The organism is Blautia sp. RTP21359st1_E11_RTP21359_211015 (assembly GCF_040910705.1).
In the GTDB taxonomy this organism is placed as follows: domain Bacteria; phylum Bacillota; class Clostridia; order Lachnospirales; family Lachnospiraceae; genus Blautia_A; species Blautia_A fusiformis.
This window is the reverse complement of sequence record NZ_JBDGAB010000033.1, coordinates 1-41,042: the sequence shown is the minus strand read 5'-3', so window position 1 is coordinate 41,042 and position 41,042 is coordinate 1. Positions and strand designations below refer to the sequence as shown.

Sequence of the window (41,042 nt, the reverse complement as noted above, 5' to 3'; positions counted from 1 at the left end):
AGATAAGCCGTTGCACCGCCGCCAAGATCATGGTCAAAGGCCACAATAGTAGGCACATCCAGCTTCCTGTTGAGAAGCTTCATTTCCACGTAGAGTCTTACCGGACGAAGCGGGTCTCTTCTGCAGTAATCCGCAGTATCCTTGTTGTAATCCGGATGCTTGCGGAGCAGCGCCTCACTGTGCTCTTTCAGGAGTCTCTGCTTTTCCTCAGACGGGAAGCTTCCACCATGCTTGTGATATACAAACAGGTTATCCACATGCACGTTCTCATAGCCTGCAGCTATGGCACGCTGGCACCAGTCATTCTCCTCACCGTAGCCTTTTCCGAAATTCTCCTCATCCAGAAGGCCAACCTCCTGGATTGCTTTCAGGTTCATACCCATGCAGAAGCCCACACCGGTAGGCATAGCCGGATACTGCGGACGGATCATGCGGAATTCATCATCGATCTCCCACAGCGGCATTCCCTCAAACAGTTTGTTATCCCGGCAGAAATCCGGGAAGCTGCAGATGGTTCCGCAGGTGGTAAACGGTGTAGTGGTTGCAATGTTTTCCTTTGCAAAGATCGGAAGCATCAGGCGCTCCAGCCACTCTTCCGGAACCTCCACATCTGTATTTACAAGAGCCACATGATTTTCCGCCATCTTTAATCCACGGTTTACAGACGGAAGAAAGCCCATATTGGTCTCATTATTAAGAAGTACCACATTGTCATGCTCTGCGGCATATTTTTCCAGATAGTTTCCTGCCTCAGGATCCGGGCTCTTATCATTTACGATGATCAGACGATAAGGAACCTTTGTCTTTTCAATTCCGGAAAACAAGGCATCAAAATACTCCAATCCGTTGTAAACCGGCACGATCACATCCACCTTCTGCTGATAGACTGCCTGTGGATATGCCTTTCTCGTGCTACGTACATGACGCTGTTTGAAATGGCGGAGATTTCCGATACTCTTCGGATCTTCGATCGCGTATACCAGAAGTTCTTTCTGATCCCTGGTTCCCGGGATCTTTCCGATAAGGAATCTTCCGGTATCCGCTGCGGTTCCGTATTCCAGGAAAACAGAAGTCTCTGCCGGCGCAAGAACCGTTGCCAGGAAAGAAAATCCGGCACTTTCCGCATCCGGATTTCCAATGGCATTAGCCACATCCGTACGGTAGATCGTAGTACAGGAAGCCTCCTGAAGCTTCTGTGTTCCCTGATAAAATGCGATCCTTGGCTGTCCCATAGACGCAAACGTCGGATCAAAGGCCCAGCCAATGGCATTTAAGGTGCCATTCTCATAATGAAAGAAATCAACACTGCCCATACAGGTAGGAGTTGTCTCCACTCCCATCACTGCTGCCGGCTCTGTATGATAACGAAGAACCTTTTTGACCAGTCTCTTTACCTGCGCTTTTTTGCCTGGATGACGAAGGGCCTCTTCCTGCGCACGTGCTGCTTCCTCTACAGCCTGCTTTGCGGCACGTTCAGCCTCTTTTCTGACACGCTCCTGTTCTCTTCGTACTTCCCGCTCTTTTTCAAAGGCCAGAAGCTTTTCCACATCCGGAAGCTCAAGGCAGTCAAGTTTTCCCTCTATTACAATCCTGTCCACATTTTCCGGGTGTGTAACATCGATAAGATAAAAGCCATCGGTGGTAAAAAACGCAGTGGTACTGTTATCCACTTTCATATGGACACCCTGAGGCACAAGCTCCGCGCTGCATCCACAATCCAGACGCTCTATCCTCACTTTCAGGAAATGACCGTTTGCGGGATTCCAGCGGAGATTTCGTATTCCTTTGATACCGGAAAGCGCAAACTCTACCCGGAAACGGTTTCCGGAAAGTTTTCCCTCTGCATAAAGTGTATGCTCTTCACAGAATCCCTCACCAAGATCATAGTATATCTTGCTGTGCATCTGGTGCTTTTCTCTTTCTCTGTTCACCAGCTCTGTTACGGAAACCGGCACTTTTTTCTGTTCAAACGGGATCAGAGAACCACAGCCCACATACTCATAGACGAAATGCATGGTCCAATCCATAAATATCTCATAGTCTGTATAGCTGATGTCAAACTCCGCCATCATCTCATCCTCATGACATAACCGCGGCAGCTCAGAAACATGTGTATACAGTTCATGGATCAGGCGCCACATGATAAAATTCACAGGCACAGGGAAATCAAACATCCACTCATAATCTATGATCTGATTTTCCTTTTCTCCCATAAAGATGTTGCTGCAGATCAGGTCCACATTGGCCGGGCAGACACATTCGTAATCCTCTCTTCCCGGATGATCACCAAATACCTCGCGGAACTCTCCGGTCCTGTAATCCACAACCTGACGAGCCCCGAAAAATTCCTGATAGAATTTTTTAAGAAGGGCCTTGATCTCTTCAAGATCTTCTTTCTGGGCAAGCTCTGCGATTTCCTGGTGAAGAGTTTTTCCAGTAAGGAGCGGATAAGAGATCTTTCCGTTTTCTGCCCTGCAGGGAAGATTCTTGTATTTATCGGATCCAGTACTCTCTGTTCCGGTTTTTTCCAGTTTTTCCACAAATTCCTCAGCCTGGGGCACCATAGCCTCTTTTTCCGCACGGACCTCTCCGTTCTCCCGGACGATCCTGGTCAGAAGACGGAACTTTTCTTTTCGCTCCTGGTTCAGCTTCACATAAAGGATTTCCTCCGGGTCCCGGTTTTCGGTACGTCCTGCCTCCACAAGAAAAGAATTCACAAAGCTGTCCAGGATCTTCTCTTTTTCGAAGGCCTTTACGCCTTCACTTTCTGCAAAAAGATCTGCTGTCTTATCTGTGTATACAGGATAGCTTCTTCCGTAGGAATTGGTATAAAGACTCTCATCTGTAAAAATCTCTGTCGGAAATTTATAATCCGGATACGGGTAGTAAAAGCGCAGAAAAGGAAAGCCGCTGTTTTCCAGCAGCTCTCCCAGTTCATTCTTGGAAAAGGTGCGCACAGACTGATTTCCCGGATATCCATTGATCCCGAAAAAGTGAAGATCTGTGTGATCCTCCGGTGCTCCGGCAAAGTACTTCAATCCCAGTCTGTTCTCAATGGCGATCAGAAGTCTTCCCTCAGGCTTCAGATAAGCGCCCATACGCTGAAGAAATGTCTCGTAAGGAGTTTTTCCCTCGGTAAAGCTCATGGCATACTCCAGCACACCGTTTACTACCACATAGTCGAATTTTTCCGGAAAAGTCATGTCATTCAGGTTTCCAACCATGAGCGTCAGATTTTCCTTATCCCTGTTTCTCGCATAATTGATATCTGCCCGACGTTTGGAAAGCTCCACGGAAGTCACATGACCGGCCTTGCGGCAAAGCATTCCGGTAATGGCTCCGCATCCGGCTCCGATTTCCAGAACGGAATCTGCCTTTTTCAGAGGATACCAGCTTAAGATATTCTCCCGCAGCCCTGAAAAATGGTAGACCATTGGAAAACTCACCTCTTCCTCCGGCAGGTCTTCAAAAGATTTGCCTTCCTGTGCCATTTTCAGAAGTGTTTCCTCGATATCCCCATCGGAATAATGATCCTTTGCCGTATAATAATCTAAATTCAACTCCGCCATAGTCGTTCCTCCACTTATTTCACAGATACTTTGGAAAACAGATCAAAATATCCCACTGCTTTCTTATCTGTGATCACGGTCAGGTTACACACATCGTAAAGACGATGAAATACGGTAAAATCGCCGTCTTTATATCCGGTGCAGCCCAGACACAGCATATATTCCCCTGCCTCCAGAGGCATCACCTGTTTGAAGGTGATCTCACGGACATCGCCTGCCTTCTGCGGTTTCAGAGGCGTATGTTCATACATGGTATTGGTTCCTGTGATCTCGGTGCCTTTCAGATCTTTCAGGGTAAATGCAAAGATCGGATCGCTGACATCTGCCTGGAACTTCACTTTCATCTGAACGGAAAATTCCTTGCCTTTTTCGATCACATTGGTGATCATACCTGTATCATCCCGGATGGCAAAATCCACGATCTCGCCAAGCTTACTGCCGTATTCCAGGACCTTGGGATTCAGGTTCAGGCTGTCCTTCATAGCTTTACCGCTTCCGGTATGTGCTTTCAGTGAAACGTCTGCTCCGGCTGCCTGGTTCTCCGTCGTCTGTCCCTCTTCTGCATCGTCTGTGTTTTCTTCCAGATCTGCATCGTCATACTGATTGACCAGCACACGACGGTAAAGATTGACCATCTCCTTGGCACCACCCTCTGCAAGCTTCTCACCTTTGTTTAAAAGCACAACACGGTCACAGTATTTTCCGATGCTGCTCAGGTCATGGCTTACAAACAGAATGGTCTTCCCCATTTCCTTAAACTCTTCGAACTTCCGGTAACATTTTGCCTGAAAAAATACATCTCCTACGGAAAGAGCCTCATCAACGATCAGGATCTCCGGATCGATATTGATAGCTACCGCAAAAGCCAGACGCACGAACATACCACTGGAGTATGTTTTTACCGGCTGATAGATAAAATCACCGATATCTGCAAAATCCAGAATAGACTGCAGCTTGGCATCGATCTCTTCCCTGGAAAAACCGATCATGCTTCCGTTGAGATATACATTTTCAAGTCCGGAATATTCTCCGTTAAATCCGGCTCCCAGCTCCAGAAGCGCTGAGATCCTTCCGTTTACGGCTATTTCTCCGGCCGTAGGCGAAAGTACGCCGGTGATGATCTTCAGGATCGTGGATTTACCGGAACCATTTGTTCCGATAATTCCCACTGTTTCTCCCTTATGCACCTGAAAGGATACATGGTTGAGCGCATAATGCTCTTTATATTTCTTTTTTCTGGATAATCCCAGGGACTCCTTAAGACGATCCATAGGATTATCGTAAAGCTTGTACATCTTACTGACATCATTTACTGAAATCGCAATATCTTCTGCCATTTTCAACCTCACTTTTGTGTAAATCGTTCACTCTCACAATCTGCCGCCGTTCTGCTTTTTATCCTTACAGAGCAAATCCCCCATGGGAACTATCCGGTCCGGATCTGGCGGATATCCGCCATCCGCATTCAATTAAAGCACATCTGCAAAATGCGGCTTCAGACGTTTGAATATCACAGATCCCAGTCCGAAAAGCAGGATCGTAACTACCCAGAAATAGATCGTCCATGAAGCATGGTTCCAGATCCCGATATGACCAAGCATGGAATCACGGTAGCCCGTAACTACATAGTACATCGGATTCAGCTTAAACAGCTTGATCAGCCATGGATGTGAAGAAAGCATATTGATATCCCACATGATCGGTGTAAGCCATACACCCACCTGAAGAAAAATACTGATGATCTGGGTCAGATCACGGAAAAAAATGACGATCGCACTTGTAGCATACACGAGTCCCAGTACAAAAAGGAAGGTGCAGACAGAGTAATAAATGATCTGCAGTGTATAAAGGCTTGGTGTATATCCGTAGCATGCACATAAGATCAGTGCAAAGGCCACAAAGAAAACATGCACGAAAAGTGCGGAGATGATCTTTACGATGGGAAGGATGCTGATCTTGAATACAACCTTCTTCACAAGATAATTGTATTCGATCAGGGCATTGGTTCCACCGTTTAATGCATCCTGGAAGAAAAACCACGGCACGATACCGGATACCAGATAGAGTACAAAAGGGTAATCCGATACCGTTCCGGCCTTCAGTCCTACGGAAAATACAAACCAGTAGACCAGGATCGTTACGATAGGCTGGATAAATGCCCAGACAATACCAAGATAGGATCCTGCATATTTTGTTTTGAAATCATTTTTTGCAAGGCTTAAAACCAGCTTTCGATTCTGGTACAGCTCCGCCGGCAAAGCTAATATTTTCTTCATTCTGCAATTCCTTATCGATTCTTATATTCCTCGAAGCTTCCCCACTTCTGGTCCTTGTCGGAGAAAATAAGCTCCATGCCTTCCGGGATCGGCCACTCAACGTTAATGTCCTTGTCATTCCAGATCAGTCCGCCCTCATCGTTTGGATGATAGAAATCAGAGCACTTGTAGGTGAACTCTGCATTCTCGGAAAGTACTAGGAAACCATGAGCAAATCCCTTAGGAATAAAGAACTGTTTCTTGTTTTCTGCGGAAAGGACTACACCATACCATTTTCCAAAGGTCTTGGAGCCTTCACGAAGGTCAACCGCAACATCAAACACTTCTCCGTTTACCACACGTACCAGTTTATCCTGGGGATAGCTGATCTGGAAATGAAGTCCGCGGAGAACACCGTAACGGGAGCTGGACTGATTGTCCTGAACGAATTCCACATCAATGCCTGCTTCCTTGAAATCGTTATAATTGTATGTTTCCATAAAATATCCTCTGGAATCACCAAATACAGTTGGCTCGATCACTTTCAGTCCTTCAATATCTCCGCACTGTGTTACTTTTATTTTTCCCATTTTTTCTTTCTCCTTTTCTGTTTTGATTTATTTGTGATGTTTCTTTTCTTTTATTCTGAGAGCCGCAAGAAGGGCGATCAGGATCAGGATCATCGCTGCCATGATCATAAGAAGGATCTTACGCAGGGCAGGAATGCTCTTTTTTTCGCTGGTACTCTCTCCGGCTGTACTCTTCTCTGTTGTTTTGCTGTTATCTTCCTCTGCTGATTCTGTGGAAGCTTCCACTTCGGAGCTGTCCGCTTCCTGGCTGTCTTCTGCCGCCGCGGTCGGTTCCGGTACCGGTGTATCAGTTGCCTGTGCAACACTTGCGGTACCGATCAGATAATCTCCGAAATAGTAACCGGTTTCTGTTTTCCCATTGGTATTCTCTGACTTCTCGGTAAGGGAATTCAGCTCCACCCCTTTTGGAAGGAATACATAGCCGCCATTTACTTCTGTTTTTGTGAAATTCTCAAATGCGTAATTAAACATAGCTGTACTGTCCATACAGGAATTGGAAAGCTCTGTTCCACGCATAGTCACTGCAATATATGTGGTATTATCTCTGGTCACTCCTGTGACAAGTGTATGCCCTGCCGCAACGGTAGTTCCGGTTTTTCCACCAATGCAGCCTTCATAGTAAAATCCGCTTTCCGGTGCAAACATAGGATGATGGGTATGCAGGATTCTCTGCTGGCTGTTCATATTTGTAGGCTGGATGATATAGTCCGGTGTGCCCACAACCGTACGGAATGTTTCATTTTTCAGGCCTTCTCGGAAGATCAGCGCCATATCCCGTGCTGAAGAATAATGATTATCATCCGGAAGTCCGCTGGAATTTGCAAAATGTGTATTGGTACATCCGATCTCACTGGCGCGCTGGTTCATCATATCGATAAATACCTGCTCTGTCCCGCCGATATGCTCTGCGATCTGTGCCGCAACGTCATTGGCAGACTGGATGATCAGAGCATGAAGACAATCCTCCATAGTCAGGACTTCGCCCACCTTTGTGCCGATATTACTGGAATCTGCCGTAACATTACGCACCCCGGTCTCTGTAAAGGTCACCTTCTCATCCATGGTGGAGTTCTCCACTGCCACCAGCAAGGTCATGATCTTGGTAATGCTGGCCGGATATCTCTGTTCATCTCCGCCCTTGTTATAAAGAACAACTCCTGTGTCTGCATCCATCAGGATACCGGTATCTGAGGTAATATCCGGTCCTGCCGGCCATCCCTGGATCTGGTTGGTGCTGATATCATATTTCGCATTCAGATCCACTGCAGCCATGGTCTGTAACGGCAGCATCAGCGCCACACCGACTGCTGCGAAAACTGCCAGTAATTTTTTTGTTTTTTTCATAGCTCTCCCCTTCTTCTGTCAAAACCCGTCAAAGGAAGCAATCGCATCCACAACTCTCTTCGCATCCTCCATATCCAGATTATAGAACATGGGCAGTCGCATAAGACGCTCGCTTTCTTTTGTAGTATAAACATCTTCTCCGGAAAATCTTCCGAATTTTTTTCCTGCCGGTGCGGAATGAAGGGGTACATAATGGAACACACTGCAGATATCCTTTTCGCGGAGATATTTCAGAAGCCTTGTGCGTACCTGGATATCATGTACCTTAATGTAGTACATATGTGCATTATGTGTGCATTCTTCCGGTACATAAGGCTGCTGGATCTTTCCTTCCTCCGCCAGAAACCTGAGGTTCTCATTGTAAAAATCATAGATCTGCATCCGCTTATCGCTGATCTTCTTATGCTGCTCCAGCTGGGCATAAAGATATGCCGCATTCAATTCGCTCGGAAGATAGGATGATCCATAATCCATCCAGCGGTATTTATCTACCTGACCACGGAAAAACTTACTGCGGTCCGTTCCTTTTTCTCTCAGGATTTCTGCCTTCTCCAGGTACTGATCCCCGTTGAACAGGATCGCACCGCCCTCTCCCATGGTATAGTTCTTAGTTTCATGGAAGCTGTAGCAGCCAAAATCTCCAATGGTACCAAGGGCTTTTCCCTTATAGTAGGCATCCACACCCTGGGCCGCGTCTTCCACTACCTTCAGATCATGTCTTCCGGCAATCTCCATGATCGTGTCCATCTCGCAGGCTACTCCTGCATAATGGACCGGAACGATCGCGCGGGTCTTATCTGTGATCGCCTGTTCGATCAGCTTCTCGTCAATATTCATGGTATCCGGCCGGATATCCACAAATACGATTCTTGCACCGCGAAGCACAAAGGCATCTGCCGTTGATACAAAAGTATAAGACGGCATGATCACCTCATCGCCAGGCTGGATATCTGCCAGAAAAGCAGCCATCTCCAGTGCATGGGTACAGGATGTTGTCAGCATCACATGACCCACATGAAAGCGCTCTTCCATCCATGCAGAACATTTCTTCGTGTAGATCCCGTCGCCGCAGAGCATTCCCCGTTCTACTGCGTCACGGATGTACTCAAATTCCTTACCTGTAAACGCAGGTCTGTTAAAATCAATCATGTATTTCCTCTTTATTTCTTATTCTTCATGGTTTTTCTACATTAACTGCACATTCCATTTTCTCACACTCATGTTGTAAATTCAATGCCTATTTTTCTGCCGGTGCATAATCCGGGATCTGATTATGGTATGCCACCTCCTGGCCGTTGGGATCCAGAATATGCATTTCCTCATAAAACTCTTCTGTGAGAAGATCCATTTCCTTACGATTCTCTGTTTTTACATAATATAATGCCAGATACGGATTAGGGCCATGCTCAATGACCTTCTCTCCTTCCTGATAAAAGATCCAGGGCTTTTCCACCTGTTCTTTCTCTCCCAGCCGGACTGCCGCAGACTGATCTTCGATGGTAAGAAGCCTTCCCTGAAAATAAATGACAGCTCCACAGCACTGTGGTTTATGAACATCGTGTTCTGCCAGCATTTTTTCCAGCTTATCCGGATCATAGAGAGATGCAAGAAGAAGCTCTTCCATATTAAAGCCATAGACCATATCGGTCAATTCATGCTCATATCCGAAAAATCGTGCGGCGATCTCGCAGACCTGGATACCTTCTCCCGGCTTCCAGAAAAACTGCATGGAAAGGGCTCCGTCTTTCTGACCGGTTCTGTCCGCATATGCCTGAAGAAGTTCTGTGGCAGGCTTTTCAACTTTTGACAATAATCTGGAAGGATACACATTTCTTGTGCTGATGGGGATCTCCCCTTTGGCAACAAATGTCTTTTCACGGTCTGCAATACTGATCACATGGACTTTTCCATGCCGCACCCAGGTCATCATATTGAATTCATAGCCATCGTTATATTCTTCCACCAAAATCTCCGGCATATCAGAAAATCCTGCTGTTTTTTCTGCCCCGTTTATCAGCTCCTCCAGATCTTCGGATATATAGATCCCGCGGGAGCCGTATTTATCCAGTGGCTTGCTGACCACCGGATAACGAAGTCCCTCAAGCAGCTCTTTCAGCTGAGTTCTTTTGGACCTGTCTTTAAAATATGCGATCGGGATTTTTCGAAAGCCCGGAGTGGGAAGTCCCAGTTCAGTAAGCAGTGCTCTGGTCGCTGATTTATCACGATACCAGGGAAGCTGCTCCGGTTTCAGATAACAGGGGATTCCTGCCCGGTCCGCGATCTTTACCATACATTCCAGAAGAAGGTCGGAAAAGGATGTGATGATCCCATCGATCTCTTTTTCTCGGCAGAGACAGGCGATCCGTTCCGTATCTGTTACCGGGATCTGAAATGCCTCATCTGCAAATTTTCTTGCCGGACCATCCGGATATCCGTCGCAGACAATGGTGTAGTATCCTTTTTCGCGGGCCTTCTGCACCAGCTGCTCAAATTCTCCCAACGTTCCCAGTATCAGCAATCTGTGTTTCATGATTCCGTTTCCTCCCATTCTCTTATGGAATCCGCGATATACTGCATTTCTTCTGCCCCGTATCTCTGGTCACAGGGAAGCGGCAGCACATTGGCAGCCCAGTCATATTCCATGGTATCCCTGTCAAATTCTTCCAGGATATTACGCCAGTTTGTCGGCACAAAAATCTTCCGGCCTGCCAGCCAACGTCGAAGCTCTAATCCGTTCTTATGATAATACGGATAGGCAAACGGTCCCTCCGGCACCTCCCCTGTAAAAGCATTCCTTGAAGGAAGAAGCTGCGACAGCAGACGGTAGTTCTGTTCTCTTCTTGCTTTGATACCGGAATAATCCATAGTCCTGAGGAGGTTTCCGGTCAGACGGGACATTCGGCGGATCTCCATCTCATGATAATTTGCTGCATTATCCAGCATTTTCTGATAGAAGGTTCCGGCATCATATTCATAACGTCCCAGAATATGCTCCATTCTTCCCATGGAATGGTCCAGAGGCTTCTTTTCCGGTTCCAGTTCCGCATCGGTAGACAGATATGCTCCGTCACTGACTCCGAGAAATTTTCTGCAGGAGTACAGAGTGTCCACACCCGGCAGCGGCTTCTGAAAAAACGCATGCGTATGATCCACAATGATATTTCCATAGATTTTTTTATATTTCCGGATCTTATCATCGGTAAGCTGGCCATAATAATTTACCAGATACAGATATTCTCCTTCCGGAAGAGTTCTCTCCTCAAGAACCGGATGCAACCCTTCATCCATATGATAAAATTCGATTTCTGCCCCGGACCTCTCACAGGCACCGGTTACGGAATCGCAGAGAAAAAATGGCAGGTAGATCTTTTTGCACCTGCGTGCTTCCATCAGCCACAAAAGCGCTGTTCTTCCGAGATTCACGCCGCAGAGATCCGGATAGTATTCCTGTCCCGCCGGTTCTTCCAGTTCCAGATAGCCGCCGATCTCTTTTTTCATCAGTCTGTCTCCTCCTGACGGATCACATAGTGCGGCATCTTTTTGGCCTCATTGAGAATATTCATGAGATAAATACCGATGATCCCGATTGAAAGCAATGTCAGTCCGAAAAATGCCAGCATCACAAGCATCAGAGATGTCCAGCCTTCCACTGAGATCCCGCACAGAAAATATCTCACCAGATAATAGATCCCCAGTAAAAAGCTTACCAGAAAACTGGCAATGCCGATGTTTCGCACCATAAGCAACGGAAATGCCGTATGGGCAGTAATATCATAGATGAGATCCTTCACAAGACGGCGAAAAGAATATCCGCTCTTTCCATATGCACGTGCTGCATGCTGCACCGGAACATTGATGATACGGTTGGAGCTTAAAACCAGAAGATTTCCGATCTGCGGAAGATATGTATTGGTCTTCAGCATGGCTTCCACCAGAAACCGGCGGATCAGTCGATAACTGGTGATCTGAAGGTTCGGATCCTTGCCGAGCATTTTGGAAGTTGCCCATACAGACAGCTTTGTGCCCAGCTTCCGGATCAGATTATGCTTACGTCCTTCATAGCTTGCAATGATCACATCCACATCGTCACGTTCCTTCATTACATTGATCATTTTGGGGAGCTCCTCAGGCTGATGCTGAAGGTCATCATCCATAGTTACGATGAACTCTCCCTTTGCATGGGCAAATCCGCACAGAAGCGCAGGATGCTGTCCGAAATTCCTTGCCATCTGGATGATCTTGACACGGGGATCTTTTTCCCGGAGTTCTTGCATAACCGCAAAAGACCGGTCCCTGGACCCGTCATCTACAAGGATCAGTTCAAATTCTTCTTTTATTGTTTCCCGGAATACTTTTTCCAGACGGGTGTACAGTTCCTGCAGCGTATGTTCTGAATTGTATACAGGAACAACCACTGAATATAAACACATATCGTTTTTCCTCTCTTTTGTATCAATTGACACTTATCGTTTAATCTTATCATTTTCATTTCCTGTTGTAAACCGTTACATTGTTCAAACATTTTCTTGCATAAACCTGCTGGATGATATATATTGATTATCAGTCTATGATAATCGCATTTATGATATGGAGGAAACATGACAAAAATCAAAGATTATATTCAGCTTCATCTGAATATCCTGCTGTTTTCTCTTACCAGCGTTTTTTCCAAGCTTGCATCGGTTTATTACAATAAAGAAGGGCTTCACAGTCCTCTCCTCTATGTATTTCTTTTTCTTATGATCGCAAACTGTGGAATCTACGCCATTGCATGGCAGCAGGTGATCAAAAAATTTTCCCTTTCCACGGCCTACGCCAACAAAAGCGTCTATCTTCTGTGGTCCCAGGTATGGGCTGTGATCATTTTTCACGAAAATCTTTCGCTTCAGAACATCATCGGCATCCTGATCGTTCTGATCGGAGTCTGGATGGTGCAGAGATATGAATAGAACATTTATGCTGATCATGCTGGCCGGAACCTTTTTTTCGGCAATTTCCCAGGTACTTCTGAAGCAGAGTGCCAATATGGAATACAAAAATCCCCTCCGGGAATATCTGAACTGGCGGGTGATCCTGGCCTATGGTATCTTTTTTGGAGTGTTACTCCTGAATACCTGGTGTTACACCAAAGTGGATATGAAATTCGGACCGGTGATCGATACTGCCGCCTATGTTTTTGTCCTGCTGTTTTCCTGGCGGATCCTGAAAGAAAAGATTTCCCGCGGAAAGATCATCGGAAATCTGATCATCATCCTGGGAATCCTTGTTTATACCTTATGATCATAAAAATGCCGGCAGCTTTATGTTCGCTGCCGGCATTTTTTTATTTTTTCTTATTTGCTGCGGATACAGTTGTGTATACACCATCTTCATCGAATGTATAGCTCTTTCCGTTTTTCTCAATAGTACAGTTTTTGTACATGATTCCTGTTTCCGGATCAAAATAATATCTCTTTCCGTCCAGTTTGAGCCAGCCTCTCTGCATCTTTCCATTGGAGCCAAAATAATAGGTATGGCTTTCATTGTTTCCGCTCCATGTATAGAATACCTTTTTGACCATAACGCCGTCACCGCCAAAATAATATACATCATTCCTGCTGTTCATGTACCGCACATGTCTCATCATGTATCCGTATTTGGCCTGAAAATAATAATAGTCCTTTCCAACCTTTTTCATGCCCTTTAACGCATGTCCGTTTTTGTCAAAATAATATTTTTTCTCCTTATAGGTGATCCAAGTATTTTTCACAAGGACTCCATTTTTGTCTACATATCTGGAAATATTCTTGGAATCCCTGATCAGCTTTGAACGGCACATTCCTACGGTCTTATGGATATAATATTTCTTATTTTTCACCTGAACCCAGCCGTATTTTTTGACACCATTGACATAATAAAATTTCTTTCCGTTCTCTGTTGCCCAGCCGGTTTTTCCTTTATAGTTGCTGGTATCCGGTCTGGTGGATGCCTTGTATCCGGTCTGTGCATGCCATCTGGATGTGATGATCTTGGTATAATCAACATAACCGAAGTCAATATCTACAGTAGAATAAGACGGGATTCCCGCAACCAGACCCTTGGTGGTATTCAGATATCCGCCACCGTCACCATCGGTGGACTGCCAGATGGTATATTTGTACTTTTTCTTGTCAGGAGCCGGAATCGTATCACCATACCGCGCAAGCCATACATCATAACCTGTCATCTTGCTCCAGTCAAGCTTGTTGTCATACCAGTCTGTATTGCAGTAGATCATTGGATGATATCCGGCTTTTTTTACCTCATTGCAGAAGGTCTTTGCCAGATCTGCGATCTGTGATGCGGAAAGATTGCGCATCTGATCATATTCAATGTCATAAACCACCGGATAGGATACTTTATATCCATCCATTTTACGGATGGCAAGCTGCGCTTCCTTCAGTGCCTGCTGTGTGTTCAGTGCAAGGCTGTACACATAGGTTCCTGTCGGAACCCCTGCCTTCTCTGCCTGTTTCATGTTGTAATCATATGTCTTATCCAGATGGTTCAGACCATAGGAGATCCTGACAAAGGCAAAATCTACATTAGATTTTTTGACCTGGCTCCAGTTGATGGTATCCTGCCACTCAGAAACATCGATTCCACGTGTGACAGCGCCTTCCAGCTTCTGGCCGCTTCCGTTATAGCAGACACCGTTGATCTTCTTCCAGGCCTTTGAGCTTGCCCTGGAATCCTGTGTTGCCTTCCCGCTGGGGACCTTTTCTTCCTCAGCAACTGCCTCGCTTCGGTCTACGCCTCCGCCGCCCATGGCCATCGCTGTAGTTCCCATTGTTCCGATTCCCAGCAGTGCTGCCATACAGCCTGCCACCAACCATTTCTTCCAGTTTTTCATTTTAGTTTCCTTCCATAAATTATGTTGTTTATTTGTGCATAACTTTTATTATACATATGAAAAAATGGAAAGTAAAGCCATATATGGAAAAAGACCGATGTCAGCTTCATACAGCTGAACATCGGTCTTCGGTTATTCTATATATTTCTTTCTGGTACTGTTTGGTAAAGATCACGGAACTTCTGGGTCTGTAGGATCAAAGTTTCCGGCTCCACGGAAGGTTGCCAGCGGTCTGCGGCCTAACGGTCCCTTGAAGGATTCATTGTTAACGTAATTTCCGCTGCTGTAAATGTGGATCGTAGAACCGTTACAGTTCTCAAATACCCACTTCGCATCAGCCACACAGGTACGGATACATCCGTGAGATGCAGGCTGACCAAGCTTCAGGTACTCGCCTGCCGGAAGATTATAAACACTCCTGGTCGATCCGGCTACGGAATGGATAAAGATTCCTCCCTGTCCGCATCCGTCAACATGTGTTCCATACTGTCCCCAGGACGGTCCCATCAGTGGCTGCCATCTCAGACTGCGGGTCAGTCTGTATGTACCATCCCATGTAGGTGTTCCGGAGAGACCTACAGAAACACGGATTGTCTTAACCGGAATGGTCTTGCTGCTATTTGTGTATACAGTCATAACACCGTTGGTCTTATCAACCTCCAGGTAATATGGTCCTCCGTAAATACTGGAAACATCATTACGGCGGTAACCATCCTTATCAAAGTAATACAGTTTTCCATCGATCCATCTGCTTGTATTGGTCAGATACTTGGAACCGCTGTCCGGATCGATATATTTGACCTGATCATAGTAATCGCTGACGATCACCCAGCCGGTGGAAAAACGTCCCTGGCTGTCCAGATAACCATTTACGGAACCACGCTTCATGGATTTATTTGTCACAACGGTATAGTTCTGCAGATAGTACCAGTATTTACCTACCTTCTGCCAGCCTGACTTTTTCAGAACACCGTTGCCGCCTGCATAATACCACTTATTCTGGTAACGGATCAATGTACTCTTGTACATCCAGCCTCTGTGCGCATTGGCATCTGATGTTGCAAAGAAATAGTATTTTTTGCCGATCTTTGTTTTTCCTGTTGCAAGCTGTCCTGTGCTATTAAAGTAATAGCTCTTTTTGGAGGACTTGTTTGTTATCATCTGGCTCTTATAGTGGTTTCCGTTTTTGTCAAAGTAAAACCATCCGAAGAACTGGCCTTTTGCGTCGGTCACCTTCTGCCAGCCATATTTTTCAACAACTTTTCCTGCTGTGCTTCCGAAATAATAAATCTTGTTGGATGCACCCGGGCAGCCATGCCAGCAGTTCTTCCAGGAAACTCTCTGGCCATTGCCTCCGAAATAATATCTGCTGCCTTTATACTTCACAAGTTTTTTTGTAATGATGCGGCCCTTGCTGTCTGAAACATAATATGCGTTATTCTGCGCCTTCGCCATTGTATTCGTCATAACATAGCCGCTGGCATTCAGCATATATCGATATTTCTTTGACATTACAGGTGATACATAAACTCCATGTTTCATGATCTGTCCACGTGTGGCAGCCTTCGGACTACAATAGATAAAACGTTTTTGATTTTTGCTGTTTAAAACATATGTCCATCCGCCATAAAAAAGCTTTCCTGGAATCTCTCCTGCCTTTGATGCCGGCTGGAAGTAATACTGATATGTTGTGGAACCGGTTGTCAGCTTCAGGATTCCTGTTCGCGGTTTTCCGTTACGCATCAGTGTATAATAAGCATTTCCGATCTTTTTGATCTTGCCTACAAGGTTCTGAGCCTCTATGGATTTGTAATCACCCTGGGAATTATAATAGCGGAAAACAGTTCCTGTCCATAACCAGTAATTTCTCTTCTGCTGGCCAAGATTGGATGTCCACGGTGTAATTGCTTTTCCGGTGGAATCCGAATACAGGGAAGCTTTGGAGTTTTCGAGGAAATACCATTCTGTCTTCTGTGTTCCGGTATAACCTGCTGCACCTGGCTCACGGGTCATACGGCCGGTTACCAGATATCCGTCTTCATTAAAAAGATAATATCCCACATGTCCGTTGGTATTGATCTTAAGAAGACCATCCTGCGCAGTAAAATAATTATCTTCGATGGAACCTGTTTCTGATACCTGAGAAGCGTTCCCTTCATCCTGGGCAAGAGACTCTGCGTTATCTACGCTCTCTGATGTTTCGACTGCCGTCTCTGTTTCTACGGGTGCTGTCTCTGCGGATGTCTCCTCTGCAGAAGCTTCTGCTGCGGATACTTCCTCTGTAGAAACTTCTTCTGCTGCACCTTCCTCGGCTGCAGTCTCCTGCTCTCCTTCTGCTGACTCATTCTGGAGTACCTGAGCCTGCTCACTCTCTGCTGCACCTTCCGGAAGCTCTTCAGTCTGCTGTACCTCCTGTGCTGCTGCAGCTGTTTCATCAACTGTTGTTTTCTGCTCTTCTTCGCTGCTTTCTGCAGGATCCTCAGAAGCTTTTCCCTCCGGGGCTGCAGATGCAGCAACCTTCTTTTTGCGGAGTCTGTAAAAACCGTTTGCAGAAACCCAGTCACTTGTCTTGGCAACGACTACACCGTTTACCAGTGATGCTCCGGTAGCAGAAGTTTCCTCTGCCTTGTTGTTCTCTACTTTGTTCTGTACTGCGGTATCTGCTGACGGTGCATCCAGTTCCTGTGCATCACCTGCACTGAAATCATCGCCCGGATCTGTACTGTCTTCTGTTGTCGCATCCGGTGCTTCTGTAGCCTCCGGTGCTTCTGTAGTTTCCGGTATCTCTGTAATCTCCGGTGTTTCTATAACATCCGGTGTCTCTGCGGGGTTCTCCGGTGTAACAGGTGTTTCTTCTGAACTGTCTGTACTGTCAGTACTACCTGTCTGATTCGCTTCTGTCTCTGGCTGCTGTACAGTCGTTTCCGCTTCATCACTGAATACATCCTCAGCCGGATCGCCGGCTGTCTCTGCTGCCATCTGCACGTCTGTACTTCCCAAAGCCGCAGCGCCGGCTTCCAGAGTTCCGCCCATGCATAATGTCAGACTGAGAAAAATTGCCACAACTCTTCTCTTCACGATAATCCCTCCTGATCATGCTGCTGTAAATAATTATTGTATCTGTTACGTATCATTCGCCCAGTCCGCCTTCGATAAGAGCCACAAGCGCATCTATCGCAGCCTGTTCATCCTCACCCTCGCAGACCAGTGTGATCTCATCCCCGCTTTTAACACAGGCACCCAGAACACTCAGAACACTTTTGGCATTCGCTGTACCTCCGGCATACTGAAATGTTATGGACGATTTGTATTTTATTGCCTCGCCGCACAAAAGCCCTGCGGGACGAAGATGAAGCCCTGACGGGTTCCTGACCGTTACCTTATAACTTAACATTGCTGCTGTCTCCCTTTATATTACTTATCCTTCAAGCCTTGTCCAAAGCTGTGATTACTTACTGACTGCTGCTGTCTACATTGGAAACCTTGGAGATTTTGATCTCGGCGGTTACATCCTCCAGCAGCTTGTAGCCTTCCGGAAGACTGATTTTGATCGGTACTTCGTAGCTTCCCTCCTCCCAGTCATCCATGGAAAGTACTGCTCCCACCGACTTCAGATCAAATTGGGAAAGATCTCCGTCTTCCGCCTGCACCTTCAGTTCAATATCCGCAACTTCAAATGCCAGCTGCAGATCATCAGGCAGACCCTTTACTTTGATATCCTCTGTCGGGAAGCTGTATATCTTACTGCCCTCCGGCAGGATATTGACTGTGATCCAGAGGTCCGTACTGGATCCGGATGTCAGCTTAAGGCCATCCGGAAGAAGTTCTGACAGGTTTACTTTCTTTTCCACGTCATTGCTCTTTCCTGAAATATCCACATTCTCATTGTCTAGATAAATGGTATTTCCCTGAAGTTTCAGATTGTTCAGTGCTTCCTCACTTCCGGCTACGCTGAAAGTCTCCGGTACTGTTGTGACACTATCCACAACATAGCCTTCTGCTGGTTCCCCTGTATATCCCGCACTGATCCGTATATCAGAACGCACCTTCCAGAGCTTTGCCGTGACATTAACCTTTCCGTTGTTGTCAAATTTCAGATAGCTCATGGAATTTGATGAAAGAGTGTCCTGATTCTTATCTGTGATAGTCAGTTCTGCGTCCGTGATCATCGTATCCTGATCGATCCCGTCAAGTTTTGAACTTACATCCACACTCACACTATCTATTTTACCAACCAGAGATTCCGGTCCTGTAATACGGACTTTTTCCGGATTTGCGGTGAGCGAAGCAATCTCCAGCCCCTGTGCCGGCTTGCTGTCATCACTGGTAACATTGATCGCAAATTCTTTGGTCACCTTTTTTTCCAGATGGACACTCAGATTCTGCGGTGATACACTAATGTTTTCCGGCAGTATCCCGGAGCAGGTCGCTGTAATGGGAATCATTACAGGATCTGTATCGGTAGACTGGGCCTGCTGCAGATCCGCAACTGCCTTAATATCACTTGAGGTGAGACGGTTGACTGTCTTCCGATCACCTGTAATATAAACACGTACGGAATTTTCACGGTCATCCTGCATGACCATCTCACCCAGCTGATCCACATAAGCTTCGTTGATGATCTGCACATCTGAGATCACAAAGCCTTTCGTAATGATAGGGTCATCAACATTTACTACGATCAGCCACACCAGGATTCCCACAATAATCGACATGATCTTCAAAGGGATGTTCTTAGTCAGATTTTTCTTCATGTTTCACTCTCCCTTTCAGCAGATTTCTCAGCTTACCGTTGTCAACAACCTTTTTATTCTGAGCAGAAACAAGTACTTCACGAAGCTGCTTGCTGTTAAGCCCTCTGGACAGTTCTCCGCCTCTGGCCACTGAAACCTGTCCTGTCTCTTCCGAAACAATGATCGTAAGAGAATCCGTAGCTTCGCTGATACCCACACCTGCTCTGTGTCTTGTTCCCAGCTGTTTGCTCAGTTCCATATTATCTGAAAGAGGCAGATAGCAGGTTGCTGCTACTACACGGTTCCCACGCACGATCACCGCTCCGTCATGAAGAGGTGTATTATGCTCAAAAATATTGATCAGCAGCTGACTGGTAAGGATACCGTCAATATTGATACCGGTTCTCACATATTCGTCAAGCCGGATCTCTTCCTCGATCACGATCAGTGCTCCGGTCTTAACTTCACCCATATCAAAACAGGCCTTTACCAGTTCGTTGATAGTCTTGTCATTGAAACGCTCCTGCACTTCCCTGCCGGAATCAAAGGGAATAATGTTGGAAACAAACTTCTTCTGTCCCAGCTGCTCCAGCGCCTTCCTCAGCTCCGGCTGAAAGATTACGATCACACCGATCACCAGCACATTAGCCAGGTTCCGGAAGATCCAGAGGATCGTATTCATTTTGAAGATATATGCGACCAGGATAAATCCAAGGACGATCAAAATGCCCTTCAGAAGGGTATATGCACGTGTAAATTTAATCCATGCCATAAACTGATATACAAAAAAGGAAATCAGTCCGATCTCAATGATATCTATCACGCCAAATCCCGGAAGGGAAATCTTCCCCAGATATCCGGCCACAACTGTCAGCACATTCTGCATAAGTCTCCTCCTTTCTTCCTGAGCTATTCCAATCGTTCCTGTTTAAAGATCCTTCAGCGATTCCTCCAGCTGTTTTTCGAAATCGATCTTGTCCAATCCCTGCGGTTTCTCACTTACTGTATTTTCGGAAAACATATCCGGCATCTTTACTGTATGCATTTCGTTCTTCTCAGGAAATACATCATCACTGAAAGACACAACATTGTCTTCTTTTTTTTCTTCTTTTACCGGCTCCGCATTGATCTTTTTGATGCTTCTCTCAGAAGTGGCGACCGTTGCCTTCGGAACGGCTTTTACGTAGTAATAGTACTCATCATCCTCATATTCCAGACGTTCTGTTCTGCTGTAATCTCCGCCAAAAACAAAGAACTCCAGAACAAATCCTGCCAGTACGGAGATCACTGTGGACAGGATCATCGGCACCATGGCTACCGTAATACTAATGCAGAAATCTCCGGCAAGGATAACCAGGATATAGATCACGCCGCCGGCAATGACAGCGATCCTCCATGCATAATCAAACGCCCGTGTTCTCAGAAGGTTCACAAACAGGATCACTACCACAAACGCGATCACTGTGATCCACATTGCCCAGTTGTGGACAAGTCCGTCAGAGATCAGCTTCAGTTTTTCTGTGATCTCTGCGGCAGGATCACTGAGTGCCGCCGACTGTGCATGTACAAACCGTATAAAATAATAGATCACAACACCGCATCCGGCCGGAAGCGCTGACAATGCACTACCCAGCAGGCCTGCTCCGATCGGCATAAGTGCAGGAACACCAAATCCGAAGGAAAGTGGTGTAAGGATCATTGCAAGATTCTGTGACCTGCTGAATCTTAGGAACAGGATCAGCATAAACAGAATAAGAAGCAGCATAAATCCTGCCGTTTCGATCCCGACTGCATAACAGTGCCCGATCATCAACGCAAATCCCATAAACATCATCACGGAAACCGGAAGGATCGAACATACAAGCGCCAGGATCAGGACAACAAAAATATTATCCAGCTGTTTCATGTAGCCCATATTGCTGTTGATCCAGAGAAAATAGGCAAATGCCAGAACAAACTTCAGGACCGGCAGTATATATACTTCATATTGTCCGTAAAATCTTTTGATATTCTGTTTGATCTCAAGTAAAGCTGTCATTTTCTATGTCCTCCTGCATTTCTCCGGACCGGATTTCTTTTTTCCTCCCGCCCGTAGATTTTTTCCAGTCTTGTAAGATCCTGATAATATTCCCTGACACTTTTTTTTGCCCGGAAATATTTCACAGAATACTGGATGTAGGTCAGTATCGAATATACAACAAGCACGATCAGATAACCGACGATGATATAGATCCCAACCTCGACCAGATTAATCTTATTCACATTATCCATAAGATATTCGCTGAAATATGCGGCAACGCCTGCAAGTCCCAATATATATCCGATCGTTACCAGAAAAAAGTTTCTGATCAGTGCAAGTCCAATATAATCACTTCGATAATATCTGCTCACCGGAAGATACTTCCTGCCTTCTCCATGCTCATACATGGCCAGACGGTTCATGATCTTCACTTTTTCTTCATTTACCATAAAAATAACTCCTCATAAGTTTTCTTTATCAGGAAAATCCCCGATATATGATCTGCATTACGCTTTCCATACAGTTATACTGTTTAACTGCAATCAAATTTATTGTAGCATAGTTCCATACCTATGAAAAGTGTTTTTTCGGCTGTTTCATGCCCTTCCTGCGCATATTGTCAGAAAATAAACTTTCTCTGCACCGGCCTCAAGAAGACACATTGCCATGGCATCTGCCGTACTTCCTGTTGTGTATACATCATCCACCACAAGTACAGAAAAACCCGGGATCTTTTCGGTTACCTGATATGCATTTTTCAGGTTCTGACGCCTCTGTATGGCATTAAGTTTTTTCTGAGATCTTGTGCTTCGTATCTTCTTTACCAGATGCTCATTCCATGGGATCCCCGTAAGAACACTGAGCCTTTCTGCCAGATATGCTGCCTGGTTAAAACCTCTCATCCTTTTTTTTCTGGGATGCAGAGGAACGGGAACGATCAGATCAGGCTTCCACCGTTCCAGATATTTTTTTCCGAAGACGCTCATTGCCTTTGCATAAAAATCCCCATATTCCCGACATCCGTAATACTTAAATCGTACCAGAGACTGTCTCCAGACCTCTCCGTACCAGAAAATACTTCTGCCCTCCGTAAAATGATGGGCACCCTTGCGGCAATCTTCACAGTATTCCTCTTCCATTTTTACCGGTCTTCCGCATTTCATACACCTGGGACCGGATATAGGCCTGACCTTTCCGGAACACTCCGGACAGATCAGCCGGTCTTTTTCTTTCAGTATCTGATGACACAGCGGGCATTTTTTCGGGTAAAGCATGTCCAGTAAAAAATCTGCTGTTTTTTTCAAGAAAGTCCTTTCTCCCCGATGGCGCTCTCTTTCTGTTCAGATTCATCCAGCTCCCGGATCCGTCTGTCCAGAGAGCTGTATCTCTGCTGCTGTTTTTCATTACGGATCATCTCCGCAAAAGTGGTCTCGCTGCCTACTACGGTAACACATTTTCTGGCTCTGGTCACTGCTGTATACAGAAGATTCCGATTCATCAGCATCCTTGGTCCGGAAAGGATCGGAAGGATCACTGCCGGATATTCTGAGCCCTGGGACTTATGTATGGTCACTGCATAGGCAAGTTCCAGTTCCTCAAACTGTTTGAAGGAATATTCTGCCTGTCTGCCATCCTCAAATTCCACGGTGGCCGTTTCCGCAAATTCATTGATCTCCGTCATAATACCGGTATCTCCGTTAAACACGCCCACACCTTTATCCACAGGAATCTTATATCGTCCAAGGATTTCCCACTCCAGCTGGTAATTGTTCTTCACCTGCATCACCTTATCCCCTTCACGGAAAAGACGCTGTCCGATCTCTTTCTCCTTTTTCTTTTCATCCGGCGGGTTCAGATATCTCTGAAGGATCTGGTTCAGCCGCTCCACACCTAAAAGTCCCTTACGCATAGGCGTGAGCACCTGGATCTCATAGGGCTTTGCATCTACATAACGCGGAAGCTTCTCCTGGATCAGTGCGATCACCACACGGATAATGATGTCCGCATCATATCTTTTCAGAAAAAAGAAATCCCGGCTCTTGTTATTGATGGTCACCTGCTCGCCCCGGTTGATCTTATGGGCATTCACCACAATATCACTTTCAGATGCCTGGCGGAAAATCTTTTTCAACTCTACTACCGGAAAACAGCCGCTGCGGATAATATCCCTCAGAACATTTCCCGGGCCTACACTGGGAAGCTGATTTTCATCACCTACCAGGATCAGTCTGGTCCCTGCTGTCACTGCAAGAAGCAATGAATGCATCAGTGCGATATCTACCATGGACATCTCATCAATGATGATCACATCCGCTTCCAGCGGATTCTCCGAATTCCTGTCAAAATGAACTGCACGGCCTTCCTGCTCTTCCTCCGGCATTCCATTCAGCTCCAGAAGTCTGTGGATCGTCTGAGCCTCGTATCCGGTAGCCTCTGTCATTCGCTTGGCTGCACGGCCGGTGGGAGCTGCAAGCCGCAGCTCAGCGCCTTCCTCTTCAAAATAACGTATAATCGCATTGATCGTTGTAGTCTTTCCGGTTCCCGGCCCGCCGGTCAGAATGAACAGACCATGACTGGCAGCTGCCGCCACTGCCTGTTTCTGCATTTCATCTAACCGGGTTCCTGTCTCCTTTTCGATCCTGTTGATCCGTTTCTCCATCATCTCCTCATCTTCCGGGCAGAGGATGTTCAGCTCACAGAGCATTCTGGCTGAATTCAGCTCAAGATAATAATATCGTGTGGGATAGACAACTGCACCGTCTTCTGTTTCTTTCAGGATCAGTTTCCGGTCTACTACCATATCCATGAGATGTTTTTCCATGTAGGAGGAATCTACTCCCAAAAGTCCGGATGCCCTGGAAAAAAGTTCCTCCTTCGGGAGATAGATATGGCCTTCTCCTGAAGCCTGTAGGAGAGTATACAACATTCCGCTTCTTATCCTGTAATCTGAATCTGTATGGATCCCGATCCGGGAAGCGATCTCATCTGCGATACGGAATCCCACACCACTGATATCCTCTGCAAGGCGATACGGATTCTCCTGCAGGACTCCATATACAGTCTGCCCATATTTCTGATAGATCTTTGCGCCGAGATTCAGTGATATCCCGTATTTCTGGAGAAAGATCATAGCGCGGCGCATATCTGCTTTCTCCGTCATCTGTTCTGCGATCTCCATGGCCTTTTTTTCGCTGATTCCCTTGATCTCAGCCAGCCGCTCCGGCTCTTCCTCTACAATACGCATAGTATCATCACCGAAACGACGTACGATCCTGGCTGCCAGTGCCGCTCCGATCCCCTTGATCGCACCGGAACCCAGATAACGCTCCATGGCCAGTGCATCCTCCGGCATTTTTTCTACGTAGGAGGCTATCTGAAACTGCTTGCCATACACCGGATGTGTTGTATAATTTCCGGAAGCTTCAATGGCAGCCCCCTGGGTGATCGCAGGAAATGTCCCCACACAGGTCAGTTCCCGTTCCTCTTCCATCCCTTTCAGTACCATGACCGTATATCCATTATCTTCATTTCGGAAGATCACATGATCTATATATCCTGTAACTGTCTCACTCATTTTTTTCTCCATCTGTAAACCTCTGATAACAGCAAAAGGCACTGCAGCTGCAGCGCCTTATCTGTATGAGTTTCCTGCGGCAGTCTCTTCTCTGACCCTGTGCCGTCCGGACGCCTCATAACGGTTTACATCCTTGACATGATTTCCGCATATTTTCCTGTTCCGGCAGCCACTACAAGCATTGCATCCTGCACAGTCAATGTGCTGACTCCTGTTTTCTGCTCGATCAATGCATCCATTCCATGCAGCATGGCACCTCCGCCTGTAAGAACGATTCCTCGGTCCATGATATCTGCCGCCAGCTCCGGCGGTGTTTTCTCAAGAACGCCATGGACTGTCTCTACGATCTGTCCGGTCGTTTCCCGCAAAGCGGTCCGGATCTCCTCAGAAGTCAGTGTTGCCACCTTCGGAAGTCCTGTGATGATATTTCTGCCCTTGACCTCCATCGTGCGAAGATCCGCTTCTTCACTGGCTGTTCCGATCTTGATCTTGATATTCTCCGCTGCATCCTCCCCGATAAAGAGACTATGCTTCTCACGTACATAATTCATAATCGCATGATCAAAATTATCTCCTGCAACCTTCACAGAAGCGGAAACAACCACTCCCCCTACCGATATGACCGCAACATCCGTGGTCCCTGCACCGATATCCACGATCAGATTACCAAATGGCTTGGTGATATCTACACCTGCACCGATAGCAGCAGCGATGGGCTCGTCCACAAGAAAAACTTCCCTGGCTCCTGACTGATAGGCAGCTTCCTCAATTGCTTTACGCTCGATCTCCGTGATCCCGCTCGGAACACTGATGCTGACTCTCGGTTTCCGGAACGCTCTCCGTCCCATAGCCTGTGAAATAAAATATTTCAGCATCTTTTCCATTACATTATAATCTACGATCACACCTCTTCGGATTGGCCAGATCACTTCCATATTGGAAGTCAGATGGCTTGCCATCTGTCTGGCTTCCTCACCGATCGCTCTGATCTTCTCTGTATCTTTATCATAAACAACCACAGAGGGCTCTCTTAAAACGATTCCCTTGCCTGTGGAAAACACCAGACTGTTTCTGGTTCCCAGATCGATTCCAATATCCTTTGCCGGCATAAATCCTCCCGCCTGCGTCATACACATTCTGTATGCTGACGCATTTATGACTTATTCTGTTCCGGTCTGTGCCGAAACGTTCCCGCACTTCATTATATACAAAACCACAGAAATTGAAAAGAACTTTTACCGGTTATTTCTGTTCCAGATATTTTTTCACATATTTACCGGTGTAGGAAACCGGATTCTCTGCTACTTCCTCCGGAGTTCCTCTGGCAATTACCGTTCCGCCTCTGTCACCGCCTTCCGGTCCGATATCAATAATATGATCTGCCGTCTTGATCACATCCAGATTGTGCTCAATGACCACAACGGTGTTTCCTCCTTCAGACAGACGGCGCAGGATCTCGATCAGCTTGTGGACATCCGCAAAGTGCAGTCCTGTGGTAGGCTCATCCAGGATATAGATCGTCTTTCCGGTACTGCGCTTGCTGAGTTCTGTGGCAAGCTTGATACGCTGTGCTTCTCCTCCGGAAAGAGTGGTGGAGGGCTGACCCAGACGGATATAGGAAAGCCCTACATCATACAAGGTCTCGATCTTTCTCCGGATCGACGGTACATTCTCAAAAAATGTCAGTGCTTCTTCCACAGTCATATTCAATACATCATAAATACTCTTGCCCTTATACTTCACTTCCAGAGTCTCACGATTGTAGCGTTTGCCCTTGCAGACTTCGCAAGGCACATATACATCCGGAAGAAAATGCATCTCGATCTTGATGATTCCGTCACCGCTGCAGGCCTCGCACCGTCCGCCCTTGACATTAAAACTGAAACGGCCTTTCTTGTAGCCCTTTGCCTTGGCATCTGCGGTGGCTGCAAAAAGATCACGGATCTGGTCAAAAACTCCGGTATATGTGGCAGGATTGGAACGGGGAGTTCTTCCGATCGGGGACTGGTCGATATTGATCACCTTATCCAGCTGATCGATACCCAGGATGTCATCATGTTTCCCGGGGATCACTCTGGCACGGTTCAGGTCTCTGGCAAGTCTCTTGTACAAGATTTCATTGATCAGAGAGCTCTTACCGGAGCCGGAAACACCTGTGATACAGGTCATCACTCCCAGAGGAATATCTACGTCGATATGCTTCAGGTTGTTCTCTGCCGCACCCTTTATATGAAGAAATCCGATTGGTTCCTTCCTCACTTCCGGTACCGGGATCTTCAGCCTTCCGCTTAAATAAGCTCCTGTCACAGACTGCTCATTTTTCATCAGATCCTCAGCTGTCCCCATTGCGACCAGTTGTCCGCCATGTTCTCCGGCTCCGGGGCCGATATCGATGACACAGTCTGCAGCACGCATGGTATCTTCATCATGCTCCACCACGATCAAGCTATTGCCAAGATCACGGAGACGCATCAGTGCCCCCAGAAGCTTGTCATTATCTCTCTGGTGAAGCCCGATACTCGGCTCATCCAGGATATATGCAACCCCCACAAGCCCAGATCCGATCTGTGTGGCAAGACGGATCCTCTGAGCCTCTCCACCGGAAAGGGTTCCGGTAGCTCTTCCAAGTGAAAGATACTCCAGGCCAACCTCTGCCAGAAATCCAACCCTGGCGCGGATTTCCTTCAGGATCTGCCTTCCAATAAGCTCCTGCTGCTTTGAAAGCTTCAGATCGCGGAGAAAGCCCTGCAGCTTCTGTACCGGCATATTGGTCACTTCATAAATATTCTTATCCGCCACGGTCACTGCCAGTGACTCCTTCTTCAGCCTCTGTCCCTTACATGTGGTGCACGGAGTAATCCGCATAAAGCTCTCGTATTCCTGCTTCATGGCCTCGGAACCGGTTTCACGGTATCTCTGCTCCACATTGCGGATCAGTCCCGGGAACGCCACATCGTAAACGCCCTCTCCCCGCTGTCCTTTATAATAAACCTTCACAGAATGACCGCCGGTACCGTGGATGAGGATATCCTGGACCTTCTTCGGATACTCACAGAAAGGCGTATCCAGAGAAAACTCATATTCCCTTGCCAGAGCATCCAGGATCGCTCTGGAAAAGCTTCCCTGGGTGGTACAGGACTGCCATCCGAGAACAGCGATAGCTCCTTCATTGATACTCCGTTTCTTATCCGGGATCATCAGATCGATATCAAATTCCATCTTATATCCAAGACCCAGACACTGGGGGCAAGCACCAAACGGATTATTAAAGGAAAAGCTCCTGGGTTCGATCTCATCAATGCTAATGCCGCAATCCGGACAGGAAAAACTCTGACTGAAATTCAGAAGCTTCCCGTCCATAGTGTCTACTACCAGCAGACCATCCGCCAGATCCAGCACGGTTTCAATGGAACCGGAAAGACGCTTCTCTATTCCCGGTTTCACAATAAGTCGATCCACAACGATCTCAATGTTATGTTTGATATTCTTATCCAGCTTGATCTCCTCAGAAAGCTCATAGAGATTTCCGTCGATCTGCACTCTCACATATCCGCTTCTTCTGGCCTGATCCAGAAGTTTAACATGGGTTCCCTTGCGGCCTCGCACTACCGGTGCAAGAAGCTGGATCTTCTGGCGTTCCGGAAGCGTCATGATCTGATCCACCATCTGATCTACCGTCTGTTTGCGGATTTCCCTTCCACATTTGGGACAGTGCGGGATTCCCACACGGGCATACAGAAGTCGGAAATAATCGTAGATCTCCGTTACCGTACCCACTGTAGAACGGGGATTCCGGTTCGTTGACTTCTGATCAATGGAGATTGCCGGCGGAAGGCCCTCGATACTCTCCACATCCGGTTTCTCCATCTGTCCCAGGAACTGCCTCGCATAGGAAGAAAGTGACTCCATATAACGTCTCTGTCCCTCTGCATAAATGGTATCAAATGCAAGAGATGACTTACCGGAGCCACTGAGTCCGGTAAGTACCACAAACTGGTCTCTGGGAATATCGACGCTAAGATTCTTAAGATTATTCTCATTGGCTCCGCGTATCCTAATAAAACGCTTCTTATCGTTTGCTTCTGCTGACATGAAAGCCTCCTACTCTGTCCGGTCATAAAAAATACTCCGGTATTCTTCTCAACAGCAGAATCTACCTCTCTTATTCCGCTGTAAAACTTCTGATTTTTTATCAGTATACCGTCAGAACATCCGTTCGTCAAGGTGAAAAAATCGACAAATTTTTCTACAGCAGAAAATCCGCCATCACTCCATTGCTCACATGGATTCCCTTTCTCGAAAGATATATCCTGTCTCCTTTTTGTTCCAGCATTCCGATCTCCAGATGTTTTTTCAGGACCTCTCCGTAAACGTTTTCCATATTTTTTCCGAAATATTCCGCAAACGCTTCCATTGAAACGCCCTCTGTCATCCGAAGCCCCAGAAACATAAACTCAGCCATCTCATCTGCCTCTGTAAGGCTTTCCATATTCTGGCGGATCTTATCCGGAAACGCACTGTTTCCAATATATTCCTTCATATCCGCAGTATTGGAAAAACGCATATGCTCCAGAAGTGAAGACGCCCCAAGTCCCAGTCCCAGATAATCGATCCTCTGCCAGTATCCCTTATTATGACGGCATTCCCGTCCGCCTTTCGCATAATTGGAGATCTCGTACTGATGAAACCCATATTCCTCCAGGATCCCTGCCGTATTCTCATACATACGGTACTCCGTATCCTCATCCGGCAATTTCAGCTTTCTCTCCCCGAAAGGAGTGCCTTCCTCAATGATCAGACTGTAGGCGGAAATATGTTCCGGCGAAAGCCCTGCCACCGTGCGGAGATTTTTTTCCCAGTCTGCATAGGTCTGTTCCGGAATGGCACTCATCAGATCAATATTGATGTTGGAAAAGCCTGCATCCCTTGCCATAAAAAAGCTCTCCTGAAACTCTTCCCACGTATGGATCCTTCCAAGGATCTTTAATTCCCGATTCTGCGGGGACTGAAGTCCCAGACTCAGTCGGTTGATCCCGTGTTCCAGATATATTTGAAGTTTTTCTTTATATAAAGTCCCCGGATTTGCTTCGATGGTGATCTCAGCATCCGGGGCCACAAAAAACTTATTTCTGATCTGATCCAGCATCTCTCCAACAAGAGACGGATCCGGCACGGAAGGTGTTCCTCCGCCGATAAAAACTGTGGTGATCTCCCTGTCTGAAAAATCCGGAACAGCGGCAATCTCCCTTTCCAGAGCCTGGAAATATTCACGCTGCCTCTCTTTTCCGGCAGGTCCGGAAAGGAAATCACAGTAATCGCATTTTTTTACACAAAACGGAACATGGATATAGAGCTCCAGCGTTTTTTTCGCCTCATTCTCCATCCATGGCTCCTTCCTCTCCACCACTACCTGATGTATCATTATCCTCATCGGAGCTTGTATCTTCACCGGCACTATCCGCATTATCCGTACTTCCGTCTGAAGCAGCCGGTGTCGGTGTCACGCCATCGATCCCCAGTGCCTCGCTGCCGTTTTCTGCCAGGTACTCATTGACCATTGTCAGATTTCCATTGCTCGTCACTGCATCCGGATCTACGGTTTTCGGATCAGGAGTGGCAGTCGGTTCCGGCGCTGTACTGATTTTGATCACACTTTCCTCTTCTGCATTTTTCTTCTTTGAACCACATCCGGTAAGCAGAGCTCCTGTTATAGCCAGAAGTCCTGCTGCCAGAAACAGTTTTTTTATATTTTTTTTCAAAAAGTCATCTCCTATTTATCATCCAGCTTCAGGACACTCATAAATGCCTTCTGCGGGATCTCCACGTTACCTACCTGACGCATACGTTTCTTACCTTCCTTCTGTTTTTCCAGAAGCTTCTTCTTACGGGAGATATCTCCACCGTAACACTTGGCAAGTACGTCTTTACGCATGGCTCTTACCGTCTCTCTGGCAATGACCTTGCTTCCGATAGCTGCCTGGATCGGGATCTCAAAGAGCTGTCTCGGGATCTCGTCTTTCAGCTTCTCACACATCTTTCTTCCACGCTCGTAAGCAGTATCTGCATGCACGATAAAGGAAAGAGCATCCACTTCTTCTTTATTCACAAGGATATCCAGCTTCACAAGCTCACTTCTCTCATATCCGTCCAGTTCGTAATCCAGGGATGCATAACCTCTGGAACGTGATTTCAGTGCATCAAAGAAATCATAAATGATCTCGTTCAGCGGCAGTCTGTATTTCAGGAGTGCACGGGTTTCTTCCATATATTCCATGCCTTCATACTGACCACGTCTCTCCTGGCAGAGATCCATGATCGCACCAATGAACTCTGTGGTTACCATGATCTCCGCCTTCACCATAGGCTCTTCCATGTATTCGATCTCTGAAGGATCCGGAAGGTTGGTGGGATTGGTCAGCTCGATGATCTCACCATTGGTTTTATAGACCTTATAGATAACACTCGGTGCTGTAGTTACAAGATCCAGGTTATACTCTCTCTCCAGACGCTCTTGGATGATCTCCAGATGAAGAAGTCCCAGGAAGCCGCAGCGGAAACCAAATCCAAGGGCGACCGATGTCTCCGGTTCATAATAAAGGGAAGCATCGTTGAGCTGAAGCTTCTCCAGCGCGTCACGGAGATCGCCGTACTTGGCACCATCTGCCGGATAAAGGCCACAATAAACCATAGGGTTTACCTTCTTATATCCCGGAAGTGCCTCTGCACAGGGGTTGTCCGCATCCGTTACCGTATCACCCACGCGGGTATCACGGACATTCTTGATGCTGGCTGTGATATATCCGACCATACCTGCTGTCAGCTCGTCACACGGGATAAACTGACCCGCTCCAAAATATCCAACCTCCACAACCTCCGTGGTGAATCCGGTCGCCATCATATGGATCCTCGTGCCCTTTTTCACACGTCCGTCCTTCACTCTGCAAAATACGATAACACCCTTATAAGGGTCATAAACAGAGTCGAAGATCAGAGCCTTCAGAGGTGCATCCACATCCCCCGCCGGCGCCGGGACCTTATTGACGATCTGCTCCAGGACCTGGTCTACATTCAGTCCTGTTTTTGCGGAGATCTGCGGTGCATCCTGCGCTTCAATTCCGATCACATCCTCGATCTCATTGATAACACGCTCCGGATCCGCACTTGGAAGGTCGATCTTATTGATCACCGGAACCACATCCAGATCATGGTCCAGTGCCATATATACATTGGCAAGTGTCTGAGCTTCGATTCCCTGTGCTGCATCCACAACAAGGATCGCTCCGTCACAGGCAGCAAGGCTTCGGGAAACTTCATAGTTAAAGTCCACATGTCCCGGGGTATCGATCAGGTTAAAAATATACTCATTTCCGTCCTTGGCTTTGTATACAATACGAACCGCCTGGGATTTGATGGTGATCCCTCGTTCTCTCTCAAGGTCCATATTATCCAGAACCTGGGCCTGCATTTCTCTCTCGGTAAGAAGTCCCGTCATCTCGATGATACGGTCCGCAAGTGTTGACTTGCCATGGTCGATATGTGCAATGATACAAAAATTCCGAATTTTACTCTGGTCTATCATTCAGGAAGTCCTCCTTAAATTTCTCTCGTATAAAGCGTTCAGAACGCATATTTTTCCATACTGCTTTTTATCATATCATATTTCAGCCTTCTTTGTCACTGCCTTTCAGAACTCTGTTTAAGATATCTGCAAATGGTTCCATGGCATTTCGGACTTCCTCCACGGTATTTGTCTGTGCTCCGGCCTCCAGAAGCAGGGCCCGTGGCTTAAGATGCAGATTATAGCGAAGACCTGCCAGATAGATCCCCCGGTAAAGATCGGGGTAATACTGTGCCGCCTGATATTCCAGCTGAAAGGAAAATGCCAGATTCTCTTCTATGTAAGGATTGGGCAGATAACTCACTGCCCCCTGACTGACTGTATAGCTTAATCCATTATAAAAAAGCAGCTGAGCAGTAGGTTTTCCATTCACCTGCGTTACCAGATGACGCTCATCCGGCACACCATCTCTGTGAAGGTCGATCACAACTTCAATGGTGGGATTTTCTTCCAGCACTTTTTCTATGGATGCCCTGGCATAATCATAAGCCTTGCTCCTGTCCAGTGTTCCTCCCATCATATCAAAGGCATCTGTTATATGAATGACCTGGTATCCATATGTTTTTTCCAGAAGTTCAGTAAGATGATCTCCCACTCCTACGATGGTGTCCTCAGTCTGTCCTTCTCTTGAATCTGCAAAAGCCTCCTGGGAATGGGTATGATAGATCAGGATCTGGGGTACCGATGAATCCTTTTTAACGGACAGATCCTCCTTCAGAAAACGGGGCGCACTGATCTGCTGCGCATTCGTTTCCGTATTGGAATCCAATATAAAAAACTGATTCATCACATAGTCAAAATCTGCCAGTTTCGCCTGAGACAAGTCAATCTGCGGATGTGGCAGTGCCACAGTCTCCTGTTCCTTCGCAGTATTTTCACCGGATCGGTTCTCCTCTGACGGAGGAGTCTCCGGTTCTGTGTCCCCCGGCTCCGTAGCTTCCTGTTCTGAACCTCCCGGCTCTGTAATTTCTGGCTCAGCAACTTCCTGTTCTGTATTTCCCTTAACAGTCTCCTTTTCATTTTTTTTGCCGGCAGAGGATTTTTTCCCTGCCATTTCTGCCTCTTCCGCTTCTTTCTTTTGAATTTCTTTTTTCTTTTGAAGCTCTTCTTTCTTCTGAAGGGCTTCTTTCTTTTCCACTTCTTCCGCCTCGGCCATCAGCAGCGTCTCCTGCTCTTTTCGGTTCTCTGCTTCCACTTCTTCACCCAGATGCTCTGCGTTTTTTTTCTGCAAAAGCATCTCTGTTTCCCGGTCTCTGCCATTTTCCTTCTGCAGAGCTTTCTTTTCCAGAAAGCAATACAGCGGCAGCTGTCTGTAGATCTCACCATGCCTGAAAAAATCTCCCGGAAGGACAGCCACCACCCCCAGGAAGATCAGGCTCAAAACCACGCAGAAAGCCCTCTGGATATTCGTCACCCACGATCACCTCTTATGGTATTTTATGACCTGTCCTCTTCGATTAGACTATCGGAAAAAGCCAGATTCAGTCCCTCGGAAATGGTAAAGCTTAAATATCGTACCGTTTCATCCACATCCTTTGGTGTTACAAACATGGTGTAAAGCTTCGGTGAGATCATTTCTTCCAGAAACTCCTTCTGCTCATCTTCCTCCAGCGCCTCCAGAAGCTCTGCCATGGAATCATGGACAATAGTAGCCGCATCCACCACAGTCGGAACACCGATCCCGATCACACGGACCGAAAGATTTTCTTCATTCAGGCCTTCCCTGTGATTCCCCACGCCGGAGCCCGGACTGATCCCGGTATCCGTGATCTGGATCGTCCGGTTAAGTCTTGTCGTACTTCTGGCCGCCAGCGCATCTACGGCGATCACCAAATCCGGCTTTGTCTCCGAAACAACACCCCGAACAATTTCCAGAGTTTCCATTCCGGTCTGTGCCATCACACCCGGAACGATCCCGCTGATCTGGTGCATTTTCATATGTTCATTGCTCTTCAGCCCATATTCCCGGATCACATGCCTTGTCATATGAAGGTTGGAAACTGCACGGGGGCCAAGGGAATCCGCAGTGATCTCCTGATTTCCAAGCCCTACCACCAGGATCGACTGCTGCCGTCCAAGATCGATCAGCTCCCTTAAATGATGTGCCACCTCTTCCGAGATCTCCCTGTGATAATCCTCATCCGGAACGGAAAGATCCGGTGCCTCAATGGTAATATAGGTTCCCTGTGGTTTTCCCATGGTCCTGGCTCCGTTTTCCGTTGTGATCCGCACTACGGTAGTCCGAACATCCTTTTCCTCATCGTATCTTTCCCTGATCTCTACTCCACGTACTTCTACATTTTCCTCCTGAAAGCGTTCCGTTGCTTCCAGCGCCAGGTCTGTTCTGATTCTGCTCCTTCCAGCCATACTCTCATCCTCTTTTTCTGTAAGATTGCAAAGACTTTTCCACTGCTATCTGCAGCTTTACCGGTGTTTTCCCTTTCATTATTTCCCTTTTTCCCATAAATATGTATCATTTCCCCTTTCCCACACAGTATCTGGTATTTTTTGCATATTTTTTTGGAATTTTTGCAAAAAACATCTTGACATTCCTGTGCACGTATAATAATATATATAAGCATGTTTCATAGGAGCGCCCGTGTCTGTTCCTGTGAATGTAATTTAATATTATATTTTTAAGGAATCGGAGGTGTACGAATTGGCTAACATTAAATCCGCAAAGAAGAGAATCTTAGTTAACAGCACTAAGGCTGCAAGAAACAAAGCAATCCGTTCTGCAGTTAAGACTTCCATCAAGAAAGTTGAGACAGCAGTTGAGAATAAGGATAAGGCAGCTGCAGAGGTTGCTCTTAAGGACGCAATCTCCACAATCAGCAAAGCTACATCCAAGGGCGTTTATCACAAAAATAACTGCGCCAGAAAGATTTCCCGTCTTTCCAAAGCTGTCAACAGCATTGCGTAATAGACCACGGAATATTTTAGTTATAAGCTTATAAGTAAAAGGAAAGACAGTCGAACCGTCAGCGACTGTCTTTTTTGTATATAGATTTCTGTTTTGTATATAGATTTCTGCATTGACCAAAAGGAGTTTTTTATGATATCCCATCCCTTTCCCTACCGCATTATCCGCAGCAGTCGGAAAACCCTGGCGATCCAGGTCAGCGTTTCCGGTCAGGTAACTGTCCGCGCTCCACACACAATGCCAGATTCCACCATCCATCGTTTTCTCTCACAGAAAGAAAGCTGGATCCTGAAGCACCTCTCCCACGCCGCCTCCAGGCCGGCACAGCCCCCGAAAGAAAACCCGCCTCTTTCGGAATTCCGCCGCAGTTATTATATGGAATCCGCCAGAAAAATATTCAAAAGAAAAACCGCAGCCTACGCCAGAAAAATGGGCGTAACCTACGGCCGTATCACGATCCGGGAACAAAAAACCCGCTGGGGAAGCTGCACCAGCGAAGGAAACCTGAACTTCAACTGGCGGCTGATCTTCGCCCCGGAAAAAGTCCTGGATTATGTTGTAGTACACGAACTTTCCCACAGAAAAGAAATGAATCATTCCCCTGCCTTTTATGCAGTGGTGGCATCTGTGATGCCGGAGTATAAAGCCTGCGAAAAATGGCTCAGGGACAACGGAGCGACCCTGTGGCAGAACCCGTCTCCGTAAAACTCAGGCTCTCACTGCTCTCGCCGAGCTGTACTTCACGATCAGAAGCTCCACGCTGAGCACATCTCCAAGTGTACCTGTCTTTACCGCCTCTTCCGCATCCACAAAATCCCGCACAGCATTCTCCAGCTCTTCCACAGTGTAGGATCTGGCACAGGATGTCAGGTTCCGCACAACAAAAGAGGGTACTCCTAGTTTGGAAGCGATCTCGGTCTGAGAAAGACCCTCCTGTGACATTTTCTTGGTCAGGCAGATCTGACGAAACTGTTTCGCCAAAAGAAACAATATCCGCATCGGCGGTTCCCGAAGAGTCAGAAGGTCATAGTACAGATCCAGGGCCCGCTTCTGGTTCTTCTCCGTCACCGCACGCACCATATCAAAGATCTTATTGGTTGTCTGCGTGGTACAGACAGCCTGGATATCTGCAGCCGTCACAACATCTCTTCCGACCGTATAGGAGATCAGCTTTTCCAGCTCCATCCTTATATTTCCCATATCTGTTCCCGTCATGGTCAGCAGAAGCTCCACATCTCTCTGGGTGATCCTGCGGCCATTTTTTCCAAGGATCCCTGCTGCCCACCGCATAAGAGTCTTTTCATCCTGCTGTTTAAATTCCCCGATGCTGCCGCAGGCTTTTACCGCCTTATACATACGGCTTCTTTTATCTACCTCAGACTCGCAGAACACCAGATACAGATAATCAGGCAGAGCTTTCATATAATCTGCCAGTTCCTCACATTTGTTCTTAAAGAATCCCGTATCCTCAAGAAGGACTACTCTTCGCTCTGCAAAAAAGGGCATGGTATCACAAAGACTCAAAAGCTCCCGGACATCGATCCCCTTCCCCTCATATCTGGTAAAATTCATGGTATCATCGTCCGGGTTCAGAGCCTTCACCAGATTTCTTTTATATTGTTGTTTCAGATAGGCTTCCTCACCGTAAAGGAGATATGCCTGCTTAAATTTTCCTGTTTTAATATCTTCCTGAATATTCTTCAATCTCTGTACCCCTGTCTGATTTTCTCTGTAATCCAGTTTATACGACAACTGCCGGAAATGCAACACCCAAGCAAAAATTTGACTTTCCACCGGATTCATGCTACTGTAAACAGGTACATATTCCGGCAGATCCGTTCTGTCAGCGAAATATGTGGAAGGGAGTGTTCCATTATGGAAAAAAGAAGAAACAGCAGAACAAGCAACCTGAAGAGCGCAACCACCAAGGCCAAAGCTACCGTGAAATCAACTGTAGAAAAGATTGAAAAAACACCTGCAGCTGAAAAAACCGTTAAAGCAGTCAAAAAGGCAACAGAGACTGTAGCAGCCAAGGCACCAGAAGTAGTAGAAGAAGTTAAGAACACTGTAAAAAATCATAAGATCAGCGGCATCACACTTGAAATTTTTGAGACATCCATCACAGTTGCCGACCTTGAGGCAGCTGTTAAGAAAGATGCAGAAGCAAAGGGCCTGAAAGGCAAAGAGCTCCACATCTATGTAAATGCAGAAGAAAGAGCAGCTTACTACACTGCTGACGGAGAGGGTTCCGACGATTACAGGATCGATCTGACCACTCTGTAAGCTCCGGCGGATCTGTTCCACGATCACTTACTATGCCGGTCTGTCTGTGACATTCCGGAAACGCAAAAAAGCCATGCACAGGACATTTTCATCCGGTCCCGCTGCATGACTTTTCTTTTTTATCTTTTACTGGATCTTTTTGATCCAGTCTCTGGAGCAGCCTACTGCAGCTCTCCAGCCTTTTACCATGGCATTTCGCTTCTCGTCATCGATCTCCGTGCGGAAAATACGTTCCACATCACGACTTTCCAGTACTGCCTCCTTGCTTTCCCAGAATCCCACAGCAAGACCTGCCAGATATGCGGCACCAAGAGCAGTTGTCTCAATACATTCCGGACGTTCTACAGCCACATTACTGATATTGGCCTGAATCTGCAGGAGAAGGTTGTTTGCACTTGCTCCGCCGTCTACACGAAGAACTGCAAGGTCACTTCCTGCATCTTCCTTCATAACCTCCAGCACATCATTGACCTGATATGCAAGTGATTCCAAAGTCGCACGCACAATATGATACTTATTTACACCACGGGTCAGCCCCACGATCGTGCCGCGGGCATACTGATCCCAGTAGGGAGCTCCAAGTCCCGTAAACGCAGGCACGACGTAGCAGCCGTTTGCATCCGGTACCTTTCCCGCAAAATACTCGGTATCCGATGCGGAATCCACCAGATGAAGCTCATCACGAAGCCACTGGATCGCAGCACCAGCCACAAATACGGATCCCTCCAGAACATAAGTGATCTCTCCGTTAAGTCCCCATCCGATGGTTGTAACCAGCCCGTTATTGGAAAATACCGGTTTATCTCCTGCATTCATCAGAAGAAAGCCACCGGTTCCGTATGTATTCTTGGTTTCACCTTTCTCAAAGCAGGCCTGTCCGAACAGCGCCGCCTGCTGGTCCCCGGCAGCACCGGCTACCGGGATCCTTCCACCGAAAAAGGATGGATCTGTCTCACCATAAATCTCACTGGACTCTTTTACCTGCGGGAGCATGCATTTCGGAATATCAAGCTCCTCCAGGATCTCATCATCCCACTCCAGTGTATTGATATTGAACATCATCGTTCTGGATGCATTGGAATAATCTGTTACATGAACAGCTCCCTTGGTCAGCTTCCAGATCAGCCAGGTCTCCACGGTACCAAACAGAAGCTCTCCCTTCTCTGCTCTTTCGCGGGCACCCTCCACATTATCCAGGATCCATTTTACCTTGGTGGCAGAAAAATACGCATCAATAACAAGTCCTGTTTTCTGACGGAATTTTTCTTCCAGTCCCTTTGCTTTCAGACTGTCGCAGTATTCTGAAGTTCTTCTGCACTGCCATACGATGGCATGATAAACCGGCTGTCCCGTATTCTTATCCCAGACAATAGTGGTCTCTCTCTGATTGGTGATACCGATCGCTGCAATATCCTCTGCCGTTGCCTCAATCTGGTTCATAGCCTCTCTGGCAACAGAAAGCTGTGTGGACCAGATCTCACCTGCATCATGCTCTACCCATCCCGGTTTCGGAAAATGCTGGATAAACTCCTTCTGCGCCACACTGCGGATCCTTCCGCTTTCATCAAAAAGAATACAGCGATTACTGGTCGTTCCGGAATCCAGCGCCATAACATATTTTGCCATATAAAAATCCTCCAATACATTTCTTGGCTGCGGCTCAATGCCTCTGCAGCCTCATAATTTCCATACCTTCTGATTTGTAGTGGAAACCGCTGCTGCCCCCGCACCCAGGGCTCCCATCACATCCTCCTTATCGGAGATCAAACCGCCTGCGATCACAGGCACCTTGCTTGTTTTACATATCTGTTTAAGAATCTTCGGCATCAGCCCCGGCAGAACCTCTACCACATCCGGCAGCTGCTCATGCTGATTTCCCAGATTCTCAATATTCTTGATCGCCATGGAATCAATAAGGAAAAACCGCAGAACTGTATACATTCCAAGCTTCTTCGCCCTGTTGATCATGGATGCTTTTGTTGAAATGATCCCATCTGCATGGATATTTTTACAAATATAATCCACAGAAACCTCTTTTGAGCTTAAACCTGTGATCAGGTCTATATGTGCCATCGCGATCTTCCCCGCCTGGTGGATCCGCTCCACAATTCCCCCAATAGAACGGATATCTCCATACAGGATAAAGATCACGGTAAGCTCCTCCCTGCCCAAACAGTTCTGAAGCCCCTGCTCATCCTTTACAGCCGCTATGATCGGGTTCGCCTCGATCGCGTCCAGAAATTCTTTGTTCATCTTCTCTCTTCCTCCGCAATGTTCACACAATATCATTTTATCTCCGCGCATTATTTGAAGATATTATTCTTATTGTATCAGTTTATTGCTTCAAAGACCAGACGCATTTGCCAAATATATCTGTTTTATTTCCGGCTGTATTACAATTCTCAGACAATCTTGTTCTCTGGCAAAAGAAGGGAAGCCCCTATGGACTTCCCTTCTACAGATACATTATTTCTCAAACGGGAATTTAAACTGTGTAAGTCCGAATTCATCGCGAAGTCCGATAAACTCTTTCTGAACTGCCTCTGTCACCGGAACTCCCTTATCCTTACGATACATCCATACATCATATTCCTTCTCGCCTGCTGTGTAGATACGCTCCTGTCCAGGAGCCTTCTCGGAGCCTCTCAGGTCTCTCAGGATATCACCGCATGTTTTCTTGAATGCCTCTGCACCCATAAATGCCTCTGTGTCGATAGCAATAAAGAAATGTCCAAGATGATATGGACGGATCTTTCCTTCCTCATCCTTACCATCCAGAGCTTTCAGGAAGAGACCGGACTGAAGAGCAGCGGAAAGGATCTCAACAACAGTAGAGTATCCGTATCCCTTATATCCTCCGGTTGTCTCACCAAATCCACCGAGAGGAGCAAGTGCTGCCTGCTGGCTTCTGATCTTCTTAAGGATCTCTGCACTATCTGTAAGCTCCTCTCCTTCTCTGGAAATAACAAGACCCTTAGGAGTATCATGGTTGATACGTGCGTAGTATTCGATCTTGCCATTCTGGATAACAGATGTTGCACAGTCCAGTGTAAACGGGAACGGCTCATCTGTAGGCATACTAAATGTCAGTGGGTTGGTTCCAAGCATATTCTCAACACCAAATGTCGGTGCAACGGATGGTCTTGCGTTGGTACCGCTGATACCGATCATATTCTCTTTTGCTGCGAGACCTGTCCAATATCCTGCGATTCCATAATGGGAAGAGTTACGGACTGCAACCATACCCATGCCGTATTTATGT

At 46.8% G+C, this 41,042-nt stretch carries 34 protein-coding genes; 5 read left to right on the top strand and 29 right to left on the bottom strand.

Annotation, left to right across the window (positions count from 1 at the left end; genetic code table 11):
* The 9 genes from AB5026_RS12095 to AB5026_RS12055 form a co-directional block, all read right to left on the bottom strand.
* Nucleotides 1-3,569, bottom strand: a 3,569-nt coding sequence (locus tag AB5026_RS12095; RefSeq protein ID WP_368213391.1) for a glycosyltransferase, incomplete at its 3' end; no start/stop codon positions are given.
* A gap of 14 nt (nt 3,570-3,583) precedes the next feature.
* The gene (locus AB5026_RS12090; protein ID WP_021651905.1) at nt 3,584-4,906 is read right to left on the bottom strand and encodes an ABC transporter ATP-binding protein; all 1,323 of its coding nucleotides are present in this window, start codon (nt 4,904-4,906) and stop codon (nt 3,584-3,586) included.
* Nucleotides 4,907-5,038: 132 nt separating this feature from the next.
* Nucleotides 5,039-5,845 (bottom strand): ABC transporter permease, encoded by an 807-nt coding sequence (locus AB5026_RS12085; protein ID WP_015527413.1) that lies wholly within the window; start codon nt 5,843-5,845, stop codon nt 5,039-5,041.
* Nucleotides 5,846-5,856: 11 nt separating this feature from the next.
* Nucleotides 5,857-6,414, bottom strand: a complete 558-nt coding sequence (rfbC, locus tag AB5026_RS12080; RefSeq protein ID WP_015527414.1) for a dTDP-4-dehydrorhamnose 3,5-epimerase — start codon at nt 6,412-6,414, stop codon at nt 5,857-5,859.
* A gap of 27 nt (nt 6,415-6,441) precedes the next feature.
* A complete protein-coding gene (locus AB5026_RS12075) occupies nt 6,442-7,758 on the bottom strand; it encodes a D-alanyl-D-alanine carboxypeptidase family protein (protein ID WP_114002052.1) in 1,317 nt (438 codons plus the stop codon).
* A gap of 18 nt (nt 7,759-7,776) precedes the next feature.
* A complete protein-coding gene (rffA, locus tag AB5026_RS12070; RefSeq protein WP_015527415.1) occupies nt 7,777-8,907 on the bottom strand; it encodes a dTDP-4-amino-4,6-dideoxygalactose transaminase in 1,131 nt (376 codons plus the stop codon).
* An 88-nt stretch (nt 8,908-8,995) separates the two neighbouring features.
* Nucleotides 8,996-10,288, bottom strand: coding sequence for an acetyl-CoA carboxylase biotin carboxylase subunit family protein (locus tag AB5026_RS12065; protein ID WP_015527416.1), 1,293 nt, complete (start codon nt 10,286-10,288; stop codon nt 8,996-8,998).
* Nucleotides 10,285-11,256, bottom strand: a complete 972-nt coding sequence (locus AB5026_RS12060) for a hypothetical protein (RefSeq protein ID WP_059086143.1) — start codon at nt 11,254-11,256, stop codon at nt 10,285-10,287. The genes AB5026_RS12065 and AB5026_RS12060 overlap by 4 nt, the downstream gene beginning before the upstream one ends.
* Nucleotides 11,256-12,188: a glycosyltransferase family 2 protein gene (locus tag AB5026_RS12055; protein WP_015527419.1), complete on the bottom strand. Its 933-nt coding sequence runs from the start codon at nt 12,186-12,188 to the stop codon at nt 11,256-11,258. Before AB5026_RS12055 ends, AB5026_RS12060 begins: the two co-directional genes overlap by 1 nt.
* Nucleotides 12,189-12,356: 168 nt before the next feature.
* Between AB5026_RS12055 and AB5026_RS12050 the strand changes: the two genes are divergently transcribed.
* Nucleotides 12,357-12,707: an EamA family transporter gene (locus AB5026_RS12050; protein ID WP_015527420.1), complete on the top strand. Its 351-nt coding sequence runs from the start codon at nt 12,357-12,359 to the stop codon at nt 12,705-12,707.
* On the top strand, nt 12,700-13,038 hold the full coding sequence (locus AB5026_RS12045; RefSeq protein ID WP_015527421.1) for an EamA family transporter: 339 nt from the start codon (nt 12,700-12,702) through the stop codon (nt 13,036-13,038). The genes AB5026_RS12050 and AB5026_RS12045 overlap by 8 nt, the downstream gene beginning before the upstream one ends.
* A gap of 43 nt (nt 13,039-13,081) precedes the next feature.
* Here AB5026_RS12045 and AB5026_RS12040 read toward each other — a convergent pair whose 3' ends face one another.
* From AB5026_RS12040 to gpr, 16 genes are all read right to left on the bottom strand, one after another.
* Nucleotides 13,082-14,629, bottom strand: a complete 1,548-nt coding sequence (locus tag AB5026_RS12040; protein WP_114002053.1) for a GH25 family lysozyme — start codon at nt 14,627-14,629, stop codon at nt 13,082-13,084.
* Nucleotides 14,630-14,800: 171 nt separating this feature from the next.
* On the bottom strand, nt 14,801-17,707 hold the full coding sequence (locus tag AB5026_RS12035) for a L,D-transpeptidase family protein (RefSeq protein WP_173739802.1): 2,907 nt from the start codon (nt 17,705-17,707) through the stop codon (nt 14,801-14,803).
* 52 nt (nt 17,708-17,759) lie between these two features.
* A complete protein-coding gene (locus tag AB5026_RS12030; RefSeq protein WP_015527424.1) occupies nt 17,760-18,023 on the bottom strand; it encodes an HPr family phosphocarrier protein in 264 nt (87 codons plus the stop codon).
* Between the two features lie 58 nt (nt 18,024-18,081).
* A complete protein-coding gene (locus AB5026_RS12025) occupies nt 18,082-19,383 on the bottom strand; it encodes a YbbR-like domain-containing protein (protein WP_173722523.1) in 1,302 nt (433 codons plus the stop codon).
* The gene (cdaA, locus tag AB5026_RS12020) at nt 19,364-20,248 is read right to left on the bottom strand and encodes a diadenylate cyclase CdaA (RefSeq protein ID WP_015527426.1); all 885 of its coding nucleotides are present in this window, start codon (nt 20,246-20,248) and stop codon (nt 19,364-19,366) included. Before cdaA ends, AB5026_RS12025 begins: the two co-directional genes overlap by 20 nt.
* Nucleotides 20,249-20,290: 42 nt before the next feature.
* Nucleotides 20,291-21,400, bottom strand: a complete 1,110-nt coding sequence (locus tag AB5026_RS12015; RefSeq protein ID WP_092071964.1) for a hypothetical protein — start codon at nt 21,398-21,400, stop codon at nt 20,291-20,293.
* Nucleotides 21,397-21,831 carry a hypothetical protein gene (locus AB5026_RS12010; protein WP_015527429.1) on the bottom strand — a complete coding sequence of 145 codons (435 nt, stop codon included), beginning with the start codon at nt 21,829-21,831 and terminating at the stop codon, nt 21,397-21,399. The genes AB5026_RS12015 and AB5026_RS12010 overlap by 4 nt, the downstream gene beginning before the upstream one ends.
* A gap of 147 nt (nt 21,832-21,978) precedes the next feature.
* Nucleotides 21,979-22,686, bottom strand: a complete 708-nt coding sequence (locus tag AB5026_RS12005; protein WP_021651891.1) for a ComF family protein — start codon at nt 22,684-22,686, stop codon at nt 21,979-21,981.
* Nucleotides 22,683-24,956, bottom strand: a complete 2,274-nt coding sequence (locus AB5026_RS12000; RefSeq protein WP_368213388.1) for an ATP-dependent RecD-like DNA helicase — start codon at nt 24,954-24,956, stop codon at nt 22,683-22,685. Before AB5026_RS12000 ends, AB5026_RS12005 begins: the two co-directional genes overlap by 4 nt.
* 125 nt (nt 24,957-25,081) lie before the next feature.
* Nucleotides 25,082-26,065, bottom strand: coding sequence for a rod shape-determining protein (locus AB5026_RS11995; RefSeq protein ID WP_015527433.1), 984 nt, complete (start codon nt 26,063-26,065; stop codon nt 25,082-25,084).
* A gap of 133 nt (nt 26,066-26,198) precedes the next feature.
* The gene (gene uvrA, locus AB5026_RS11990) at nt 26,199-29,048 is read right to left on the bottom strand and encodes an excinuclease ABC subunit UvrA (RefSeq protein ID WP_368213386.1); all 2,850 of its coding nucleotides are present in this window, start codon (nt 29,046-29,048) and stop codon (nt 26,199-26,201) included.
* 154 nt (nt 29,049-29,202) lie between these two features.
* Complete coding sequence (gene hemW / locus AB5026_RS11985; RefSeq protein ID WP_368213384.1) at nt 29,203-30,339, bottom strand: radical SAM family heme chaperone HemW; 1,137 nt, start codon at nt 30,337-30,339, stop codon at nt 29,203-29,205.
* Complete coding sequence (locus AB5026_RS11980; protein WP_021651885.1) at nt 30,329-30,715, bottom strand: hypothetical protein; 387 nt, start codon at nt 30,713-30,715, stop codon at nt 30,329-30,331. The genes hemW and AB5026_RS11980 overlap by 11 nt, the downstream gene beginning before the upstream one ends.
* Before the next feature lie 11 nt (nt 30,716-30,726).
* Nucleotides 30,727-32,535 (bottom strand): translation elongation factor 4, encoded by a 1,809-nt coding sequence (gene lepA / locus AB5026_RS11975; RefSeq protein ID WP_021651884.1) that lies wholly within the window; start codon nt 32,533-32,535, stop codon nt 30,727-30,729.
* An 82-nt stretch (nt 32,536-32,617) separates the two neighbouring features.
* Entirely contained in the window at nt 32,618-33,988 is a 1,371-nt protein-coding gene (locus tag AB5026_RS11970; protein ID WP_243113513.1) for a stage II sporulation protein P, read from the bottom strand.
* Between the two features lie 23 nt (nt 33,989-34,011).
* Nucleotides 34,012-34,941 carry a GPR endopeptidase gene (gene gpr / locus AB5026_RS11965; RefSeq protein ID WP_173740720.1) on the bottom strand — a complete coding sequence of 310 codons (930 nt, stop codon included), beginning with the start codon at nt 34,939-34,941 and terminating at the stop codon, nt 34,012-34,014.
* A gap of 292 nt (nt 34,942-35,233) precedes the next feature.
* Between gpr and rpsT the strand changes: the two genes are divergently transcribed.
* Nucleotides 35,234-35,497, top strand: coding sequence for a 30S ribosomal protein S20 (rpsT, locus tag AB5026_RS11960; RefSeq protein ID WP_022426951.1), 264 nt, complete (start codon nt 35,234-35,236; stop codon nt 35,495-35,497).
* A gap of 132 nt (nt 35,498-35,629) precedes the next feature.
* The gene (locus tag AB5026_RS11955; protein ID WP_173740721.1) at nt 35,630-36,202 is read left to right on the top strand and encodes a M48 family metallopeptidase; all 573 of its coding nucleotides are present in this window, start codon (nt 35,630-35,632) and stop codon (nt 36,200-36,202) included.
* A gap of 3 nt (nt 36,203-36,205) precedes the next feature.
* Here AB5026_RS11955 and holA read toward each other — a convergent pair whose 3' ends face one another.
* Nucleotides 36,206-37,201, bottom strand: coding sequence for a DNA polymerase III subunit delta (holA, locus tag AB5026_RS11950; RefSeq protein WP_368213382.1), 996 nt, complete (start codon nt 37,199-37,201; stop codon nt 36,206-36,208).
* A gap of 171 nt (nt 37,202-37,372) precedes the next feature.
* On the opposite strand from holA, the gene AB5026_RS11945 reads away from it, so the two are divergent.
* Entirely contained in the window at nt 37,373-37,780 is a 408-nt protein-coding gene (locus AB5026_RS11945) for a DUF6465 family protein (protein WP_015527442.1), read from the top strand.
* 126 nt (nt 37,781-37,906) lie between these two features.
* Here AB5026_RS11945 and glpK read toward each other — a convergent pair whose 3' ends face one another.
* The 3 genes from glpK to AB5026_RS11930 all read right to left on the bottom strand — a co-directional run.
* Nucleotides 37,907-39,406, bottom strand: a complete 1,500-nt coding sequence (gene glpK / locus AB5026_RS11940) for a glycerol kinase GlpK (RefSeq protein WP_022426947.1) — start codon at nt 39,404-39,406, stop codon at nt 37,907-37,909.
* 51 nt (nt 39,407-39,457) lie between these two features.
* The gene (locus AB5026_RS11935; protein WP_114002061.1) at nt 39,458-40,033 is read right to left on the bottom strand and encodes a glycerol-3-phosphate responsive antiterminator; all 576 of its coding nucleotides are present in this window, start codon (nt 40,031-40,033) and stop codon (nt 39,458-39,460) included.
* 213 nt (nt 40,034-40,246) lie between these two features.
* Nucleotides 40,247-41,042, bottom strand: a 796-nt coding sequence (locus AB5026_RS11930; protein ID WP_368213381.1) for an Ldh family oxidoreductase, incomplete at its 5' end; no start/stop codon positions are given.

Excerpts from the sequence above, each read along its gene's own strand:
- AB5026_RS12090 (WP_021651905.1), bottom strand. The coding sequence starts at position 4,906 with ATGGCAGAAGATATTGCGATTTCAGTAAATGATGTCAGTAAGATGTAC.
- AB5026_RS12085 (WP_015527413.1), bottom strand. The coding sequence starts at position 5,845 with ATGAAGAAAATATTAGCTTTGCCGGCGGAGCTGTACCAGAATCGAAAG.
- rfbC (WP_015527414.1), bottom strand. The coding sequence starts at position 6,414 with ATGGGAAAAATAAAAGTAACACAGTGCGGAGATATTGAAGGACTGAAA.
- AB5026_RS12075 (WP_114002052.1), bottom strand. The coding sequence starts at position 7,758 with ATGAAAAAAACAAAAAAATTACTGGCAGTTTTCGCAGCAGTCGGTGTG.
- rffA (WP_015527415.1), bottom strand. The coding sequence starts at position 8,907 with ATGATTGATTTTAACAGACCTGCGTTTACAGGTAAGGAATTTGAGTAC.
- AB5026_RS12065 (WP_015527416.1), bottom strand. The coding sequence starts at position 10,288 with ATGAAACACAGATTGCTGATACTGGGAACGTTGGGAGAATTTGAGCAG.
- AB5026_RS12060 (WP_059086143.1), bottom strand. The coding sequence starts at position 11,256 with ATGAAAAAAGAGATCGGCGGCTATCTGGAACTGGAAGAACCGGCGGGA.
- AB5026_RS12055 (WP_015527419.1), bottom strand. The coding sequence starts at position 12,188 with ATGTGTTTATATTCAGTGGTTGTTCCTGTATACAATTCAGAACATACG.
- AB5026_RS12050 (WP_015527420.1), top strand. The coding sequence starts at position 12,357 with ATGACAAAAATCAAAGATTATATTCAGCTTCATCTGAATATCCTGCTG.
- AB5026_RS12045 (WP_015527421.1), top strand. The coding sequence starts at position 12,700 with ATGAATAGAACATTTATGCTGATCATGCTGGCCGGAACCTTTTTTTCG.
- AB5026_RS12040 (WP_114002053.1), bottom strand. The coding sequence starts at position 14,629 with ATGAAAAACTGGAAGAAATGGTTGGTGGCAGGCTGTATGGCAGCACTG.
- AB5026_RS12030 (WP_015527424.1), bottom strand. The coding sequence starts at position 18,023 with ATGTTAAGTTATAAGGTAACGGTCAGGAACCCGTCAGGGCTTCATCTT.
- AB5026_RS12025 (WP_173722523.1), bottom strand. The coding sequence starts at position 19,383 with ATGAAGAAAAATCTGACTAAGAACATCCCTTTGAAGATCATGTCGATT.
- cdaA (WP_015527426.1), bottom strand. The coding sequence starts at position 20,248 with ATGCAGAATGTGCTGACAGTTGTGGCCGGATATCTGGGGAAGATTTCC.
- AB5026_RS12015 (WP_092071964.1), bottom strand. The coding sequence starts at position 21,400 with ATGACAGCTTTACTTGAGATCAAACAGAATATCAAAAGATTTTACGGA.
- AB5026_RS12010 (WP_015527429.1), bottom strand. The coding sequence starts at position 21,831 with ATGGTAAATGAAGAAAAAGTGAAGATCATGAACCGTCTGGCCATGTAT.
- AB5026_RS12000 (WP_368213388.1), bottom strand. The coding sequence starts at position 24,956 with ATGAGTGAGACAGTTACAGGATATATAGATCATGTGATCTTCCGAAAT.
- AB5026_RS11995 (WP_015527433.1), bottom strand. The coding sequence starts at position 26,065 with ATGCCGGCAAAGGATATTGGAATCGATCTGGGAACCAGAAACAGTCTG.
- uvrA (WP_368213386.1), bottom strand. The coding sequence starts at position 29,048 with ATGTCAGCAGAAGCAAACGATAAGAAGCGTTTTATTAGGATACGCGGA.
- hemW (WP_368213384.1), bottom strand. The coding sequence starts at position 30,339 with ATGGAGAATGAGGCGAAAAAAACGCTGGAGCTCTATATCCATGTTCCG.
- lepA (WP_021651884.1), bottom strand. The coding sequence starts at position 32,535 with ATGATAGACCAGAGTAAAATTCGGAATTTTTGTATCATTGCACATATC.
- gpr (WP_173740720.1), bottom strand. The coding sequence starts at position 34,941 with ATGGCTGGAAGGAGCAGAATCAGAACAGACCTGGCGCTGGAAGCAACG.
- AB5026_RS11955 (WP_173740721.1), top strand. The coding sequence starts at position 35,630 with ATGATATCCCATCCCTTTCCCTACCGCATTATCCGCAGCAGTCGGAAA.
- AB5026_RS11945 (WP_015527442.1), top strand. The coding sequence starts at position 37,373 with ATGGAAAAAAGAAGAAACAGCAGAACAAGCAACCTGAAGAGCGCAACC.
- glpK (WP_022426947.1), bottom strand. The coding sequence starts at position 39,406 with ATGGCAAAATATGTTATGGCGCTGGATTCCGGAACGACCAGTAATCGC.
- AB5026_RS11935 (WP_114002061.1), bottom strand. The coding sequence starts at position 40,033 with ATGAACAAAGAATTTCTGGACGCGATCGAGGCGAACCCGATCATAGCG.